The organism is Streptomyces sp. NPDC050161 (assembly GCF_044460025.1).
GTDB lineage: Bacteria > Actinomycetota > Actinomycetes > Streptomycetales > Streptomycetaceae > Streptomyces.
Map to the genome: position 1 here is coordinate 1 of NZ_JBITJM010000027.1, position 57,671 is coordinate 57,671.

Annotated in this window: 41 protein-coding genes and 1 pseudogene (1 of these 42 running past the window's edge); 30 read left to right on the plus strand and 12 right to left on the minus strand. The window is 70.8% G+C overall.

All coding sequences use genetic code 11. From position 1 onward, the window contains the following. Positions 1 to 134 precede the first annotated feature (134 nt). On the minus strand, positions 135 to 1,325 hold the full coding sequence (locus ACIBK8_RS31660; RefSeq protein WP_399045682.1) for a trypsin-like serine peptidase: 1,191 nt from the start codon (positions 1,323 to 1,325) through the stop codon (positions 135 to 137). 275 nt (positions 1,326 to 1,600) lie between these two features. On the opposite strand from ACIBK8_RS31660, the gene ACIBK8_RS31665 reads away from it, so the two are divergent. The 5 genes from ACIBK8_RS31665 (at position 1,601) to ACIBK8_RS31685 (ending at position 10,098) form a co-directional block, all read left to right on the plus strand. After that, on the plus strand, positions 1,601 to 2,983 hold the full coding sequence (locus ACIBK8_RS31665) for a diaminobutyrate--2-oxoglutarate transaminase family protein (protein ID WP_399045683.1): 1,383 nt from the start codon (positions 1,601 to 1,603) through the stop codon (positions 2,981 to 2,983). Next, positions 2,980 to 4,929 carry an IucA/IucC family protein gene (locus ACIBK8_RS31670; RefSeq protein ID WP_399045685.1) on the plus strand — a complete coding sequence of 650 codons (1,950 nt, stop codon included), beginning with the start codon at positions 2,980 to 2,982 and terminating at the stop codon, positions 4,927 to 4,929. Before ACIBK8_RS31665 ends, ACIBK8_RS31670 begins: the two co-directional genes overlap by 4 nt. Before the next feature lie 380 nt (positions 4,930 to 5,309). Further along, positions 5,310 to 6,011, plus strand: a complete 702-nt coding sequence (locus tag ACIBK8_RS31675; RefSeq protein WP_399045687.1) for a GNAT family N-acetyltransferase — start codon at positions 5,310 to 5,312, stop codon at positions 6,009 to 6,011. Between the two features lie 278 nt (positions 6,012 to 6,289). Next, entirely contained in the window at positions 6,290 to 8,086 is a 1,797-nt protein-coding gene (locus ACIBK8_RS31680; protein ID WP_399045689.1) for an IucA/IucC family protein, read from the plus strand. Between the two features lie 41 nt (positions 8,087 to 8,127). Next, complete coding sequence (locus ACIBK8_RS31685) at positions 8,128 to 10,098, plus strand: ATP-dependent DNA helicase (protein WP_399045691.1); 1,971 nt, start codon at positions 8,128 to 8,130, stop codon at positions 10,096 to 10,098. Positions 10,099 to 10,205: 107 nt separating this feature from the next. Here the strand turns inward: ACIBK8_RS31685 and lexA are convergent, their stop codons facing one another. Further along, positions 10,206 to 11,006: a transcriptional repressor LexA gene (gene lexA / locus ACIBK8_RS31690; protein ID WP_227044253.1), complete on the minus strand. Its 801-nt coding sequence runs from the start codon at positions 11,004 to 11,006 to the stop codon at positions 10,206 to 10,208. 551 nt (positions 11,007 to 11,557) lie between these two features. On the opposite strand from lexA, the gene nrdR reads away from it, so the two are divergent. Both nrdR and ACIBK8_RS31700 read left to right on the plus strand, forming a co-directional pair. Next, positions 11,558 to 12,094 (plus strand): transcriptional regulator NrdR, encoded by a 537-nt coding sequence (nrdR, locus tag ACIBK8_RS31695; RefSeq protein ID WP_399045693.1) that lies wholly within the window; start codon positions 11,558 to 11,560, stop codon positions 12,092 to 12,094. 123 nt (positions 12,095 to 12,217) lie between these two features. Continuing rightward, positions 12,218 to 15,091 (plus strand): vitamin B12-dependent ribonucleotide reductase, encoded by a 2,874-nt coding sequence (locus ACIBK8_RS31700; protein ID WP_399045695.1) that lies wholly within the window; start codon positions 12,218 to 12,220, stop codon positions 15,089 to 15,091. Positions 15,092 to 15,270: 179 nt separating this feature from the next. Here ACIBK8_RS31700 and ACIBK8_RS31705 read toward each other — a convergent pair whose 3' ends face one another. Then, positions 15,271 to 15,792, minus strand: a complete 522-nt coding sequence (locus tag ACIBK8_RS31705) for a TerD family protein (protein ID WP_399045696.1) — start codon at positions 15,790 to 15,792, stop codon at positions 15,271 to 15,273. Between the two features lie 378 nt (positions 15,793 to 16,170). Then, complete coding sequence (locus tag ACIBK8_RS31710) at positions 16,171 to 16,758, minus strand: TetR/AcrR family transcriptional regulator (protein WP_399045698.1); 588 nt, start codon at positions 16,756 to 16,758, stop codon at positions 16,171 to 16,173. A gap of 160 nt (positions 16,759 to 16,918) precedes the next feature. Here ACIBK8_RS31710 and ACIBK8_RS31715 point away from each other — a divergent pair, with 160 nt between their 5' ends. After that, on the plus strand, positions 16,919 to 18,331 hold the full coding sequence (locus tag ACIBK8_RS31715) for an amidase (RefSeq protein ID WP_399045699.1): 1,413 nt from the start codon (positions 16,919 to 16,921) through the stop codon (positions 18,329 to 18,331). 68 nt (positions 18,332 to 18,399) lie between these two features. Beyond that, the gene (locus ACIBK8_RS31720) at positions 18,400 to 19,005 is read left to right on the plus strand and encodes a YdbC family protein (RefSeq protein WP_399045701.1); all 606 of its coding nucleotides are present in this window, start codon (positions 18,400 to 18,402) and stop codon (positions 19,003 to 19,005) included. A 61-nt stretch (positions 19,006 to 19,066) separates the two neighbouring features. Here the strand turns inward: ACIBK8_RS31720 and ACIBK8_RS31725 are convergent, their stop codons facing one another. Then, positions 19,067 to 19,738 carry a TetR/AcrR family transcriptional regulator gene (locus ACIBK8_RS31725; protein WP_399045703.1) on the minus strand — a complete coding sequence of 224 codons (672 nt, stop codon included), beginning with the start codon at positions 19,736 to 19,738 and terminating at the stop codon, positions 19,067 to 19,069. A 107-nt stretch (positions 19,739 to 19,845) separates the two neighbouring features. Between ACIBK8_RS31725 and abc-f the strand changes: the two genes are divergently transcribed. The 5 genes from abc-f (at position 19,846) to ACIBK8_RS31750 (ending at position 24,923) form a co-directional block, all read left to right on the plus strand. Continuing rightward, positions 19,846 to 21,465: a ribosomal protection-like ABC-F family protein gene (gene abc-f, locus ACIBK8_RS31730; protein WP_399045704.1), complete on the plus strand. Its 1,620-nt coding sequence runs from the start codon at positions 19,846 to 19,848 to the stop codon at positions 21,463 to 21,465. A 112-nt stretch (positions 21,466 to 21,577) separates the two neighbouring features. Then, on the plus strand, positions 21,578 to 22,237 hold the full coding sequence (locus ACIBK8_RS31735; RefSeq protein WP_399045706.1) for a histidine phosphatase family protein: 660 nt from the start codon (positions 21,578 to 21,580) through the stop codon (positions 22,235 to 22,237). A 10-nt stretch (positions 22,238 to 22,247) separates the two neighbouring features. Beyond that, entirely contained in the window at positions 22,248 to 23,156 is a 909-nt protein-coding gene (locus tag ACIBK8_RS31740; RefSeq protein WP_399045708.1) for an ADP-ribosylglycohydrolase family protein, read from the plus strand. 351 nt (positions 23,157 to 23,507) lie between these two features. Beyond that, the gene (locus tag ACIBK8_RS31745; protein ID WP_399045709.1) at positions 23,508 to 24,209 is read left to right on the plus strand and encodes a ribonuclease HII; all 702 of its coding nucleotides are present in this window, start codon (positions 23,508 to 23,510) and stop codon (positions 24,207 to 24,209) included. Positions 24,210 to 24,275: 66 nt separating this feature from the next. Further along, on the plus strand, positions 24,276 to 24,923 hold the full coding sequence (locus ACIBK8_RS31750; protein WP_399045711.1) for a hypothetical protein: 648 nt from the start codon (positions 24,276 to 24,278) through the stop codon (positions 24,921 to 24,923). 345 nt (positions 24,924 to 25,268) lie between these two features. Here the strand turns inward: ACIBK8_RS31750 and ACIBK8_RS31755 are convergent. Both ACIBK8_RS31755 and ACIBK8_RS31760 read right to left on the minus strand, forming a co-directional pair. Next, positions 25,269 to 25,871: pseudogene (locus ACIBK8_RS31755) on the minus strand (hypothetical protein); the annotation flags it as partial. A 258-nt stretch (positions 25,872 to 26,129) separates the two neighbouring features. Further along, positions 26,130 to 28,295 (minus strand): RecQ family ATP-dependent DNA helicase, encoded by a 2,166-nt coding sequence (locus ACIBK8_RS31760; RefSeq protein WP_399045713.1) that lies wholly within the window; start codon positions 28,293 to 28,295, stop codon positions 26,130 to 26,132. 124 nt (positions 28,296 to 28,419) lie between these two features. On the opposite strand from ACIBK8_RS31760, the gene ACIBK8_RS31765 reads away from it, so the two are divergent. From ACIBK8_RS31765 to ACIBK8_RS31795, 7 genes are all read left to right on the plus strand, one after another. Next, positions 28,420 to 30,084, plus strand: coding sequence for a DUF4192 domain-containing protein (locus tag ACIBK8_RS31765; protein ID WP_399045714.1), 1,665 nt, complete (start codon positions 28,420 to 28,422; stop codon positions 30,082 to 30,084). Between the two features lie 104 nt (positions 30,085 to 30,188). Then, positions 30,189 to 32,327, plus strand: coding sequence for a glycogen debranching N-terminal domain-containing protein (locus ACIBK8_RS31770; protein ID WP_399045715.1), 2,139 nt, complete (start codon positions 30,189 to 30,191; stop codon positions 32,325 to 32,327). Positions 32,328 to 32,375: 48 nt separating this feature from the next. Then, the gene (locus ACIBK8_RS31775; protein ID WP_399045716.1) at positions 32,376 to 33,137 is read left to right on the plus strand and encodes an NUDIX domain-containing protein; all 762 of its coding nucleotides are present in this window, start codon (positions 32,376 to 32,378) and stop codon (positions 33,135 to 33,137) included. Between the two features lie 156 nt (positions 33,138 to 33,293). Continuing rightward, positions 33,294 to 35,279, plus strand: coding sequence for an ATP-binding cassette domain-containing protein (locus ACIBK8_RS31780; RefSeq protein WP_399045717.1), 1,986 nt, complete (start codon positions 33,294 to 33,296; stop codon positions 35,277 to 35,279). A gap of 121 nt (positions 35,280 to 35,400) precedes the next feature. Further along, entirely contained in the window at positions 35,401 to 36,378 is a 978-nt protein-coding gene (locus ACIBK8_RS31785; protein ID WP_399045718.1) for a FadR/GntR family transcriptional regulator, read from the plus strand. Positions 36,379 to 36,763: 385 nt separating this feature from the next. After that, positions 36,764 to 38,317 (plus strand): RNA polymerase sigma factor, encoded by a 1,554-nt coding sequence (locus ACIBK8_RS31790; RefSeq protein WP_399045719.1) that lies wholly within the window; start codon positions 36,764 to 36,766, stop codon positions 38,315 to 38,317. Positions 38,318 to 38,452: 135 nt separating this feature from the next. Continuing rightward, positions 38,453 to 39,262, plus strand: coding sequence for a S1 family peptidase (locus ACIBK8_RS31795; protein ID WP_399045720.1), 810 nt, complete (start codon positions 38,453 to 38,455; stop codon positions 39,260 to 39,262). A 125-nt stretch (positions 39,263 to 39,387) separates the two neighbouring features. Here ACIBK8_RS31795 and ACIBK8_RS31800 read toward each other — a convergent pair whose 3' ends face one another. Next, on the minus strand, positions 39,388 to 39,618 hold the full coding sequence (locus ACIBK8_RS31800; RefSeq protein ID WP_393686984.1) for a hypothetical protein: 231 nt from the start codon (positions 39,616 to 39,618) through the stop codon (positions 39,388 to 39,390). 445 nt (positions 39,619 to 40,063) lie between these two features. Here ACIBK8_RS31800 and ACIBK8_RS31805 point away from each other — a divergent pair, with 445 nt between their 5' ends. From ACIBK8_RS31805 to ACIBK8_RS31830, 6 genes are all read left to right on the plus strand, one after another. Then, positions 40,064 to 42,184, plus strand: a complete 2,121-nt coding sequence (locus ACIBK8_RS31805; RefSeq protein WP_399045722.1) for a type IIA DNA topoisomerase subunit B — start codon at positions 40,064 to 40,066, stop codon at positions 42,182 to 42,184. A gap of 159 nt (positions 42,185 to 42,343) precedes the next feature. After that, entirely contained in the window at positions 42,344 to 42,829 is a 486-nt protein-coding gene (locus ACIBK8_RS31810) for a DUF1453 domain-containing protein (protein ID WP_399045723.1), read from the plus strand. A gap of 31 nt (positions 42,830 to 42,860) precedes the next feature. Next, entirely contained in the window at positions 42,861 to 44,027 is a 1,167-nt protein-coding gene (locus tag ACIBK8_RS31815) for a sensor histidine kinase (protein ID WP_399045725.1), read from the plus strand. After that, on the plus strand, positions 44,024 to 44,695 hold the full coding sequence (locus ACIBK8_RS31820) for a response regulator (RefSeq protein WP_399045727.1): 672 nt from the start codon (positions 44,024 to 44,026) through the stop codon (positions 44,693 to 44,695). Before ACIBK8_RS31815 ends, ACIBK8_RS31820 begins: the two co-directional genes overlap by 4 nt. Before the next feature lie 108 nt (positions 44,696 to 44,803). Further along, positions 44,804 to 45,301, plus strand: coding sequence for a DUF485 domain-containing protein (locus tag ACIBK8_RS31825; protein WP_393686979.1), 498 nt, complete (start codon positions 44,804 to 44,806; stop codon positions 45,299 to 45,301). Continuing rightward, the gene (locus ACIBK8_RS31830) at positions 45,298 to 46,902 is read left to right on the plus strand and encodes a cation acetate symporter (protein ID WP_399045729.1); all 1,605 of its coding nucleotides are present in this window, start codon (positions 45,298 to 45,300) and stop codon (positions 46,900 to 46,902) included. Before ACIBK8_RS31825 ends, ACIBK8_RS31830 begins: the two co-directional genes overlap by 4 nt. A 14-nt stretch (positions 46,903 to 46,916) precedes the next feature. Here ACIBK8_RS31830 and ACIBK8_RS31835 read toward each other — a convergent pair whose 3' ends face one another. From ACIBK8_RS31835 to ACIBK8_RS31845, 3 genes are all read right to left on the minus strand, one after another. After that, a complete protein-coding gene (locus ACIBK8_RS31835; RefSeq protein ID WP_399045731.1) occupies positions 46,917 to 47,591 on the minus strand; it encodes a response regulator in 675 nt (224 codons plus the stop codon). Continuing rightward, complete coding sequence (locus ACIBK8_RS31840; protein WP_399045732.1) at positions 47,588 to 49,246, minus strand: ATP-binding protein; 1,659 nt, start codon at positions 49,244 to 49,246, stop codon at positions 47,588 to 47,590. The genes ACIBK8_RS31835 and ACIBK8_RS31840 overlap by 4 nt, the downstream gene beginning before the upstream one ends. A 721-nt stretch (positions 49,247 to 49,967) precedes the next feature. Further along, positions 49,968 to 50,975 carry a sucrase ferredoxin gene (locus ACIBK8_RS31845; RefSeq protein WP_399045734.1) on the minus strand — a complete coding sequence of 336 codons (1,008 nt, stop codon included), beginning with the start codon at positions 50,973 to 50,975 and terminating at the stop codon, positions 49,968 to 49,970. 535 nt (positions 50,976 to 51,510) lie between these two features. On the opposite strand from ACIBK8_RS31845, the gene ACIBK8_RS31850 reads away from it, so the two are divergent. Next, positions 51,511 to 52,911: a CobW family GTP-binding protein gene (locus tag ACIBK8_RS31850; RefSeq protein ID WP_399045736.1), complete on the plus strand. Its 1,401-nt coding sequence runs from the start codon at positions 51,511 to 51,513 to the stop codon at positions 52,909 to 52,911. A gap of 210 nt (positions 52,912 to 53,121) precedes the next feature. Here ACIBK8_RS31850 and ACIBK8_RS31855 read toward each other — a convergent pair whose 3' ends face one another. Next, complete coding sequence (locus ACIBK8_RS31855; RefSeq protein WP_399045738.1) at positions 53,122 to 55,572, minus strand: DNA topoisomerase (ATP-hydrolyzing) subunit A; 2,451 nt, start codon at positions 55,570 to 55,572, stop codon at positions 53,122 to 53,124. Between the two features lie 297 nt (positions 55,573 to 55,869). Between ACIBK8_RS31855 and ACIBK8_RS31860 the strand changes: the two genes are divergently transcribed. Beyond that, complete coding sequence (locus tag ACIBK8_RS31860; protein ID WP_399045761.1) at positions 55,870 to 57,207, plus strand: M16 family metallopeptidase; 1,338 nt, start codon at positions 55,870 to 55,872, stop codon at positions 57,205 to 57,207. A gap of 35 nt (positions 57,208 to 57,242) precedes the next feature. Then, positions 57,243 to 57,671: the beginning of a M16 family metallopeptidase gene (locus ACIBK8_RS31865; protein WP_399045762.1), read on the plus strand. Its footprint extends 954 nt past the window's final position; 429 of the gene's 1,383 nt are visible here — the first part of the coding sequence; it begins with the start codon at positions 57,243 to 57,245; the stop codon falls past the right edge of the window.

The following is a 57,671-nucleotide window of genomic DNA, read 5'->3' on the forward strand; positions in this document are numbered from 1 at the left end:
CCCCCCCCCCCGCGCCTCGCTAAGCTCCTGGCACCAGCCAGTTGATCAATGTGTTGCAACGACCCCTGGAATTCGCCCCGTGGCGCGCGGGCCTTCGAGCAGGTGCGGCGCCGCGTCACGGCATCAGGGCGTCATCAGCCCTTGGCCGCCCACTTCTTGCTCATGGCGTCGAACATCTTCTTGGCCTCCGGGCCGAGGTGCGGTCCCGCCGACCAACGGGCCGGGCGCGGGCCCATCGACATGTTGGAGATCAGCTCCGGCTGCCCGTCGGCACCCTTGGCGAACCAGGGGCCGCCGGACGAACCACCGGTCATGGTGCAGCCGATCCGGTACATGGTCGGCTTCTGCGCCTCCATGGACAGGCGGGTCGGCTTGTCGGTGCACTGCTGCTGCACCGCGCCGTCGAACGGCGCCTCGGCCGGGTAGCCCTGGGCGGTCAGGCTCGGGATCTTGGCCATCGCGGGCGCGTTGAAGTCGACCTTGTACGCGCCGCCTGCCACCTCCTCCAGCGACTTGCCGCCGGTGCTCTCCTCCGGCTTCACATGCATCAGCGCGAAGTCGTACGGAGCCATCGGCACGCCGGGCACCGCGCCGCCGCCCTTGATCCACTGGTCAGACGTCGCCATGTCATCGGCCCACCACTTGCCCGACGGGACGCGGTCCTCGAACGGGGTGGTCTTCATCTTGGTGGCCGGCGCGCCGTTCCGGTTGAAGTTCGGCACGAACATCATGTTGCGGTACCAGCCGCCGTGCTCGCCCGCGTGCACGCAGTGCGCGGCGGTCCACACGAGGTTGGACTTGCCCGGGTGCGCCGGGTCCTTGACGACCGTCGCCGAACAGCGCGAATCGCCCTTGTCCGTGCTGAACAGCAGCAGACCGACGCCGGGAGCGGTGGAGGTGTACGGGGTCTTGACCGGCTGCGCCTGCACCGCGGCGGGCTCGGGGTCGGTCTTGCCCTGGTCCTCGGAGATGTCCTCGGGCTTGCTGGGGTCCTGCGGCGGCTCGACCTTCTCGATCTTGTCAGGGTTCCAGAAGTTCTTGATGATCGGGTTGATGAACTCCCCGGCCTCCCGGAGCCACTTGTCCTTGTCCCAGTTCTTCCACTCGCCGTTCTTCCACTTGTCGAGATCGACGCCGTGCGCCTTCAGCTTGTCCTGGATGTCCTGGGGAATCTTGATCTCACCCCCGCCCGTGGTGTCCTGCGCCGCGGACTCGCTGGGCTTGGCGTCCGCGTTGTCGCTCTCGGGACCGCAGCCGGTCGCGGTGAGCGCCACGACGGCGGTGAGAGCGGCGGCGGCCAGAACTGGCCGACGTATGGATCGCATGGGTGAACTCCCCCTGATGACATCGATCTGAGCTTGTGTGGATTGACGCCGATTTCGGTGCTTGTCATGCACCTCAAGATCCTGGCGCAGGACCCCACTATGCCGGTGTCCATGGGCACAGTGGAACTCGGGCCCCTGGTTCCGGCCTGCAAGGATCTTGCCGGTGACCGTGATCCTCTGAGGGAATCGTCGTTGGTACGTATGGGGGACACCCGGGCCGCTCCCCAGGGCCCGCACGCATCCGAACAGCACACCAGCAGGAGGACACAACTGCCGTGGCGTTGACCGAAACCGTGCCGACGGCCCCGCCGCCGCTCCACGAAGGGATCCTGCGCCGGCAGGCCCTGCGTGAGTCAGCCGCCCGTACCTACGCGCGCTCCCTGCCGATCGTCCCGGTGCGCGCCCGCGGACTGACGATCGAGGGCGCCGACGGACGGCGCTACCTCGACTGTCTCTCCGGCGCCGGCACCCTCGCCCTCGGGCACAACCACCCGGTGGTGCTCGAAGCCATCCGCACGGTCCTGGACTCCGGGGCGCCGCTGCACGACCTCGACCTGGCCACCCCGGTCAAGGACGCCTTCACCACCGAGCTGTTCGCCACCCTGCCAGGCGAGTTGGCCGAAAAAGCGCGGATCCGGTTCTGCGGACCGGCCGCCGCGGACGCCGTCGGAGCCGCCGCCGCCCTCGTCCGCACCGCCACCGGCAGGGACGGCCTGCTGGCCTTCTCCGGGGCCCGCCACGGCCCGGCCACCGAAGCGCCCGCGGCAGCCGGCGGCACCGGAGCCACCCGGCTGCTGCCCTACCCCGACGACCACCGCAGCCCATCGGGCGCCGGCGAACGCGGCGCCGACCTCGCCGCGCGCCGGACCGAGCACCTCATCGACGCCCCGGACAGCGGCATCCCGCACCCCGCGGGACTGCTCGTCGAACCGGTCCAGGGCGCGGGCGGCGTCGCCCCCGCACCGGACGGCTGGCTGCGCCGCGTGCGCGACACCACCGCGTCCCGCGGCATCCCGCTGATCGTGGACGAGGCCCAGACCGGCGTCGGCCGCACCGGCACCTTCTGGGCCGTCGAACACAGCGGCATCGTCCCCGACGTCCTCGTCCTGTCGAAGGCGATCGGCGGCAGCCTGCCGCTCGCGGTCATCGTCCACCGCGAGGAACTGGACTGCCGGCCGCCCGACGCGCACGCCGGTGCCTTCCGCGGCAACCAACTCGCCATGGCAGCGGGCAGCGCCACCCTCGCCTACGTCCGCGCGAACGGCCTCGCCCGGCGCGCCGCCGACCTCGGCGCCCGGATGCTCGCCCGGCTCGGCACGCTCGCCGCCGCCCACCCCTGCATCGGCGGCATCCGTGGCCGCGGACTCCTGATCGGCGTCGAACTGACCGACCCCGAAGCCGAACCCGACGCCACCGGAGCCCGCCCCGCCCCGCACCTCGCCGCCGCCGTCCAGCGCGCCTGCCTGGACCGCGGCCTGATCGTCGGACCCGGTGGCCGGCACGGCGCCGCCGTCCGGCTGCTGCCACCCCTGACCATCACCGACGAACAGGCGGACGCGATCCTCGACCGCCTGGCCGACGCCATCGCGGCGGCGGTCCGCATGACCCCCGGGCCGACGGGCTCGTCCCCCACGACACTGCGAGGCACTTCCCGATGAACGAACGCCCCGGCACCGACGGAATCCCGGCCACCGAACGGGCCGCCGCCCACCACCAGGGCGCGGACACGATCGAACCGGCCGTACCGCGCCAGCAGCGCCGCGCCGCGGACGGCGCCTGCCACACCCCGGCGGACGACGGGCCGCCGCACACCGCGTGCGCCGCCCCGCACACCGCCCACCACACGGTCACCGATCCGCTGGACCACCCCGACCCCGCCGTCGCCGCCGACATCGCCGGCATCGAGAACCTGCTGCGCTGCTGGATCCGTGAGAGCGGCGGGCACCGCCCGTCCGGCGGCCGGCTGCGCATCCCCCTGCACGCCAGCGCCACCGCCCTGCACGTCCCCGTCCACTACTGGTCGCCCACCGGCTGGCACCGTCTCGGCGCCCCCACCCTGGAGGGCACCCCCGCCGACGCCGCACCCCTGGACGCCGTCACCCTCGCCGCCCTGCTCCGGCGCGAAGCCGCGCACGGCGCACCCGGGGCCCGCGCCGAAGGCGACGGCGCCGAACTGGTCGGCCGGGTCGCCAACTCCGTCCGCAGCACCGCCGTCTTCCTCGCCGACCGGCGCGCCCACCCCGCCGACGACCAGAGCGCGCTCTTCCTCGAAGGGGAACAGTCCCTGCTCCTCGGCCACCCGCTGCACCCCACCCCCAAGAGCCGCGAGGGCCTCACCGACGCCGAGACCCGCGCCTACTCACCCGAACTGCGCGGCGCCTTCCCCCTCCACTGGATGGCCGTGCACCGCTCGGCCCTCGCCGCCGACTCCGCCTGGACCGAACGCGGCAAGCCCGTCACGGCCGAACAACTCGCCATCGGATTCGCCGGCGGCTGCCACCCGCTCCCCGACGACACCGTCCCGCTGCCGCTGCACCCCTGGCAGGCCAGGGAACTCACCGCACGCCCCGACATCGCCGCCCTCATCGACCGGGGACAGCTGCACGACCTCGGCCCCGGCGGACCGCTGTGGCACCCCACCTCATCCGTCCGCACCGTCTACCGCCCCGGCGCCGACGCCATGCTCAAGCTCTCCCTCGGCCTGCGCATCACCAACTCCCGCCGGGAGAACCTCCGCAAGGAACTCCAGCGCGGCGTGGAGGTGCACCGCCTGCTGCGCACCGGCCTCGCCGAACGCTGGCAGGCCGCCCACCCCGGCTTCGACATCGTCCGCGACCCCGCCTACCTCGCCGTCGACGGCCCCGACGGCGAACCCGTCCAGGGCCTGGACGTCGTCATCCGCCACAACCCCTTCACCACCGCCGACGACGCGGTCTGCGTCGCCGGGCTCGCCTCACCCCGCCCCTGGCCCGGCAGGACCGGCATGCGCTCCCGGCTCGCGGTCCTCGTCACCGCACTCAGCGCCCGCACCGGCCGCACACCGGGCGCCGTCGCCACCGAATGGTTCCTCCGCTACCTCGAAGCGGTCGTACGCCCCGTCCTGTGGCTGGACGGCACGGCAGGCGTCGCGCTGGAGGCCCACCAGCAGAACACCCTCGTGCTGCTCGACCCGGACGGCTGGCCCGCCGGCGGCCGGTACCGCGACAACCAGGGCTACTATTTCCGCGAATCCCGGCGAGCGGCCCTCACCGCGCGGCTGCCCGGCATCGGCGAGGTCAGCGACACCTTCGTCCCCGACGACGTCACCGACGAACGCTTCGCCTACTACCTCGGCATCAACAACGTCCTCGGCCTCATCGGGGCGTTCGGCGCTGAGGGCCTGATCCGCGAGGAAATCCTGCTCGCCGCCTTCCGCCGATTCCTCACCGAGGCCGCCGCCGCACCCGCCGAGCACCGTTCCCCCCTCGCCGAACACCTGCTCACGACCCCTACCCTGCGCTGCAAGGCCAACCTCGCGACCCGGCTACAGGGCCTGGACGAACTCGTCGGCCCCGTGGACACCCAATCCGTCTACCTCGCACTGCCCAACCCCCTGGTCTCCTAGGTCCTGTCGTCAAATTCCCGTCGTCTGCCCGGAGGGCAGGCCCCGCGGCGTCTGGTGCGTGCGCTCGCAAGGCGGAGGGTCTTCCCGGTACTGGGCGTACCGGGGAGATCCCGACAACGCGGCGAGCGTGCGTGCCAGGCGTCGCGGGGCAGACGGGAATTTGACGACAGGGCCTAGGGATCTTCACTCCCTCCCGCCTCGCGGAAGCCAGGGCTGCGGACTCACTCGTACAGGTGGAATCGGCGAACTTCCGCCCGGCTTCCGGGCGGACGGGGAGAACCTGACGACTCCTGGAGGACACCCCAGGTCTCCGTCCGCCCTGGCCCGGCCCCGGACCGCGCGACCCGCGTACCCCGGGGCCACGAGAGGAGAGCGTCGCCGTGCCACTCACCGAATCAGGCACCGGATCCGCATCCGATGACACCCTCGACCCGCAACTCCCGCCCGAGCCCGGAGCGTTGTCCGTCGAGGACGGCAGGACGCGGCGGGCCGCCGGCACCCCCGCCGCCGGCCCGCTCCTCGACGGACTGGCCGGCTGGGCACCCGCGGACACCCCGGCCGGGCCGTTCGCGCTCGTCCCCGTCGACCTCGAACGTGACCTTGCGCAGATCGCGGGCTGGATGAACGATCCGGCAGTCGCCGCCTTCTGGGAGCTGGCGGGGCCCAGCGCGACGACCGCGGCCCACCTTCGGGCCCAACTCGAAGGCGACGGGCGCAGCGTTCCCTGCCTCGGGGTCCTGGCCGGCGTCCCGATGAGCTACTGGGAGATCTACCGCGCCGACCTCGACCCGCTCGCCCGGCACTATCCGGCCCGTCCGCACGACACCGGCATCCACCTCCTCATCGGCGGGGCAGCCGACCGGGGACGTGGCCTCGGCACAACCCTGCTGCGCGCCACCGCCGATCTCGTCCTCGACCACCGGCCGCGGTGCGGACGGGTCGTCGCCGAACCCGACCTGCGCAACACCGCATCCGTCGCCGCCTTCCTGACCGCCGGGTTCCGTTACGCGGACGAGGTCGAACTGCCGGACAAACGGGCGGCCTTGATGATCCGAGACCGCGTCCATCGCCATCTGCTCTGACCTCGGGGCCGTCCAGCGACGGCCCCGTTCCCCTTCCCGGACCCTGCCCTTCCCCTCCCGTTCGTCCGCTTCATCCGCTTCGTCCCTGGCTCCCGTCGCGCCGTGCCCGACGTGTTCCGCCCTCCGGAATCGGCCACTTCTCGTGTGTGATCCGGCACCGCGGGTCACACTCGTCACATTCATCCGTCCAGCCACGCATCCAACCGCCCATCCACCACCCGGGATCCCCGGCTGTCCCCCGCTCGTGCCGGTGCGGTCCCGCTTCGAGGAGTCCCGCCTTGCCTCCTGAGCCCCAGCCCTCGCACAGCGCCTGGCAGCACGCCGCGCGACGCCTGCTCGCCAAAACCCTGGCGGAGTTCGCGTACGAAGAGATCATCAGCCCCGAGCCCGACGGCACGGCCCCCGACGGCACCACCCCGGGCGGCCCGGAATCCGACGGCACCCAGCGCTACCGGCTGCCCGTCACCGACGACCTCGTCTACCGCTTCACGGCCCGCCGCGGCGCCTACGGACACTGGCGCATCGACCCCGCATCGCTCACCCCCGACGGCGACCCCCTGCACTTCCTGGCCCGCGCCCACGACACGATTCTGGAGCTGTCCGGCGACACCACCGGCCACCTCATCCGCGAGGTGACCGCCACCCTCGCCGCCGACACCCGGCTCGACACCACGGCACTGAACGCCGCCGACCTGGCGGACCTCGACTACGCCGCACTCGAAGGCCACCAGACGGGCCATCCCTGGCTCGTGGCCAACAAGGGCCGGCTCGGATTCTCCGCAGCCGACGCCGCGCAGTGGGCCCCCGAGGCCCGCACCCCGCACCGGCTGCCCTGGATCGCCGCACACCGCGACCTCGCCCACTACCGCGGCATCCCCGCACTGGCCACCCCCGATCATCTCTACAAAGAAGAGCTCACCCCCGCCCTTCTCGACAGCTTCGCCCGCACCGTCACCGCCGAAGGCCGCGACCCCGCCGACTACCTCTACCTCCCCGTCCATCCCTGGCAGTGGGACGAGACCATCGCCCCGCTCTTCGCGCCGCAGCTCGCCGACAGATCCATCATCGCGCTGCCCACTGACAACGACCTCAGACTCCCGCAGCAGTCGATCCGCACCTTCCTCAACCTCAGCCGCCCGCAGGCCCGTACGGTCAAACTGCCGTTGTCCATCCTCAACACCCTCGTCTGGCGCGGCCTGCCCACCGAACGCACCCTCGCGGCCCCCGCCGTCACCGCCTGGGTCCAGGAACTCCGCGACAGCGACCCGTACTTGCGCGATGAGACCCGGGTGGTCCTCCTCGGCGAAACCGCTTCGGTCACCGTCGAACACCCCCTCTACGACCGGACTCCCGGCGTCCCGTACCAGTTCAAGGAACTCCTCGGCTGTATCTGGCGCGAGCCGCTCACCCGCCACCTCGACCCCGGGGAACGCGCGCGCACCTTGGCCGCGTTGCTCCAGACCGATCCCCAGGGCCGTTCCCTGACCGCCGAGTTGGTGCGGCGTTCCGGCCTGTCCCCGCAGGTCTGGCTCGGCCGCCTGTTCGCCGCCCTGCTGCCGCCGCTGCTGCACTTCCTCTACCGCTACGGCACGGTCTTCTCCCCGCACGGCGAGAACGCCATCGTCGTCTTCGACGCGCACGACGTCCCCGTCCGCCTCGCGGTCAAGGACTTCGTCGACGACGTCAACACCAGCGCGACGCCCCTCCCGGAGCACGCCTCGATGCCGGACGACGTCCGGGAGGTCCTGCTCACCGAACCGCCCGCGTTCCTCACCCAGTTCATCCACTCCGGCCTGTTCATCGGCGTCTTCCGCTACCTCGCGCCGCTCTGCGAAGATCAACTCGGCGTCCCGGAGGGCGAATTCTGGTCACTCGTGCGGGCGGAGATCCTGCGCCACCACCGCCGCTTCCCGGAGCTCAAGGAGCGCCACGCGGCCTTCGACCTGCTCACCCCCCGCATCGACCGGCTGTGTCTGAACCGCAACCGTCTGCACACCGACGGCTACCGCGACCGCGCCGCGCGCCCGCACGCCACGGTGCACGGGACCGTGCCCAACCCTCTGCACGCGCCATGACGGGGCGGGCTGTCAGTGGTCCCGCGTAGGCTTGCCACGCTATGACGAAGCCCTCCCTCCCCGATCTGCTCCATGCCGCCGTCACCGCCGTCGGCGGCACCGAGCGCCCAGGCCAGGTGGCGATGGCCGAGGCCGTCGCCGAGGCCGTGGACAACCAGGCCCATCTGCTCGTGCAGGCCGGCACCGGCACCGGAAAGTCCCTCGGCTATCTGGTGCCGGCGCTGGCCCACGGCGAGCGCGTGGTGGTCGCCACGGCCACCCTCGCGCTGCAACGCCAGCTCGTCGAGCGCGATCTTCCGCGCACGGTCGACGCCCTGCACCCGCAGCTGCGCCGCCGCCCCGAGTTCGCCATGCTCAAGGGCCGCTCCAACTACCTCTGCCTGCACCGCCTGCGCGAAGGCGTGCCGCAGGAAGAGGAGGAGGCGCTCTTCGACCCGTTCGAATCGGCGACCCCGACCAGCAAGCTCGGCACGGACCTGCTGCGGCTGCGCGACTGGGCCGACGAGACCGAGACCGGCGACCGTGACGCCCTCACCCCCGGGGTCTCCGACCGCGCCTGGGGCCAGGTGTCGGTCTCCTCGCGGGAGTGCCTGGGCGCGTCGAAGTGCGCGTACGGCGCGGAGTGCTTCGCCGAGGCGGCCAGGGAGCGCGCCAAGCTCGCCGATGTCGTCGTCACCAATCACGCGCTGCTCGCGATCGACGCCATCGAGGGCGCCCCGGTCCTGCCGCAGCACGAAGTCCTGATCATCGACGAGGCCCACGAACTGGTCTCCCGGGTCACCGGCGTGGCCACCGGCGAGCTCACTCCCGGCCAGGTCAACCGCGCCGTCCGCCGGGCCGCGAAGCTCGTCAACGAAAAGGCCGCCGACCAGCTGCAGACCGCGTCGGAGACCTTCGAGCGGCTGATGGAACTGGCCCTGCCCGGCCGCCTCGAAGAGATCCCCGAGGAGCTCGGCTACTGCCTCATGGCGCTGCGGGACGCGGCCCGTACGGTCATCGCCGCCCTCGGCTCCACCCGCGACAAAAACGTCCAGGACGAGGACGCGGTCCGCAAGCAGGCCCTCGCCTCGGTGGAGAGCGTCCACACTGTCGCCGAGCGGATCGCGAACGGCTCCGAGTGGGACGTGGTCTGGTACGAGCGCCACGACCGCTTCGGGGCGTCCCTGCGTGTGGCGCCCCTCTCGGTCTCCGGGCTGCTGCGCGAGAAGCTGTTCACCGACCGGTCGGTGGTGCTGACCTCCGCCACCCTCAAGCTGGGCGGCGACTTCAACGGCGTCGGCGCGTCCCTCGGACTGTCCCCCGAGGGCACCGAGGGCGAGGACGTCCCGGTCTGGAAGGGCCTGGACGTCGGGTCGCCGTTCGACTACGGCAAGCAGGGCATCCTCTACGTCGCCAAGCACCTCGCCCAGCCCGGCAGGGAGGGCAGCCGGGACGACATGCTCGACGAGCTGGCGGAGCTGATCGAGGCGGCCGGCGGCCGGACGCTGGGGCTGTTCTCCTCGATGCGCGGGGCGCAGGCCGCGGCGCAGGCGATGCGCGGCCGTCTCGACATGCCGGTTCTCCTCCAGGGCGAGGAGACCTTGGGTGAGCTGATCCGCACGTTCGCCGAGGACGCCAGGACCTGCCTGTTCGGCACGCTGTCCCTGTGGCAGGGCGTGGACGTGCCGGGCCCGAACTGCCAGTTGGTGGTCATGGACCGGGTGCCGTTCCCGCGTCCGGACGATCCGTTGATGAGCGCCCGGCAGAAGGCGGTGGAGGAGGCCGGCGGCAACGGCTTCATGGCGGTCGCCGCCACCCACGCGGCGCTGCTGATGGCCCAGGGCGCGGGCCGCCTGGTGCGCGCCACGGGCGACCGCGGTGTGGTCGCCGTTCTGGACCCCCGCCTGGAGCGGGCCCGCTACGGCTCGTTCCTCCGCAAGTCGATGCCGGAGTTCTGGTACACCACCGACCGCAATCAGGTCCGCAGGTCGCTGGCGGCCATCGACGCCGCGGCGCAGCAGGAAGGGAAGTAGCGGGGGCGCAGCCGGGCGGGCCGTGGGGAGCGGCCGGCCCGGATGAGGACGGCGCAGAGCCCCGGAACCGGCGCAGTGGTCCCGGGGCTCGGTCGTGAGGGCGTGGTTCAGACCCGCCGCAGCACCGCCACCACCTTGCCGAGGATGGTGGCCTCATCGCCGGGAATCGGCTGGTAGGCGGAGTTGTGGGGGAGCAGCCACACATGGCCGTCCTCGCGCTTGAAGCGCTTGACGGTGGCCTCGCCGTCCAGCATCGCCGCGACGATGTCGCCGTTCTCGGCGACGGGCTGGCGGCGGACGGTGACCCAGTCGCCGTCGCAGATCGCGGCCTCGATCATGGAGTCGCCGACGACCTTGAGCACGAACAGCTCGCCGTCACCGACCAGCTGGCGGGGGAGCGGGAAGACGTCCTCGACCGATTCCTCGGCCAGGATCGGACCACCGGCGGCGATCCGGCCGACGAGCGGGACGTAGGAGGCCGCGGGCTTGCCCGCCGTCTCCGTGGCCGCGCTGGTGGTCTGGTCCGAGCCGCGGACCTCGTACGCCCGGGGGCGGTGCGGGTCGCGGCGCAGGAAGCCCTTGCGCTCCAGGGCCATCAGCTGGTGGGCCACGGACGAGGTGCTGGAAAGCCCCACGGCCTGGCCGATCTCACGCATCGACGGCGGGTAGCCGCGACGCTGGACCGAGTCCCTGATCACCTCGATCACCCGGCGCTGGCGGTCCGTGAGCCCGGAGCTGTCGGCCCGGATCCCTGGCGGGCGTCCCGGCAGCGACCGCGTGGGCTTCTGCTCGTCGGAGTCCAACGTGGCGTCGTCCATCGGCCTGCTCCGTGCCGTCTGAGGATTCTCGAACCGGCTCTGGGAGTGGCTCTGTGCGGTGATGGTCGCGCTGTCTGCGGTGGTGGTCACGTCGGCCCCTCTCGGAATGTGCTCCCTAGTTAGCCAACGGTAGTTGCTTTCGAAAGGTTGCGCCAAACACACGTTCGAGTGAAAATTTGCTGATTAGCTGACTCGATCGAGTGGCTGGGTGTATGGCCGATGTGTTCGAACGGCGTCCCGACCCTGCGCGGGTCGTCTTCCGCCCGGCTCTTCCCGTTCCGGCCGGGGGTTCCGTGGCTGCGCGATCGACGCGCCGGGGGCCCGGTCGCGCCATGGCCGATTCTGTCATCTCCGCCCCTGCGCCCCGCCGTCCGGGTGGCTTCCCGTACCCTCGTGAGCGACCTCCACGGCCCGCCCCCACTGCGACACGCGGTAGGCGGTTATAAGCGGCCCGACACCACATCTAGTGCTTTGATGGCGACAACCGCCTACAAGTTGTGGTGCCTGGTCCTTCCGGGCCCCGGGGATCGCCTATGCTGGTGGCTGCGCCGAAGGGCCCGTACGGGCCGTCCGGAGGCCATTCAGCCGTACGTGGATTCCAGTGGCGTACGTCCGTTTCCGAGGGTGAGGAGGGTGGAGCCATGCACTGCCCCTTCTGCAGGCACCCTGACAGCCGGGTCGTCGACAGCCGCACCACCGACGACGGCACATCGATCCGGCGACGGCGCCAGTGCCCCGACTGCTCCCGTCGTTTCACCACCATCGAAACGGCGTCCCTGACGGTGATCAAGCGCAGCGGGGTCACCGAACCCTTCAGCCGCAGCAAGGTCATCGCGGGAGTGCGCAAGGCGTGCCAGGGCCGCCCGGTCACCGAGGACGCGCTCGCCAAGCTCGGCCAACGGGTCGAGGAGGCGGTGCGCGCCACCGGCAGCGCCGAGCTGTCCACCCATGACGTCGGGCTCGCCATACTGGGCCCGCTGCGGGAACTCGACCTCGTCGCGTACCTGCGTTTCGCGTCCGTGTACCGGGCCTTCGATTCGCTTGAGGACTTCGAGGCGGCCATCGCCGAGCTGCGGGAGCAGCGCGAGCAGGGACCGCCCGAGCGGGGCTGCGGGACGGGCGGTGCGGCCGACGGCCACACTGTCCCGGCACCCGGGCCCGCCATCGCCGCCGGCTGAGTCCGGCGCGCATCCAGAACCTGACCGGGGCACGTGCAGGCGCCCCGGGATCAGTCAGACATACACCGTGCCACGGGAAGAAGTGCGCACATATGGGCGTTTTCGCCCGTACAGGGAGGCGGAATGACAGAGACGACGAGCGGCCCGGCACGCGGCTCCCGCGCAAAGGGCAGCAAGGCGAGCAAGGGTCTGCGCATCGAGCGCATCCACACCACCCCCGGCGTGCATCCGTACGACGAGGTGGAGTGGGCGCGTCGTGACGTCGTCATGACCAACTGGCGCGACGGCTCGGTCAACTTCGAGCAGCGTGGCGTCGAGTTCCCCGACTTCTGGTCGGTGAACGCGGTCAACATCGTCACGAGCAAGTACTTCCGCGGCGCGGTGGGTTCGCCGACCCGTGAGGCGAGCCTCAAGCAGCTCATCGACCGCGTGGTCAAGACGTACCGCAAGGCGGGCGAGGACAACAGCTACTTCGCCTCCCCGGCGGACGCCGAGATCTTTGAACACGAGCTGGCGTACGCGCTGCTCCACCAGGTCTTCAGCTTCAACTCGCCGGTGTGGTTCAACGTCGGCACCGCGCAGCCGCAGCAGGTCAGCGCCTGCTTCATCCTGTCCGTCGACGACTCCATGGAGTCGATCCTGGACTGGTACAAGGAAGAGGGGATGATCTTCAAGGGCGGCTCCGGCGCCGGCCTGAACCTCTCCCGCATCCGCTCCTCCAAGGAGCTGCTCTCCTCCGGCGGCAACGCGTCAGGCCCGGTCTCCTTCATGCGCGGCGCCGACGCGTCGGCCGGCACCATCAAGTCGGGCGGCGCCACCCGCCGCGCGGCCAAGATGGTCGTCCTGGACGTCGACCACCCCGACGTCGAGGCCTTCATCGAGACCAAGGTGAAGGAAGAGGAGAAGGTCCGCGCGCTGCGCGACGCCGGCTTCGACATGGACCTGGGCGGCGACGACATCACGTCCGTCCAGTACCAGAACGCCAACAACTCGGTCCGCGTGAACGACGAGTTCATGAAGGCCGTCGAGTCCGGCTCGAAGTTCGGCCTGCGCGGCCGGATGACCGGCGAGGTCATCGAAGAGGTCGACGCCAAGGGCCTGTTCCGCAAGATGGCGGAGGCGGCCTGGGCGTGTGCCGACCCCGGCATCCAGTACGACGACACCATCAACCACTGGCACACCTCGCCGGAGTCGGGCCGGATCACCGCGTCCAACCCGTGCAGCGAGTACATGCACCTGGACAACTCCTCGTGCAACCTCGCCTCGCTCAACCTCATGAAGTTCCTGCGCGACGACGACCAGGGCAACCAGTCGTTCGACGCCGAGCGCTTCGCGAAGGTCGTCGAGCTGGTCATCACCGCGATGGACATCTCCATCTGCTTCGCCGACTTCCCCACCGAGAAGATCGGCGAGACCACCCGCGCCTACCGCCAGCTGGGCATCGGCTACGCCAACCTCGGCGCCCTGCTGATGGCCACCGGCCACGCCTACGACTCGGACGGCGGCCGTGCGCTGGCCGGTGCCATCACCTCCCTGATGACCGGCACCTCCTACAAGCGCTCCGCCGAACTGGCCGCCGTCGTCGGCCCGTACGAGGGTTACGCCCGTAACGCGGACGCCCACAAGCGCGTCATGAAGCAGCACTCCGACGCCAACGGTGCCGCGGTGCGCGCCGACGACCTGGACACCACGGTCTGGGCCGCGGCCACCGAGGCATGGCAGGACGTGCTGCGCCTGGGAGAGAAGAACGGCTTCCGCAACGCGCAGGCTTCGGTGCTCGCGCCGACCGGCACCATCGGCCTGATGATGGACTGCGACACCACCGGTGTCGAGCCGGACCTGGCCCTGGTCAAGTTCAAGAAGCTGGTCGGCGGCGGCTCCATGCAGATCGTGAACAACACGGTCCCCAAGGCGCTCAAGCGGCTCGGCTACCAGCCCGAGCAGGTCGAGGCGATCGTCGCGCACATCGCCGACCACGGCAACGTCGTCGACGCGCCGGCCCTCAAGCCGGAGCACTACGAGGTCTTCGACTGCGCCATGGGCGCCCGTTCGATCTCCGCGATGGGCCACGTCCGCATGATGGCCGCGGCGCAGCCCTTCCTCTCCGGCGCGATCTCCAAGACGGTCAACGTCCCGGAGACGGCCACCGTCGAGGAGATCGAGGAGGTCTACTTCGAGGGCTGGAAGCTCGGCCTGAAGGCGCTCGCGATCTACCGCGACAACTGCAAGGTCGGCCAGCCGCTGTCGGCCAAGAAGAAGGAAGAGGCGAAGGCCGAGGCCCCGGAGCCGGCGACCGAGAAGGTCGTCGAGTACCGCCCGGTCCGCAAGCGCCTCCCCAAGGGCCGTCCCGGCATCACCACCTCCTTCACGGTGGGCGGCGCCGAGGGCTACATGACCGCCAACTCCTACCCGGACGACGGTCTGGGCGAGGTCTTCCTGAAGATGTCCAAGCAGGGTTCGACCCTCGCGGGCATGATGGACGCCTTCTCCATCGCGGTCTCGGTGGGCCTCCAGTACGGCGTGCCGCTGGAGACCTACGTCTCGAAGTTCACCAACATGCGCTTCGAGCCGGCCGGCATGACCGACGACCCGGACGTGCGGATGGCGCAGTCGATCGTCGACTACATCTTCCGCCGCCTGGCGCTGGACTTCCTGCCCTTCGAGACACGTTCGGCGCTCGGCATCCACTCCGTCGAGGAGCGCCAGCGTCACCTGGACACCGGTTCCTACGAGCCGACGGAGGAGGTCGACGTCGAGTCGCTGGCGCAGTCCGCGCCGCTCCAGACCGAGGCCCCGAAGGCCGCCCCGGCGGTCCAGAGCGCCGAGGAGCCCGCGGCTGCTGCGCCCCGGCAGGCGCACACCAACGCCGAACTGGTCGAAATGCAGCTCGGCATCAACGCGGACGCCCCGCTCTGCTTCTCCTGCGGCACGAAGATGCAGCGGGCGGGCAGCTGCTACCTGTGCGAGGGCTGCGGCTCCACGAGCGGGTGCAGCTGATTCCGGAGCTCGCCCATGAGCGTCCGTACGTGCTCATGACCTCCGAGTGACCACCCGAAGGTGAGAAAGGGAGCCGGCTTCTCAGCCGGCTCCCTTTCGGCATGGGCGCACGCCGTCACGGCACGACGGCCACGCCCGGTGAATCCTCACCGGACGTGGCCTCTTCCTTACCGGTCGGGTCAGCTGCCCATGAGCGCGGTGAATTCGTTGGGATCGGCGTCAAACCCGCGGACGTCGGCACGGAAGCGCCATTCGCCCTCTTCGTCGCGGACGAATTCGGCCACGACGGCGGCAGTTGACCGCGCGACCGTGGAGAAGTCGTTCCCGGCGAGTGCGGTGTAGCCCTCGTGGATCTCCACTTCGGTGTTGTCTATGTCGCCGAACGTCTTACGGCCGCCGCCCTGTTGGATCGCGACTCCCACCACGACCCGGGTGTAGCTGCCGGCCAGCCGGTCCAGCTCCAGCGTCATGACCTCGTCGGAACCGAAGCCCTGGCCGGTGCGGCTGTCACGGTTGAGGGTGATCGTCCCGTCGGGGGACCGGCTGTCGAAGTGCACCAGGTAGCACGGCTCGCCGACCGGCGTGTCCGCCTCGTACGTCGCGGCGATGATGTCGAGATCGTTGTCCGGCTCGCCGAGGGGGCTGGGATCCCACTTCAGTGTGACCTCGGCCTTCTCGATCCCTTTGTTGAGCGTGCTCACCGGGCTTCCCTTCCTTGGCGTTCCGTCGAACCGGGTCGCACGGAACGGTTCCGCGCGCGGCCGGCTGCCGGCCGGTGACCGGGACCGCGGCCCCGGTCGGCCGGCGGGCAGCCGTGGAGCCCCTGGAGAGAGCGCTCGCCCGTGCTCGTGCGAACCGCTCGCCAGGACACCCCGTTGACCTTCCATGGTGCCACGCCGACGGGGGATCGCGGCGGGGTGAACTGCACTTGTGGAAAACCGGGTTGAGCTTGAGAGATGGCCTGATTGCATTGCCTCTTCCGGCTGTCGCCTCTCCCGTCGCGGTGTCCGGTGCGGGCGGGCCGCGGCCTCCCCGGGGCGGCCGGGAATCCGGGGCGCTCCTCGGGGCCGTCGGGCTCCTCAGCTGTCCGGTTCGCCCCACAGGCGGTGGAGGTGATGGTCCAGCACGTCGAGCGCGGCGGCGGGCGAGATGTGGTCGATCAGCACGTGGGTGGTGAGGCCGTCGACGAGCGCGAGCAGGGTGCGGGCCTCCAGGGCGGGGTCGCAGTCCGGCGTGGCCTCGGCGACGAGCTGTGTGAACACCTCTTGGAGGCCGGTGTAGTTGGCCCGCAGGATCTCGGCCAGGGGGCGGCTGACGGCCGCCTGCGCGAGGAACGCGAGCCAGACGCGGGCCTCGGACCGGTGCTCCTCCCGGAGCAGCGACAGCTCCGTCGTGGCGTGCCCCAGCGCCGTGCGGGCCGACTGGGCGGGGGACTGGACCAGGCGCGCCGAAACCCGTGCGGAGATCCGTTCCCCGATGTGCCGCAGGGCGAAGGTCAGCATCTCGTCCTTGGTGCGGAAGCAGCGCTGGACCGCCCCCATGGAGACCTCCGCGCGGGCCGCGACGTCCCGGAGGGTGACGCCGTCCAGACCGCTCTCCTCGGCGAGCCGGCAGACGGCGTCGGCGATCAGGCGGCGGCGGAACTCGTGGTCCACCAGTTTGGGCATGGCATGCACTCCGCTTTATTCGATGCGTTCGTATCGGCGGTAAGGGTACGATGCCTATCCGATGCAAGTGCATCGGAATGGCTTGTGAGGGCGGGAATGCGTCACGCCGGAGCGCGGGGAAACCGGCGCATCGGGTGGCGCTACCAGGAGAGGGTGGGTCATGCGGGACATGCTGTGGCGGTTGCCGGCGCACGAGCAGGCGGCGGCCGTACGGGACGGCGCGGTGACGGCCGCCGAGTTGGTGGACGGTCACCTGGAGCGGATCGCCGAGGTCAACCCGGCGGTCAACGCCGTGACGCAACTGCTCGCCGAGCGGGCGCGGGCGGACGCGGCGGAGACCGACCGCCGCCGGGCCGCCGGGGGCGCCCTGGGGCCGCTGGCCGGCGTCCCGTTCACGGTCAAGGAGACCACCGGGATCGAGGGGGTGCCGACGACCTTCGGTGCCGCGCGCTTCCGCGACTTCACCGCCCGTGCCGACGCGCCCCCGGTGGCCAGGCTGCGCGCCGCCGGAGCCATCCCCATCGGGCACACCAACATGCCGACCCTCATCCTGGCCGGTATCCACACCCGTAGTGAGCTGTTCGGCGACACGGCGAACCCCTGGAGCGGGGCGGTCACACCGGGCGGCACCAGTGGCGGCGACGCCGCGGCGGTCGCGAGCGGGATGGCGCCGATCGGCCTGGGCAACGACTCCGGGGGATCGGTGCGGATCCCGGCGTCCTTCTGTGGCGTCGCGGGACTGAAGCCGACCTACGGGCGGTACGCCGCCGATCACCGCATCGGCCCCGACGATCCCTCGCTCGCCGCCCAGGAGTTGGTCGTCGACGGGCCTCTGGCGCGAACCGTCGGCGATCTGCGGCTGGTCCACGAGGCGCTGGCGGGCGCCGATCCGCGCGACCCGAGGGCCGTGCCGGTGCCCCCGTACGGGGAGCCGCTGCCAGGACCGCTCCGGGTGGCGGTGGTGGCCGACCCCGGTGGCCACGGCGTGCACCCGGCGGTGCGCAGGGCCGTGGAGGACGCCGCCGACGCGTTGCGGGACGCCGGGTACGAGGTGTGCGAAGTACCGGATGTGCCGCGTCTGGACGACGCCCTGGAGGTCTACGCCCGGATGACGCTCACCGAATTCGCCGTCAGCTGGCCGGTGGTCAAGCCGCTGCTGGGGGAGGGCGGGCAGCGCTACATCGAGCAGGGGATGGCGCGGTCGGGCCCGGTGGAGCTGGCCGAGTACCTGCGGCTGACGGGGGTGCGGCTGGGCATCCGGCGGGACTGGGCGGCCTTCCTGGACGCCTTTCCGCTGGTCCTGGGGCCGGTGTTCACCGACCCGCCGTTCGCGCCGGGGGACGAAATGCGGGACGCGGAAAGCTCGTTGCGGGTGCAGCGCGCGATGCGCCTGTGCACGGCGACGAGCTTCGTCGGCGTCCCCGCGGTGGCCGTGCCCACCGGAGTGACGGGCGGGCTCCCGTACGGGGTGCAGCTCATCGGGCGGGCCTACCGGGAGGACCTGTGCCTGGACGCCGCCCAGGAGGTGGAGCGGCGCCTGGGTGTCCTCACCCCCATCGACCCGCACTCGTAAGGAAGTTCAGGGCGCACCCGGCAAGACAGGCAGTGATTCCGGCCACCCCGGGGCCGTACGATGGCGCGGTGCTGGTCAAGTGGATTCGCCTCACCGTTGTGGACCGTCGAGGGTTCGAGCGGGGGCAGCGGAAATGGGCGGGGCTGCTGGGTGAGCCCGGGTTTCGAGGGCAGGGCGGGGGGTGGAGCCGCGGCCGGCCGGGCGTCGCGCACCTGGTCGCCTTCTGGGAGAGCCGGGCGTTCTACGACTCGTTCATGGCCCGCTCCCACGACCGGCTGGCCGCGGCGCAGGTGGGCACCTTCAAGGACAGCCAAGTCCGCCTCTTCGAGCACGAATTCGACGTGAAGGTGGGCTTCGAGCCGCTCTTCGGTGACGTGGACGTGCTGCGCCTCGCGCACTCCCAGGTGCGCGAGGACCGCGTGGACCACTTCACGCTGATGCAGGAAAAGGTGTGGAATCCGGCGATGGCCGGGTCGCCGGGAATGGTGCGCGGGATGCTGGGGCGGGCTCCGGGGGAGGAGTTCTTGGTGTTGTCGATGTGGCAGTCGGCCGCCGAACGCGGAAAGTACCGCCCCGAACGGGTGGAGCGGCTCGCCCTGCGGGCCCAGATAGCGGCCGACGTGCAGGCCCTGGCTGGGGACGTCGTACAGCTCGAACCCTCCTGGACGGTCTGAGCCGCGCCGTCGCCCGCGGTCGAAGAGGCGTGGGGCGGGCGGGAATTGCCGCGGTCCGCGCCTACGGAGCCGGCGATTCCCGGTCGCCGGCCGTGAAGGTCCCGGCGCGGGCCGCCGCCACCGCCGCCGCCGCGGACTGCGCCGCCAGGTCGGAATCCACCGGCTCGCGGGTGATGAAGAGCCGGAAGAAGACCGGTGCCGACGCCGCCCGTACCAGCGCGCCCGCGTCGACGGCGGCGGGCAGTTCGCCGCGTTCCACGGCGCGTTCCACGATGGCCTCGCAGCGGGCGAACCGCTCGGCGTAGTAGGCGCGCAGGGCGTCGGCGGCACGCTCCGAGTGGAACGCCGCCGCGATGATCGCGGAACCGGACGCGCCGACCTCGCGGTCCGCGAAGGAGCGCACCACCTCCTGGGCGAGCGCGCGCAGATCGCCCTCCAGCGTCCCCGTGTCAGGCGGCAGCCAGCTGTCGTCGCCCGCGAGGTCCAGCGCGTCGGCCACCATGCCCTCGATGCCGCCCCAGCGCCGGTAGAGCGTCGTCTTGTGCACGCCGGAGCGCTCGGCGACGTACTCGACGGTCAGGCCGGGGTAGCCGTGCTCGGAAAGGCCGGTCAGGACGGCGTCCCGGACGGCGGCGCGGGTGCGTGCGGTACGTCCGCCGGGGCGCCGGGTGCCGGGCGTGGCCTCCTCATTCAATTGCAACTCCAGTTGTGTTAGTTCGGGGGTTCGTGTCATCATCATCGTAACGCAACTGAAGTTGTATTTGATGGTGCGGACGCGCCGCCCTGCCGCCACGCGGCCCAGGACCGGCGATCCCGCGCTCAACCGGAACGGAGCACTGATTGCCCACCCAGATCTCGCTGCACGACGTCACCAAGTCCTACGCCGACCGGCCGCTCCTCGACGGCGTCTCCCTGTCGGTACGCCCCGGCGAAACCCTCGGCATCGTCGGGGAGAACGGCGCGGGCAAGTCCACGCTGCTGCGCATCATCGCGGGCGCCGAACAGCCCGACGAAGGCCACGTGGTGCTCCGCGCCGACGGCGGAGTGGGATACCTGAGCCAGACCCCCGACCTCCCCGCCGACCACACCGTCCAGGACGCGATCGACACCGCACTCGCCGACCTCAGAGCGATGGAACACCGGCTGCGTTCCATGGAGGAACAGCTGGGCGGCGCCACGGCGGAGGAACTCGCGGCATACGGCGACCTGCTCACCCTCTTCGAACTGCGCGGCGGCTACGAGGCCGACGCCCGCGTCGACAAGGCGCTCTTCGGACTCGGCCTGGACCGGGTGGCCCACGACCGGCAGCTCGGCAGCCTCTCCGGCGGCGAGCAGGCCCGGCTCGGACTGGCCTGCGTGATCGCCGCGTCCCCCGAGGTCCTGCTGCTCGACGAGCCGACCAACCACCTCGACGCGAGCGCCCTCGACTGGCTGGAAGAGGCACTGCTCGCCCACCGCGGCACCGTTCTCACCGTCTCCCACGACCGGCTCTTCCTCCAGCGGACCGCCACCGCGATCGTCGAGGTCGACGCCGAGCGCCACCGGATCGTGCGCTACGGCGAGGGCTACGGCACGTTCATCGCCACGAAGGCGGCGGCCAGGCAGCGCTGGGAGCAGGAGTACGCGCAGTGGTGCGACCAGATCGCACAGCTCACCGAGTTCTCCCGCGGCACCGCCCACCACGTCGCCCAGGGCCGGGCCATCAAGGACGGCAACAAAATGGCCTACGACCGCGCCGGGGGACGCGTCCAGGCATCCGTGTCCAGTCGGGTGCGCAACGCCCAGGAACGGCTGCGCAGACTGCACGAGGAGGCCGTACCCCGACCGCCCGACCCGCTCCGCTTCCGGGCGGCACCGGACCTCGGCGACACCTCGGGCGCCCTCGTCACCCTGGACGGCGTACGCGTCGGGAACCGCCTCGCGGTGGACGCGCTCTCCGTCGCCGCGGGCGAACGCCTGCTCATCCACGGCGCCAACGGCGCGGGCAAGACCACCCTGCTCCGCGTCATGGCCGGCCTCACCGAGCCGGACCGCGGCACCGTCGCACGCCGCGGCAGGATCGGCTTCCTCGCCCAGGAGATCGCGGCCACCCGCCCCACGGAGACCCTGCTGACCGCCTTTCGCCGGGGACTTCCGGGCGAAGCCGAAGAACTGGCCGCCCTGCTCCTGTCCTTCGGCCTCTTCCGGGAGGCCGACCTACGGGTACCCGTGGGCGCCCTCTCGGCGGGCCAACGCCGCCGCCTCGCCCTCGCCCGCCTCCTGGCACGCCCCGCCGACCTGCTCCTGCTCGACGAGCCCACCAACCACCTCGCCCTCGGCCTGGTGGAAGAGCTGGAGGCGGCCCTGGGCGCCTGGCCGGGCGCGCTCGTGGTGGTCTCCCACGACCGTCTGCTGAGCCGCCGCTTCGGCGGCATCCACTACGAGATACGCGACGGCCGCCCGGTCCGCACCGACGGCTGAGAGGCGGAGCGCAAGCGGCTCACATGCGGGCGCCGCGGCCCCATCAGGCCCGGCCCCGCCGGTACCGAGGGCGGCTGCGGCACGCCCACGGCAGGCGTTCTAGGGTGGCGTCATGGCACGGCCCCGACGCATCGTCCTCATCCGCCACGGAGAGTCGGACGGCAACGTCGACGACACCGTCTACGAGCGGGAACCCGACCACGCGCTGAGCCTGACGGACAACGGACTGCGCCAGGCCCGCGAAGCCGGCGGCCCGCTGCGCGAACTCTTCGGCGGGGAACGGATCTCCGCATACGTTTCGCCCTACCGCCGCACCCACCAGACGTTCCAGTCCCTCGGCCTCGACCCCGGCAAGGTCCGGGTGCGCGAGGAGCCGCGGCTGCGCGAGCAGGACTGGGGCAACTGGCAGGACCGCGAGGACGTACGGCTTCAGAAGGCGTACCGGGACGCGTACGGACACTTCTTCTACCGGTTCGCCCAGGGCGAGTCCGGCGCCGACGTGTACGACCGCGTCGGGGCGTTCCTGGAGAGCCTGTGGCGAAGCTTCGAAGACCCGGACCACCCGCCGAACGTCCTGATCGTCACCCACGGCCTCACCATGCGACTGTTCTGCATGCGCTGGTTCCACTGGACGGTGGCCGACTTCGAATCGCTCGCCAACCCGGGCAACGCCGAACGGCGCACCCTGCTCCTGCGGCCCGACGGGCGCTACGACCTGGACCGGCCGTTCGAGCGCTGGTGTGAACCGGAGCCTTACGGCCTCAGCGGTTAGAGTGCCACCGATGACCGCCGACCACCGTGACGCAGACCGCTTCGAGCGGGCCCTGGCCAGCCTGCGCGGACTGACCGTGGGCGACGCCCTCGGATCCCAGTTCTTCGTCCCCGCCCATTACCCCGCCCTCAAGCGCCGCACGCTGCCGCCCGCCCCCTGGCGGTGGACCGACGACACCGAGATGACCTGCTCCGTACTGGCCGTCCTCACCACCCACGGCCGCATCGACCAGGACGCGCTGGCCAGGTCGTTCGCCGACCACCACGACGCCGACCGCGGCTACGGCCCGGCCGTGAACCGCATGCTCGACCTCATCCGGGACGGCGGCGACTGGCGCGAACTGGCCTCCGGCCTCTTCAACGGCCAGGGCTCCTGGGGCAACGGCGCCGCCATGCGCATCGCCCCCGTGGGGGCCTGGTACGCCGACGACCCCGAGCAGGCCACCCACCAGGCGGAGATCTCCGCCTACACCACCCACCAGCACCGCGAGGCCGTCGTCGGGGCGATGGCCGTCGCCGCAGCCGCCGCCCTGGTGGCGAACCCGGCCGGCGCCCCGGGCCCCGAGCAGCTGATCGACGACGTGATGGCGCTCATCCCGCGCAGCGCCGTCCAGGCCGGCCTGCGCCGCGCCCGGGACATGCTCGACTACGCGAACTCGGGCACCGTCGCCGCCGTCCTCGGCTGCGGACGGCGCACCACCGCCCACGACACCGTCCCCTTCGCCCTGTGGGCGGCGGCCCGCCACCTCGGCAACTACGAGCAGGCGTTCTGGACCACCGCCGAGGCCGGCGGCGACGTGGACACCACCTGCGCCATCGTCGGCGGCATCATCGCGTCCGGCCACGGCGGCCACCCGCCCCAGGAATGGCTCGACGGCACGGAACCCCTCCCTTCCTGGATGCCCGTCCCGGCGGTATGACCCTCCGCGGCACCCCCGCCGCCCACCGCAGTACGTCCCCCGGAACGCCTGACCGGCCGCCCCGCGCCCCGGCACCGGACACCGCCCGCCTCCCGGTGCCGCGGCCAACTGGCGCCGCCGACCGTCGAGTTCACGCCTCGCGCGGCACCGGAGCCGCACCGGCCGGCAACCGCCGCCCCGGGCACCGCACACCGGCCGCGAACCCCCGCACACCGGCCGCCCCGGCGCTCTGGCGGCCCTCCTGCTGCGCCGCCGGACCGCCCTCCGCCGGGCTCACATTCCGGCCGATCCGCAGTTGTTCCGTATCCGATGCGGACGCCCGACCCGAATAGGCGTACGCTGGCTGGCGCCATGCCGTACGAGCCTCCCACCCATACCGTCGAGCGATCACTGCGCGCCACGACGGGCGCCAAGATCATCGCCGGTGTCGACGAGGTCGGGCGAGGAGCCTGGGCCGGCCCGGTGAGCGTCTGCGCGGCCGTCACGGGCCTGCGTCGACCGCCCGCCGGACTCACCGATTCCAAGCTGCTGACCCCCAAGCGCCGGACCGAACTCGCCGACCTTCTCGGCACCTGGGTCACGGCATACGCACTGGGGCACTCCTCTCCCGAGGAGATCGACTCCCTGGGCATGACCGCGGCGCTCCGGCTCGCGGCCATCCGCGCCCTGGAGGCGCTGCCGGTCCGCCCGGACGCGATCATCCTCGACGGCAAGCACAACTACCTGGGCGAGCCATGGCAGGTCCGCACGGTCATCAAGGGCGATCAGTCCTGCATCGCGGTCTCCGCCGCATCCGTGATCGCCAAGGTGCGTCGCGACGCGATGATGGCCGAACTGGGCGCCGAGCACGTGGAGTTCGACTTCGCGGCCAACGCCGGCTATCCCTCTCCGACCCATCGCATCGCCCTGGAGGAGTACGGTCCTACGCCGCACCACCGGGTGTCGTGGTCCTACATGGATGCGCTGCCCCGGTGGCGGCATCTGAAGAAGGTGCGCGTCACCCCCGAAGCAGCCGCTCTGGAGGCCGGTGGCCAACTCGGCTTCGACTTCTGAGCGGTGCGGGCATCAACGCGGTACCCGCTGACATGTCCCGCACGCACGTTTGATAGACATCCCTTTATGCCTCTCATCCCCGAGGAGCCTCAGATTCACGAGAGTGTCCCGGGTCCCCGCGCAACTCCGGCCGCCGGCCGCACCGCGTCGACCCCCCGTCCTGTTCCCGGCCCCGGCCCCCGCCCCGCACCTCCGCGTGGCGCTCCCGCGGCCGGCGTCCGTCCGGGCAAGCCCGGACCGTCTGCCCCGCCGCGTGGGCCCGCCGCCCCGCCGGCGCAGCGCACCGGCCCCCCGACACCCGCTGCCACCGACGCCGGTACGGAAACCGGGGCGCAGCTTCAGCTGATCCCGGCCCCGGCCGACGGCGCCGTCGACGCCGCCGACGAAGCCGTCGATCTCCTGCTGGACTCCGGGCGGGCGCCGGGCGACATCCTGGTGCTCACCACCGGCGACCCCCACCCGTGGGCCGCGCACGAACTGTCCTTCGGTGAAGCGTCCTACTGGGCGCAACACGACGCCGGGGACGATGTGTTCTACGCGGACGCCGCTGCCGAGCGTCCCACCGGACGGCCCGTCGTGGTCGTCGCGGTGAACGGCGGCACCGACGAGGCCACCGCACAGGCCCTGCCCGCCGCGCTGGCCCGTGCCGGGGCACTGCTGATCGTCTGCGGAGACCCGCAGCAGATCAACACCGTGCTCGGCGCGCACGCCTGACGGACCCCTGCCCGCAGCAGCCCGCCGGCCCTCGGCCGGTCGGGCTCGCTCGTGCGCTCGGACACACCACGGCGGCCACCCCGGTGCGCCCGCCGTCCGGACCTCCGCGTGCGCCGGTCGCCGCGCTCCGCTTCCGGACACCGGCTGCCGTCAGCAGGCCGCCGTGTGCCGCTCGGCCTGCGCGGCGCCGCCACCGGCCCGCGGGGCCGCGCCGCTCCCGCGTCGTGACCGTTCCGCCACCTGCGCACCCGTCGCCGGACGCGCTGCCTCCGGCGGACGGCGGAGTCCCGCAACCCCGGACTGCTCCGGGACGACGGGACGCCCGTCACCGGGGCCCTGCGGCACGGCCCGTGACGTCGCCTGCGACCCGCGCCCGTCCGCCGGAGAACCGGCCAACGGGCCGCGCGGCTCGGGCAGTTCACGCCGCCCCCGGGGCCGACGCCCGCCCCGCTCCTCGCCCAGCACCTGCCAGCGGCCACGGGTCAGCGTGATGTACGCCCCGCACCGCAGCCCGTGCAGCGTGCACGCGTCACGCAGCCCCCACATCCAGGCCCCGTCCGTCTCCGTCCAGCGCGGCTCACCCTCCCGGCAGTACAGCAGCACCGCCGTACGGACCGGAACCCGCAGCCGCAGGTCGTGCGGGACGACCTGCCGGAGGTGGAGCAGCAGGACGTTGCGCAGCTTCCAGCCGTCCGCCTCCTTGACGGGCTCGCTGAAGGACGCGCTCGCGGTCACCCGCTGCTGCGGATCCAGCACCGCGACGACGGCCGTCGCGGGAACCGGGCGATGGAGTTCGTGCAGTCTCCACACGACCTCACGCGGATTGCGCAGCAGCGGAATCCCTGCCGACGCCCACTCGGCGGGCTCCAGCATCCGGCCCAGCCGGGCGGCGGAAGCCGCGGATGCAGACGAAGACGCGGGCATGAGCGGGGCGAAGCCGAAGGCCACGGTCCTCCCTTCGTCTGCACATCCGCACCACAGGCGGCAGCCGGACACGACAAGGCACGACACGGCGGAGCCGGACCCTGCGGCCGGACCGGTACGGGGAGCAGCCCCCATTCTCCCGATCGCACGCGCGTGCGGCAACGCTCTCGCGCCGTCCGCCGCCCCCCGAATCGCCCCGTGCGCTGCCCTTATCCTGCCCGCCGCGACGTCCCCTGATGCCGGTTCCACCCCCTCACCTTGGCTCGGCGCACAACCCCCGGACTATCCCTGGACGGCGAGGACCAGCGGAAACACACCGTCCGCTCCGGCCCTGCGCAGCAACCGGGCGGCCACCGCCAGCGTCCAGCCGGTATCGGCGTAGTCGTCCACCAGCAGCACCGGGCCCCCTGCCGACTCCAGCGCCCCGGCCAACTCCGGCGGCACGGTCAGCGATCCGTGCAGGGCCCGCAGCCGCTGGGCGCTGTTGCTCCGCGGAATCCGGCCGTCCGTCCCCTCGTCCGCCGACACCACCGTCCCCAGGAACGGCATCCTGCCGACGGCGGAGATCCGCCCGGCGAGCGACTGGATCAACTCCGGCCTGGAGCGCGACCCGAGAGCGACCACCCCCACCGGGCGGGCCGGCGCATCCGCCCCGCCCGAGGCCCAGCCACCCGGGCCCTTCGCCCAGTCGGCGAGGACGGTGACCACCGCGGACGCCACATCGTCTGGCACCGGGCCGTCCACCGCCTGCGGGGCGAGCATCGGCCGCAGGCGATTGCCCCAGCCGATGTCCGAGAGCCGGCCCAGGGCACGGCCGGTCGCGGCCAACTCACCCGCGGGGATCCGCCCCTTGAGGTCGACGCCGATGGCCGGCAGCCCCGTCGGCCACATACGCCGCGGCTCCACCTCCACACCGGGCCGCCCCAGCTCACCGCGCGCCGCGTCCAGCGAGGCCGCGGACACCTCCGTGGTGAACCGCGACCCGGCACAGCTGTCGCATCGGCCGCACGCCACCGCCGCCTCGTCGTCCAGCTGCCGCCGCAGGAACTCCATCCGGCAGCCCGTCGTGACCGCGTAGTCCCGCATCGCCTGCTGCTCGGTCTCACGCTGCCGCGCCACCCAGGCGTACCGCTCGGCGTCGTACGACCACGGGCGCCCGGTGGCCGTCCAGCCCCCCTTCACCCGGTGCACCGCGCCGTCCACATCGAGCACCTTGAGCATCGTCTCCAACCGCGAACGACGCAGCTCCACCTGCGGCTCCAGAGCCGGCAGCGACACCGGCCGGCCGGCCGCCGCCAGGACGTCCAGCGTCCGGCGCACCTGCTCCTCCGGTGGGAACGCCAACGACGCGAAGTACCTCCAGATCGCCTCGTCCTCCCGACCCGGCAGCAGCAGCACCTCGGCGTGCTCCACACCACGCCCGGCGCGCCCCACCTGCTGGTAATAGGCGATCGGCGAGGACGGCGAACCCAGGTGCACCACGAAACCCAGGTCGGGCTTGTCGAAACCCATGCCGAGCGCGGACGTCGCCACCAGCGCCTTCACACGATTGGCGAGCAGATCGTCCTCCGCCTGCTGCCGGTCGGCGTTCTCCGTCTTACCGGTGTACGAGGACACGGTGTGGCCGCGGTGCCGCAGGAACGCCGTGACCTCCTCGGCCGCGGCCACCGTCAGGGTGTAGATGATCCCGGAACCCGGCAGCTCGTGCAGATGGTCCGCCAGCCAGGCGAGCCGGTGCGCGGCGTCCGGCAGCGTCAGCACCCCCAGACTCAGACTCTCCCGGTCCAGCGGCCCACGCAGCACCAGGGCCTGCGCCGCGCCCTCACCCGTCCCCAACTGCTCGGCGACATCGGCCGTCACCCGGGCGTTGGCCGTCGCCGTCGTCGCGAGCACCGGTACCCCCGGCGGCAGATCGGCGAGCATCGTCCGCAGCCTGCGGTAGTCCGGCCGGAAGTCATGGCCCCAGTCGGAGATGCAGTGCGCCTCGTCGACCACCAGGAGCCCGGTGGCCGCCGCCAGCTTGGGCAGCACCTGATCCCGGAAGTCGGGATTGTTGAGCCGCTCGGGGCTCACCAGGAGAACGTCCACCTCACCCGCGGCGACCTCCGCCTGGACGGTGTCCCACTCCTCGGTGTTGGAGGAGTTGATCGTGCGCGCCCGGATGCCGGCCCGCGCGGCTGCCTCGACCTGGTTGCGCATCAGCGCGAGCAGGGGGGAGACGATCACCGTCGGCCCTGCGCCGCGCTCGCGCAGCAGCGCCGTCGCGACGAAATAGACCGCGGACTTTCCCCATCCCGTTCGCTGCACGACCAAAGCACGGCGATGGTCGGCCACCAGCGCCTCGATCGCCCGCCACTGATCCTCACGCAGCCGTGCCGCGCCGCTGGGGTCGCCGACGAGGCGGGTCAGAACGGCATCGGCCGACGCACGCAGATCTTCGTTGCTCATGCCCCCATGCAACCCGATGCCACTGACAACGCGCGAACCCCGGCCCGAACCTGTGGATAACCACGTCACCCGTGAGTTATCCACAGGGGTCGCGGCGGAGCGCCGAGCGCGGGATCTTCGAGCCATGAATCAGCACAGCGAACCGTCCGACCGCCCGAACCCCGCAGACCGCAAGGGGCCGACGAAGCCCGCGAACGCGACGCACCCCACGCGCCAGAAGCGGCCCACAGGCCGAGCACAGTCGGCGAACCCGCCCGGCACCCCCGCTTCCCGCCGCTCGCGCACCGACGAGCCGCAGCAGACAGACGCTCCGGACAGTCCGGCATCCCGCGGCACGGACGAAGCCGGCCAGGCGCAGGGAAACCGCCCTCGCCGCCCCGCCGACCCCACCTTCTCCCCGACGTCCTTCACCCCGCCGAGCCCCGCCACCCCGGCCGCCCGTGCCGCCCGTCCCGCATCCCCGCCCGCCGAACACACCCCCGCCGACCCCGACGACACCCACCACAGCACCGGCGACGTACCCCAGGTCACGCTGCGCGGCCCGGCCGAACTCGCCGACGCGCTGCCCTACCTCATGGGCTTCTACCCCGACGACAGCATCGTCCTCGTGGCCCTGCACGGCGAACGAGGCCGCTTCGGCGGCAGGGTCAGGCTCGGCATCCCGAAGGACTCGACCCAGTGGCCCTACATCGCCGACCAACTCGCCGAATGCCTCGTCTCGGCGGCCGAACAGCGCGGCGAGCGGCCCGCCGGGATGCTCGTCTTCGTCTGCCAGGAACCGGAGCAGGGCGAGAGCGGCCAGGACGTGAAGCAGCGCCTCCGGCCCCTCGCCCAGCGGCTCCGCACGGCCTGCGGCGCCTTGGACGTACCGGTCCTGGAGGCACTGTGCCTCTCCAACGGCCGCTACTGGTCCTACTGCTGCCCTGACTTCCGCTGCTGCCCCGCCGAAGGGACACCCATGGTCATGCCCGGTACGTCCGTGATGGCGGCGGCTGCCGCCTACGCAGGGATGCAGGTGCGCGGCTCGCTCAAGGAAATGGAAGCGAGGCTGACCCCACGCACGGGGCCACGGGCCGCCGACCAGGTCAAAGCGCTGGACGCGGCAGCCGCAGCCCTCCTGCCGCGCATGCTCCAGGAGGACGGATCGGCCGTCGTCCGGCGGGACACCATCGACCGCGCCGCCGCGATGATCCACCGTTTCCGCAAGGACACGCCCGCGGGCAGCAACAAGGCGCGCGACGCCTGCGATGACGCGCTGATCACCGACGCAGAGGCCGCCCAACTGATCCTCGGACTCCAGGACCGCGTCGCCCGCGACCGAGCCGCGGAATGGATGGACGGCCCCGCCGCCGCACCCGCCCTCCGGCTGTGGCGCGCCCTGGCCCGCCGCTGCGCCGGCGGCTACATCGAGCACTCCGTGGCGCCACTCACCCTCGCCGGATGGGTCGCCTGGGCCACCGAGGACGAACCCTCCGCCCGGGTGGCCCTCAGCCGCGCCCTGAGCCTTGACCCTGACTACGTCTTCGCCCGGCTGTTGCACGAAGGCATCAACGACGGCCTCGACCCGGAGCCGCTGCGCAGCTGTCTGCGGGCGGAACGTGCCGAACGCGCCGCTGCCGAGAGGCCCGACCCCGGTACGACGCCGGACGGCGAACGCTCACGGCAGGGCCGTCCGACGGCAGCCGACCGGCCTTCGGGACCGCGCGGCACCACCCGGCCCGCCGGCCGCCCGGCGGGCACACGGGCCAAGGGACGCGCCGGTCGGAACGGTGACCGGAGCCGAAGGTGACCGTCCCCGCACTGCGCGGCCGGCGTGACCTGTGCGCCGGCCGCGCCGTTCAGGTGGGTGGCGTGAGCCGCAAGGAGCCACGGACCCACAAAGGAGCCCCGCACGTGCCAGGCATAGTCCCCACCCCGCCCGCCCCCCGGCCGCCAGGGGCACAGCGCGCCGCGCCGCTCCGTACCCCGCAGCCCCAACCCGTGCACTCCTCGCTGATCTGCCTGGCCCTGCCCGCCCTCGCGATCTCCCCCGCCGACGGACAGCTGAGGGGCGAGGGCCTGAACGGCTATTACCGGGAGGGCCGCCGCATCCTCTCCCGCTGTGAAGTGCGGGTGGCCGGAGCCGAACCCCTCATCGTGCAGGGCAGGTTGACGGCCGCGGACCGCGCCCGCTTCGTCGGGACGGTGCGCAGGGCGGGGGAACGCGGCCCGGACCCCGAGGTCCACATGGAACGCCTGCGCCGAGCCGACGGCACCGAACGGCTCACCTTCCGCAGCAGCGCAGCGCGCGCCCTCCGGCTCCCCGTCGAAATCCGGCTGGGCGCCGACCTCACCGAGCTGGGCGCCGTCGCCATCGGACTCCCGGGCCCCGAACTGCGCGCCGCCGTGCACGGCTCGGGCCTGCGCTGGTCCGGGCCCGGCGCCCATGCCGTGGTGACCGCGACCCCGGCCCCTGATGACGCGCTGGCCTCCGCGGGGCTGCTGCGCTGGGAACTGGACCTGCCGGCCGCCGGTCACCGCACCATCGACCTCCGGATCTCCCTCGAACTCCCCGCCCCCGGCCACGGGGAAGACCACCGCACAGCGCAGGACCGGCCCACCGGAGGCGCCCCTTCCGGGCTGGACGACACCGGCCGCCCAGGCTCGTCCCGGCCCCTCGCCCCGCGTCCCAGGGCGGCCCGCCCGCCCCGCCCGTGGACACCCGCACGGCTGGAATGCGACGACGCACGCGCGGACGCCCTCCTGGCGGCAGCTCTCGGCGACCTCAACGGCCTCCTGACACGTGATCCCGCAACCCCCATGGACCTGTACATCGCCGGTGGAATCCCCTGGCGGCCCGGCCTCGCCCCGGCCGACGCCCTGTGGTCGGCCCGCATGCTGCTGCCCCTCGGCACCCGGCTCGCCGCAGGCACCCTGCGCGCCCTCGCCCGTACACAACTGGCCGCTCCAGGAGCGGATTTCGGCCGAATTCCCGGCCCGCTGCGCGACGCGGGCCCGCACACCCCGCCGAGCTGCACCGGCGTCGAGGCCACCCTGCTCTTCCCCGTCGTCCTGGCCGAAGCCAGGCGCTGGGGCCTGCCCGACCACGAAACCGCACGCCTGCTGCCCGCAGCGGAACGCTGCCTGCGATGGCTGCGCAGCGCCGGCACGTCCGACGGCACCGCGCACCCCGTGAGCTACGTCCCCGACCCGGCGCCGGACGGCCCGCACCGCTGCGAGACCCAGGCGCACGCCCACCGAGCGGCCCTCCTGGGCGCCGACCTCCTCGATGCCTACGGATACCCCGACGCGGCAGCCCTGCGGGACTGGGCCGCCCAGCTCCGCACCCGGTTCCGCAACGACTTCTGGCTGGATGACCGGTCCGGTGGCCGCCCCGCAGCCCTGCGCACCGCGGACGGCCGCCCCCTGCCGCACCTCGGCTCCGCAGCCGCCCATCTCCTCGACACCGGCCTCCTCGGGGACGGCACCCACGCGCCGGGACTCCTCGACTCGGCCCGCACGGCGCAACTCGCCGCCCTGCTCGGCAGCCCGGCCCTGGACTCCGGCTGGGGGCTGCGCAGCCTGAGCGCCAAGGAGAGCGGCTACAACCCGTTCGGACACCGGAGCGGCGCGGTCCGGATCCACGAAACCGCCGTAGCCGTCGCCGGACTCGCCGCCGCCGGTCACGAGAAGGCAGCATCCGCGCTGGTCAAGGGCGTACTCGACGCGGCGGAAACCTTCGGCCACCGCCTCCCCGAGATGTACGCGGGGGAGCAGCGCACCGCAGGCAGCGTTCCCGTACCGCACCCGGCAGCCTGCCGCCCCGCCTCGGTGGCCGCAGCCGGCGCCGTGCACCTCCTGGCCGCACTGGCCGGTCTGCGCCCCGACGTCCCCGGCGGGACGGTCGCGGTGCGGCCGGTGAGCAGCGCTCCGCTGGGCGCGCTCCAGTTCACCGGTCTGAGCGTCGCTGAGCAGCCCTTCGCCGTGCGGATCAGCCGTCTCGGCATGGCCATGGTGGAGGAGGCCGCGGATGGCTTGCAGCTGGGGTCCTGAGATGCCGCAGGGCCTGTTTATCGTCAGGCGGACGACTATGATCACGCCATGCCTCCCTACGACCCGTCGGCTTTCCCGCCCTTCGCCGTCACCGTCGACCTGGTCGTGCTCACCGTGCGCCGGCACGCCCTGTGCGCACTGGCCGTACGCCGCGGTGAGCCGCCGTTCCAGGGCCGATGGGCGCTACCCGGCGGGTTCGTCCGCAGCGACGAAGACCTCGAAGGCGCAGCCGCCAGGGAACTCGCCGAGGAAACCGGTCTGCACGCCCATGCCCCTGCGGGCCCGACCGCGTACGGCGCACACCTCGAACAACTCGCCACGTACGGCGACCCCCAGCGCGACCCGAGGATGCGAGTCGTCAGCGTCGCCCATCTCGTCCTCGCCCCCGACCTGCCCGCACCGCGAGCCGGCGGCGACGCCCACAGCGCACGCTGGGCACCGGTCGACAGCCTCCTGGAGCAGACACCCGACCCCGGCCGCGACGGCGACCTGCCCGCTCCGCTCGCCTTCGACCACGCGCAGATCCTCGAAGACGGCGTGGAGCGCGCCCGCTCGAAGATCGAGTACTCCTCGCTCGCCACGGCGTTCTGCACGCAGGAATTCACCGTCGGCGAACTGCGCAGGGTCTACGAAGCCGTATGGGGCGTCGCCCTGGACCCCCGCAACTTCCACCGCAAGGTGACCGGAACTCCCGGCTTCCTGGTGCCCACCGGCGGCACGACGACCCGTCAGGGAGGACGCCCCGCCCAGCTGTTCAGGGCGGGCGGAGCCACCTTGCTCAACCCTCCGATGCTGCGCCCGGAGGCGTGACCACACGGCTCGGGGCGGCGCGATGACGCCGGACACGACACCATGCCACGGCCCGGCAATTACGGGTAAATAAGACATGTAGGTCTATCTTGACGGGGTGAGCCCTCTCGTACCCCCCGCTGCCTCCGACCGGTCTCACGCCCCGCGAGGGACGCGATGATCCAGGCCATCGGACTGACCAGCGCGCCCCGCGGCGACCTGCCGCCCGCCGTCGATGACCTCACCTTCGAGGCGCGACCGGGCAACGTCACCGTCCTGCACGGCCCCGCCGCAGCAGGCAAGACCACCGCACTGCGCCTGATGCTTCAGCTCGAAACGGGCCGAGGCGTCGCCCTCTTCCGCGGGCGCCCGCTGCATCGCGTCCCGAATCCCGCCCGCGAAATCGGCGTGCTCCTCGGTGACGTCCCCGGGCACCCCTCCCGCACCGCGCGCGGACACCTGCGCATGCTCAGCGCAGCGGCCGGCGTCCCCGCCGACCGCGCCGACGACGTACTCGACCTCGTCGGCCTCAGTGGTCTTGCCGACAAACAGATCGGCGACCTCTCCCGCGGCATGGACCGCCGACTCGGCATGGCCGCCGCCCTCCTCGGCGACCCGCACACCCTCGTCCTCGACGAACCCACCGAAGGACTCGCGCCCCGGGAAGCCGCATGGCTGCACGGCCTGCTACGCGGCTACGCCGCACAAGGTGGCGCCGTACTCATCGCCTCCCGCAACTCCAGGGAAGTCACCCGCATCGCCGACCACGTGGTCACGCTCCACGACGGCAGACTCACCGCCGACCAGGAGGCCGCCGACTTCGCCCGCACCCGCATGCGCCCCCGCGTCGCGGTCTGTTCCCCGCACGCCGACCGCCTCGCGGCCCTGCTGATCGACGAGTCGCAACGAGCGCACCGTGCCTCCGATCCCGCCATCGGCCGTGCCATCGAAGTCGTCCGCGAAAGCGGCAGTCGCATCGCCGTCTACGGCAGCAGCTGCGCCGCCGTCGGCGAAGCGGCGTTCCGGCATCACATCCTCGTGCACCAACTGACGGACGAGGTGGGCGACACCACTCTGGCCACGCCCCTCCACCGGGCCGACGGTCGCCCCGCATGCGCAGTGGCCGAAGCGCCCGAGGCGGTCGTGGTCACCTCCTCGGAGGAGGCCGTCACCCACGCCGACACACATATCGATATGACGACATCGACCATCAGTGACATCGCCTCGCACAGTACGTCGCGCACTTCCGACGGCACTGCCGCAATCAGTGACCGTGACGCACTGTCCGACACCCTCACCCTCCCGGTGATCGAGATGTCGACATCAGTGCCACACCAAGCTCTGCCCGTCCGCTCCCCGCTCGCCGAGCGACTCGTGATTCCACGGCTGCCGGCGCCGGGGCCGGCATGGCCGCTGCGCTACGAACTGCGCCGCGCCCTAAGCGACGGCACCGGACTGCTCGTCGCCGTCGTCACTCTGCTTGTGTCGCTGGTGCTGGCACTACTGCTGGCGCGTCACGGGGCCGCCCCCACGTCCCGGGTGGTGACCGGCTGGCCACGTCAACTCCCCTTCCCTCCGGCGGCGCTCGGAGCGGGACTTCTCGGTTCGCTCGCCTTCGGCCAGGAGTTCCGCTACCCGGCACTGGCGCACGAACGCGGTGCTGTGCCACGGCGTCTCGGGCTGCTCGTCGCCAAACTCGTCGTCAGCGCGGTCGCCGCGTTGGCGCTCGGCGCTGCTGTGCTCGCCGCGGATGAGGCGGCCTCGCGCCTGTTCTTCGGGCCGGACGCGGCCAGCGCTCTCTCCGACTGGCCTGTGTTCAGCCTCGGTTGGGCGGGGCTGTTGGTGGGGTGTGCCTGGGCGGGAGTGCTCGCCGCCGGTGTATTCCGTTCCACGGCAATGGGGTTGGCGGCTGTCCTCGCTGTTCCGGTGGTCGTCATGCCTCTGGTGCAGCAGGTGTTGGCCGAGCCGGCTGCCCGTTCCCTGGCCGGTCTGCCCGGGCGACTGCGGTCGTCGGCTCTGATCCAGTGGCCTTCCGGAATTGACCAAGGTGTGTCCGTAGTGCTGCGCCTGGCCACTCAACCCGTAGGCGGCGCACTGACGTTGTCGCTCGCGGCCCTGGTCTGCGCCTATGCCCTCACCATGCTTCGCCACCGGGCTCACTGACCACCGCGCACGGTCGAATCGCGGTCCACTTCTTGTGCGGACTGTCCGCAACTCGCCGTAGAAAGCGCGTTTCTTTCCGATAAAGCGTCAATTATGAGGTGACGGGCGATCACCCTTTCGTGTGCTTTTCACCAAAGACCTCAAGGGTGTTGAGGCCGCCGCCGACAAAGGATGCGTGAGTACCCTTGCGCACACCATGATGACCGCGGCTCGCCCCGCCGACTCCGGCCACGCAGGCCCGGGCGAGCTTGACCGCTACCCCTATGGCGCCGCCAACGCCGGCGCGGACCGCGCCGAGCGCGTCGCGCCGGTATGGGACGGCGCCGAAGCAGACATGGCCCGTGCAGGCCGCCGCGCGGCGGGCAGCCGCGGCCGCGGCCTGCACGGCCAACTCGTCCAGCAGCTCGGTCAGATGATCGTCTCCGGCGATCTCGGTGCCGACCGTCCACTCGTCCCCGAGGAGATCGGCCAGCGTTTCGAGGTCTCCCGCACCGTCGTCCGTGAGTCGCTGCGCGTCCTCGAGGCCAAGGGCCTCGTCAGCGCCCGCCCGAACGTGGGCACCCGGGTGCGCCCGGTCAGCGACTGGAACCTCCTCGACCCCGACATCATCGAATGGCGGGCCTACGGTCCGCAGCGCGACGACCAGCGGCGTGAGCTCTGCGAGCTGCGCTGGACGATCGAACCGCTCGCCGCCCGCCTCGCCGCAGGACACGGCCGCGAGGACATCCAGCAGCGGCTCACCGACATGGTCGAGATCATGGGCCACTCCGCAGCCCAGGGCGACACCATGACCTTCGCCCGCGCCGACTCCGAGTTTCACGGCCTGCTGCTGCAGCTCGCCGGCAACCGGATGCTCGAGCACCTCTCGGGCATCGTCTCCGCCGCCCTGCACGTCTCCGGTGGCCCGTCGGGCGGCTGCGAGCGGCCCGTGGAGACGTCCGTGGGGCAGCACATGCGGATCGTCGACGCGATCGGCAGCGGGGACGCCACGGCGGCCGAGGGTGCCATGCGCCAGCTGCTCGCCGCGCACGGCGACAGCTCCGGGCAGGTTCCCGGTGCGCCCGTGGACCACGTCGTGCCCGCGCCCCGCGAGCACTGAAGGCCGTACCCACGCGCGTACGGGGCGCCGCGTGGGCAGGGTGCCGCGCGTCCCGACGGCCCGGGTGCGATGCACGCGCGCGGGCCGTCCGCTCGCCGGATCCGGACGGGATCCGGATCCGGCGATGCACTTGGGAGGGTTGCATGTCATATGACCGGGAATGTGTCGTTATGGGGTGTGACTCGGGCCACGCAGATTGGGCGTAACGCTCTTCCGGGAAGCGCGATGACTTAAGAGGTGATAGCCGAGGAGGGAATACGAGCGGCGTACGTGACGCTGTTCAACTCCCCGGTTGCCCCTGCGCCGTCGGTCCATCCCCACCGGCGGTCGTCGGCTCCGATCCACACTGGACGGGGTCGGAAGCCGTTTCCATCGTTCCGAGAGGTTGTTCGTGTCGGCCAGCACATCCCGTACGCTCCCGCCGGAGATCGCCGAGTCCGAGTCTGTGATGGCGCTCATCGAGCGGGGAAAGGCTGATGGGCAGATCGCCGGCGATGACGTGCGTCGGGCCTTCGAGGCTGACCAGATTCCGCCAACCCAGTGGAAGAACGTTCTGCGCAGCCTCAATCAGATCCTCGACGAGGAGGGTGTGACGCTGATGGTCAGTGCCGCAGAGGCGCCCAAGCGCACCCGCAAGAGCGTCGCAGCGAAGAGTCCGGCAAAGCGCACCGCCACCAAGACCGTCGCGGCGAAGGCCGCCACGGTGAAGAAGGCCACCGCGGCGGCCGCCCCCCTGGGGGACGACCCGTCCGGTGAGCCGGAGGCTGCGCCTGCCAAGAAGGCCGTGGCGAAGAAGGCCACGGCCAAGAAGACGGTCGCCAAGAAGGCCACGGCCAAGAAGGCGACCGCCAAGAAGACGGCGGCCAAGAAGGACGTCGACGACCTGCTCGACGACGACACCGCCGAGGAGACCCCGGCGCCCGCCAAGGGCGACGCTCCCGAGGCCGCCGAAGGCACCGAGGCGGCCGGCTTCGTCCTGTCCGACGACGACGAGGACGACGCCCCGGCGCAGCAGGTCGCCGCGGCCGGAGCCACCGCCGACCCGGTGAAGGACTACCTCAAGCAGATCGGCAAGGTTCCGCTCCTCAACGCCGAGCAGGAGGTCGAACTCGCCAAGCGCATCGAGGCCGGCCTGTTCGCCGAGGACAAGCTTGCCACCGAGGAGAAGATCGCTCCCAAGCTCAAGCGTGAGCTGGAGATCATTGCCCAGGACGGCCGCCGGGCCAAGAACCACCTCCTGGAGGCCAACCTCCGACTGGTCGTCTCCCTGGCCAAGCGGTACACCGGTCGCGGCATGCTCTTCCTGGACCTGATCCAGGAGGGCAACCTCGGTCTGATCCGTGCGGTCGAGAAGTTCGACTACACCAAGGGCTACAAGTTCTCGACCTACGCGACGTGGTGGATCCGTCAGGCCATCACCCGCGCCATGGCCGACCAGGCCCGCACCATCCGTATCCCCGTCCACATGGTCGAGGTCATCAACAAGCTCGCGCGCGTCCAGCGCCAGATGCTCCAGGACCTGGGCCGTGAGCCCACCCCGGAGGAGCTGGCCAAGGAGCTCGACATGACCCCTGAGAAGGTCATCGAGGTCCAGAAGTACGGTCGCGAGCCGATTTCGCTGCACACCCCGCTGGGCGAGGACGGCGACAGCGAGTTCGGTGACCTCATCGAGGACTCCGAGGCGGTCGTCCCGGCCGACGCGGTCAGCTTCACGCTTCTGCAGGAGCAGCTGCACTCGGTCCTGGACACGCTCTCCGAGCGTGAGGCCGGTGTGGTCTCGATGCGCTTCGGCCTCACCGACGGCCAGCCCAAGACGCTGGACGAGATCGGCAAGGTCTACGGCGTCACGCGTGAGCGGATCCGCCAGATCGAGTCCAAGACCATGTCGAAGCTGCGTCACCCGTCGCGCTCCCAGGTGCTGCGCGACTACCTCGACTAGCAGATCCGGCACGGACACCCTGCGAGCCCGGTCCTCCCGTCATGGGAGGGCCGGGCTCGCAGCCGTCCGGGTGCGGGAGGCGGCCGTTTGGGTCACTCTTGGTGGGCGATCGCTGTCTCAGAGTCAGGAGCTCGTATGCGCCCTTTCCTCCGCGCCGTACCCGGAGCCCTCGCGCTGGTCCTTGCCATACCGATGACGGCGACCGCTGACGAGTCGGTGGTCGGCGGTCAGCCCGTACAGGCCACACAGAGCCCCTGGGTGGTGGCTCTGGCGTCCCAGGACCGGTTCGGCGGTGAACGGTCCGGGCAGTTCTGCGGTGGCGTGCTGGTCGGCCGCTCAACCGTTGTCACGGCGGCGCACTGTCTGAGCGAAGAAGTGCTGGGTGTGCCCTGGCGGCAGGTGCGTGATCTGCGCGTCATCACCGGCCGGGAGGATCTCGCCCGCGCCGGCGGGCAGGAGCTCAAGGCGACGAAGGTGTGGGTCAGCCCGCAGTACGACAGCTGGACGAACGAGAGCGACATGGCGGTGCTCACCCTGGAGAAGCCGGTGACCAACCGGGCGATCCCGATAGCCGACAGTGGCTCCGGCGCCTATGAGCCGGGCGCTGCCGCCACCGTCTACGGGTGGGGTGACACCACGGGGGAGGGCAGCTATGCGACGCGGCTGCGTTCCGCGCGGGTGAATGTCCTGCCGGACTCGGAGTGCGCGCAGGCGTACCCCGGGGGCGCCGACGGCACGTACAAGGCCGCCTCGATGCTGTGTGCTGGTGAGCCGCAGGGCGGGCGGGACGCCTGCCAGGGCGACAGCGGCGGGCCGCTGGTCGTGCAGGGGCGCTTGGTGGGGCTGGTGTCCTGGGGGACCGGCTGCGGGAAGCGGGGGAACCCCGGGGTCTATACGCGCGCCTCGGCGCTGATCCCGGAGGTCGCCGCACATGGCGCCGGCTGAGAGCCCGGAGCCGCCGCGCAGCCTGTGAGCGTACGAGTGCGGGCGGTCTCCCCGGTTGTGCCGGGGAAGCCGCCCGCAACACGGCACATGGGCCGCTACTCGCTCGTCGTCGTGGATGCGATGTGTCAGCGGTCCTCTTCGGACGCAGACGCCGGAGTGGCGGTGAGCCGCTCCGTCTCGTCCTGTATTTCCGCGGCGATCTTCTTGAGTTCTGGCTCGAACTTGCGACCGTGGTGGGCGCAGAAGAGCAGTTCTCCGCCGGACATCAGGACGACGCGCAGGTATGCCTGGGCGCCGCAGCGGTCGCAGCGGTCAGCGGCCGTCAGCGGGCTCGCGGGTGTCAGAACAGTAGTCACGTCGCCTCTTCTCTAGCTCGACGAGCTGTCGTACCAGGGTCAACATCCAACCAGGCCGAAAACGTTCCCGCTCGTGCCTATTCCTCGAAAAAAATCTCCGAGGAGGGCCGGGTGCTGCCGGGTGGCGGCGAATGAGCCGTATTGCTTGGTGGTCTGATTCACGTTGGTTGCTGGGATATGTCCTCCCGGCTGGCTTGCCGGTCGTTGATGAGGACGTGCCCGGAGCCTAAATGGTTCATGCCTCGAAGGGAACGTGATGTTCACGTCACCTCGCCCTCACCCCATCGAGGGATCGAACGAACGATCGAAATTCTACTAGCATGGGAGCGCTTACGGGTGGCGTCGCATCGGCTCTACTGGGCCTCGGTACCCTCTGACCGGCGACACCGCCACAACAGAGTCCGCGGAATGCGGACTGCCAGAAATTCAGCGAGGAGCGAACCGCGTGACCGCCGAGATGTCCGTGCCGTCCACCGCAGTGCTGACCGGGGCAGACCGGGACGGTTCCAACTACACCGCGCGGCATCTGCTCGTCCTCGAGGGGCTGGAGGCCGTCCGCAAGCGCCCCGGCATGTACATCGGCTCGACGGACAGCCGTGGCCTGATGCACTGCCTGTGGGAAATCATCGACAATTCCGTCGATGAGGCGCTGGGCGGCTACTGCGACCACATCGAGGTGATCCTCCACGACGACGGTTCGGTGGAGGTCCGTGACAACGGCCGCGGCATCCCCGTCGACGTCGAGCCCAAGACCGGGCTCAGCGGCGTCGAGGTCGTGATGACCAAACTGCACGCGGGCGGCAAGTTCGGCGGCGGCTCCTACGCCGCGTCGGGCGGCCTGCACGGCGTCGGCGCATCGGTCGTCAACGCCCTGTCCGCACGCCTCGACGTCGAGGTGGACCGCAACAGCAAGACCCACTCGATCAGCTTCCGCCGCGGCGTTCCCGGGATCTTCACCGAATCCGGCCCGGACGCTCCGTTCGACCCGGGCAACGGCCTGCTCAAGGGCAAGAGGGTCGCCAAGGCGAAGACCGGCACCCGGGTGCGCTACTGGGCGGACCGCCAGATCTTCCTCAAGGACGCCAAGCTCTCCTTGGAGACGCTGTACGCCAGGGCCCGCCAGACGGCCTTCCTGGTGCCCGGCCTGACCCTCGTCGTCCGCGACGAACGCGGCATCGAGGGCGCGGGCAAGACGGAAGAGACCTTCCACTACGACGGCGGCATCAGCGAATTCTGCGAGTACCTCGCGCAGGACAAGGCCGTGTGCGACGTCCTGCGGCTGACCGGCCAGGGCACGTTCAAGGAGACCGTGCCGGTGCTCGACGACCGCGGTCACATGACACCGACCGAAGTCACCAGGGAACTGGGTGTCGACATCGCGCTGCGCTGGGGGACCGGCTACGACGCGACGATCAAGTCCTTCGTCAACATCATCGCGACTCCCAAGGGCGGCACGCACGTCTCCGGGTTCGAGCGGTCGATCGCCAAGACCGTCAACGAAGCGCTCCGGTCGACCAAGCTCCTGAGGGTCGCCGAGGACGACGTCGTCAAGGATGACGCCATGGAGGGCCTCACCGCCGTCGTGACCGTACGGCTGGCCGAGCCGCAGTTCGAGGGGCAGACCAAGGAAGTGCTCGGCACCTCCGCCGCGTCCCGGATCGTCGCCCAGGTGGTCAGCAAGGAACTCAAGGCATTCCTGACCTCCACGAAGCGGGACGCCAAGCAGCAGGCGCGGGCCGTCCTGGAGAAGGTCGTGGCCGCGGCCCGTACGCGCATCGCCGCTCGCCAGCACAAGGAGGCGCAGCGCAGGAAGACGGCGCTGGAGTCCTCCTCGCTGCCGGCCAAGCTGGCCGACTGCCGCAGTGACGACGTCGACCGCAGCGAACTGTTCATCGTCGAGGGCGACTCGGCGCTCGGCACCGCGAAGCTGGCGCGGAATTCGGAGTTCCAGGCGCTGCTGCCGATCCGCGGCAAGATCCTCAATGTCCAGAAGTCATCGATTTCGGACATGTTGAAGAACGCCGAATGCGGATCCATCATCCAGGTCATAGGGGCAGGATCCGGCCGCACCTTCGACATCGACACCGCCCGTTACGGCAAGGTCATCTTCCTTGCCGACGCCGACGTCGACGGTGCCCACATCCGCTGCCTGCTGCTGACGCTGTTCCAGCGCTACATGCGGCCGATGGTCGAGCAGGGCCGCGTCTTCTCCGCCGTTCCGCCCTTGCACCGCGTCGAACGAATCAACCCCAAAAAGGGCCAGGAAAAGTACATTTACACGTACTCCGACAACGAACTGCGTCAGACGCTGCTCGAACTCCAGCGCAAGAACATCCGCTACAAGGACAGCATCCAGCGGTACAAGGGCCTGGGCGAGATGGACGCCGACCAGCTCGCCGAGACCACCATGGACCCCCGGCACCGCACCCTGCGGCGGATCAACATCAGCGATCTCGAAGCGGCGGAGCGGGCGTTCGATCTCCTGATGGGCAACGAGGTCGCACCCCGCAAGGAATTCATCACCAACTCCGCGTCCACACTGGACCGGTCGCGCATCGACACCTGAGCCGTCACCGGCCGCCCCGGAGGGCGTCTCTCCACCCACGGGTGGAGAGACGCCCTCCGCGTTTTCCACCCCCTCCCCACCCTGGCTCCGATCCGCCGGGAGGGCCCGCTCCGTAGCGTCGGAGACGTCGGAATTCCCCGCCCCACGGAGGCCCAGGCCATGAGCGGCTTGTTCAACATCGTTGTGATCGTCGCGGTGGTCGCGATCGTTCTCGTCCGCCAGTTCCAGGCGCAGCGGGTGTCCGACAACAAGAAGTGGTGGCTGATTCCCGTCGTCCTCATCGTGCTGGCGCTACGCGAGCCCGGCCTCCTGGATCCCGCACACCGGGTGGCCTCCGCCGTGCTGCTCGCTGTCGGCCTCCTCATCGGCCTGGCCGGCGGAGCCGCGTGGGCCTGGACCACCACGATGTGGACCGACGAGACCGGTGCCGTCTGGACGAAGGGCAGCCGGACGACGGCCCTTGTCTGGCTCGCCGGACTCGCCGTCCGTCTGGGAGTGGTCGGAATCGGCGCGCTCCTGGGCGTCCACCAGGGCACACCGGCCATGATGCTGTCCGTCGCCGCGATGCTGTTGACCCGCAGTGGGGTCACGGTCGGGAAGGCCCGGTCCGTACGGCCCGCGTACCGTGTTCCTGTTGGTGGCTGAGAAGCGTCGCCACCCACCGGAAGGACCGTGTGTGCCGTTGACCACCTGGACGAGCTGGCCCCTACGGGAGTCGCTCGCCCGTGACGACCTGACCGACGTCCGACGGTGGATCGGCCGGATCGTCCGCATCGTCCTGGTCGCCGCCCTCGTGTGGGCCACCCTGGCGCGGTCGGATTTCCACGTCCGGGGCATGGCCGTCGCCGCCGCCGGGATCGTGCTGAGCGTGCTGGCGTTCCACGGCTTCAACCGGCTGACCCTGCGCCGGCGACTGTGGCCCTCCCTCGGGCTGCTGCTGGCCATGGAAGTCGGCGCGTTCGCCTTCCTGGCCGCGGGGGCCTCACTGCCCGCACTGGTCCTGTGGTGCGGCTGCGCCATCACCGCGATGGAACGGCTGCCACTCGCCGCCGCCGTCGTGTGCTCCGCCGCCGCACTCGGCGCCTACGCCGCCGTCAACCACGACAGTTGGCTCACGACCACCACGACGACAGCGGGGCTCGCCCTCGCCGGCTACGTGCTGCGGCTGGACTTGGAGGCGCGCGGCAACGCTCACCGCCTGCTCGCGCAGGAACGTGCCGCGCGCAAGGCCGAGGCCGAGACGGCGGCACTCGCCGAACGCGGCCGTATCGCACGGGAGATCCACGACGTCCTCGCACACAGCCTGAGCGCACAACTGGTCCACCTGGAGGCGGCGAGGCTGCTCATCCACCGCAGCACCGACCTGGAAGCGGACCGCGAGCAGATCCTCGAACGGGTGGTGGCGTGCCGGGGGATGGCCCGCGAGGGCCTGGACGGCACCCGTGAAGCGCTGTCGGCACTCCGTGGGGAGATGGTCCCGGTCGAGGACTTCCTGCGCGATCTGACGGCCGCTGAGGGCGCGCAGTTGGCCGTTGCGGGGGAGCGTCGCACGCTGTCGCCGGAAGCCGGGCTCGCGGTCCGCAGAGTCGCCCAGGAGGCGCTGACGAACGTACGCAAACACGCCCCGGGTGCCCGGGTGACCGCCCTCCTGGAGTACGAGGAAAGCAGCGTCATCCTGGAGGTGCGGAACTCACGAGGGCGCGGCAAACCCGGAGAGCTGGCCTCCAGTGGCTCCGGGTACGGTCTCCTGGGGATGCGGGAGCGCGCCGAACTTCTCGGTGGAACGCTGGAATCCGGCCCCGTCAAGGAGGGTTTCGTGGTGCGGTTGCAGGTGCCCGCATGACGGCGCAGCCGGCCCGCGTGGTGGTCGCGGACGATCAGACCGTGGTGCGCGAGGGAATCGTGATGCTGCTGGGACTGCTGCCCGGTGTCGAAGTCGTGGGATCGGCCCCGGACGGCGAGGAAGCCGTCCGCATGGTCGCCGAACTCGCCCCCGACGTCGTCCTGATGGACCTGCGGATGCCCCGCTGCGACGGCGTCGAAGCCACCCGCCGCATCCGGGCGGACCACCCGGGCACCCAGGTGGTGGTCCTCACCACCTACGCCGACGACGACTCGCTCTTCCCCGCGCTCCAGGCCGGTGCCCGCGGATACCTCACCAAAGACGCGGACGGCGACGAAATCGTCCGGGCCATCGACGACGTGCTGTCCGGGGAAGCCGGACTGTCGCCCAAGATCCAGCGACGTTTGCTGGAGCGCTTCGCGGAACCCGTACGGGACTTGCCGCAACCCGCGGACGAACCACCCGACGGACTGACCGCGCGCGAGGTCGAGGTGCTGCGGCTCGTCGCCGAAGGGCAGTCGAACCCGGAGATCGCCCGCAGCCTGCACGTCTCCACCGCCACGGTGAAGACCCACATCAACAACCTCTTCGGCAAAGCGGGGCTGCGGGACCGTGCACAGGCGATCCACTACGCGTACCGTCACGGCCTCGCGCAGCCACCTAGGTAAATCCGTCACCTGATGGGGTGAAGGATACGGAAGGAAGAGTCCTGGAACTTCCTTTCTGTCCATCCTTGAGGCACACGGTCAACAGGCCCGTGCGACAAGGAGTGTTCGGTGGACAAGCACGACGGCCGCACGGCCGCAGAGCCAGAGGTCGGACCGCTCGACGGCCCCTGGAGCGACGCACTCGCCCTCAGGTGGGACGAGTGGGACTACCCGACGGACCACGGCGACGAAACACACGCCATCCCGGCGGCTCCGCCGGTACCGAAACCGAGGTCCGCGGAGCACGACGAGGTGTACCTCGCCGTGCAGCGCAGCGCCGCCTTCCAAGAAGTACGCCGCCGCTACCGGGGTTTCGTCATCCCGGCCACCGTCCTCTTCCTGGTCTGGTACCTCGCCTACGTCATCGCCGCGACGGCCGCCCCGCACCTCATGGCCCGCCACGTCATCGGGGCCGTCAACGTCGCGATGCTGGCCGGACTCGGCCAGTTCATCACCACGTTCTTCCTCACCTGGGCGTACGCGCGCCACGCCCGTCTTCGCCGTGACAACGCCGCGCTGGACATCCGCTGGGAGACCCAGGAGCTGACGGGAGGGAACCTCCGTTGACCGGCGACCACCAGTCCCTGGCCCTCATCCTGTTCAGCGTGTTCGTCGCGGTCACTCTGGGGATCACCACCTGGGTGAGCCGCCGTCGGCACGGCTCCGCTGAAGAGTTCTACGCCGGCGGCCGGCTCTTCTCCCCTCTGGAGAACGGCTTCGCCATCGCCGGCGACTACATGTCGGCGGCGTCCTTCCTCGGCATCTCCGGACTCATCGCCCTCTTCGGCTACGACGGCCTCCTCTACTCCGTGGGATTCCTCGTCGCCTGGCTGGTTGTGCTGTTTCTCGTCGCCGAACTGGTCCGCAACTGCGGCCGGTTCACCCTCGCCGACGTCCTGGCCGCCAGGATGCGTGAACGCCCCGTACGCATCGCCGCCGGAACCGCTTCGGTCACCGTCTCCGTGCTCTATCTGGTCGCCCAGATGGTCGGCGCCGGCAGCCTCGTCGCTCTGCTGCTGGAAGGCGCGGGTGCGCAGGAACGCGCCTGGATGGTGATCGGCGTCGGCGCCCTCATGGTCGTCTATGTCGCCTGCGGAGGGATGCGGGCCACCACCTGGATCCAGATCGTCAAAGCCGTACTCCTCATGGGCGGTGCCATCGCACTGACCGTCCTGGTACTCGCCCGTTTCCACGGCGACATCAACACCCTCTTGACGACCGCCGCCGAACGCAGCGGCCACGGAAGTGACTTCCTCGCTCCGGGCCTCAAATACGGCGGTGGCTGGACGGAGCGACTGGACTTCATCAGTCTCGGCCTGGCACTGGTCCTCGGAACGGCCGGGCTGCCGCACATCCTGTCCCGCTTCTACACCGTCCCCACGGCGCGCGCCGCCCGCCGGTCCGTCATCTGGTCCATCGGCCTGATCGGCGGGTTCTACCTGATGACGATCGTGCTCGGCTTCGGAGCGGCGGCGGTGCTCGGCAGCGACGCGGTACGGGTCTCCAACAGCGCGGGCAACACCGCGGTCCCGCTGCTCGCCCTGGACCTGGGCGGCGGCGCCGGCTCCACGGGCGGCACGGTGCTGTTCGCCGTCGTGGCGGCTGTCGCCTTCGCCACCATCCTGGCTGTCGTCGCCGGCATCACGCTTGCCTCGTCGGCCTCCGTGGCCCACGACCTCTACGCAACGCTCAAGCGCAACCGCCCGACGAAGCCGGGTCGGGCACACAGCGAGGTGACCGTGGCACGCGTCGCGGCTGTCGCAGTCGGCGCGGTGGCCATTGCCCTCGCGCTGCTCGCCCAGGACCTGAACGTCGCATTCCTCGTCGGTCTGGCCTTCGCCGTGGCGGCATCGGCCAACCTGCCGGTACTGCTCTACGCGCTGTTCTGGCGCCGGTTCACGACCAAGGGCGCCGTCTGGTCCGTGTACGGCGGCCTGGTACCGGCCATCGTGCTCGTAGTCCTGTCACCAGTGGTTTCCGGCAGCCCGACGGCGATCTTCCCAGGGCTGGACTTCCAGCTCTTCCCCCTGGAGAACCCCGGTGTCGTATCGATTCCACTGGGCTTCCTCATGGGATGGCTGGGGACCGTGACCTCTCCGGAGCCCGCCGACGCGGCCCGTCATGCGGAGACCGAAGTGCGGGCGCTGACCGGGGCAGGAGCGGCGTAGGCGCGAACCGCGGCCTACACCCAGTCGTAGCGGTGCTCGGGGCGTCCGGTCTCGCCATACCTGAGGGTGAGACGGACGCGCCCGGTCCGCTCGAGCAGCTTGAGATAGCGCTGCGCCGTCTGCCGACTGAGACCTGCCTGCACGGCGACGTCCTGGGCGGAGAGCGGGGCGTCAGCGGTCCGCAGCACGGACCGCACACGGTCGGCGGTGGCCGCGGAATGCCCTTTGGGCAGTTCCGCCGGGCTCGCACCCGTAGCGCTCAACGCGCCGAAGATACGGTCCACTTCGGACTGCTCCGCCTGCCCGCCGCCCTCGAAAGCGCGATGCAGCGCCGCGTAGCCCTCCAGCTTGGAGCGCAGGCCGGCAAACGTGAACGGTTTCACCAGGTACTGCAGCGCGCCCTGACGCATTGCTGCCTGAACCGTCGCGATGTCACGAGCGGCCGTCACCATGATGACGTCGGCTAGCAGACCACGTCGGCGCAGGACGCTCACCAGGTGGAGGCCCGTTTCGTCCGGCAGGTAGTGGTCCAGGAGGATCAGATCGACGGGGTGCGCGTCCAGAGCGGCCAGTGCGTCGGCAACGGTGTGTGCCATGCAAGTGACCCGGAACCCCGGGACCTTGGCGACGTAGGCAGCATTGATCTCCGCGACGCGCGTGTCGTCGTCCACGACCAGTACGTCGATCACCGGCAGGCTCCCGTGGCGTCGTCGTCGGGGTGGGCGGGCGCGGTGTCTTTACCGCCCCTAGGAGCGTGGATTTCCGTGGCTGTCCCGGGGTGGGCCGCGGCATACAGGTCGGGAAGTGCGTCGGAGAAGGCGTCGGGGAGCGTGACGGTGAACATCGCTCCACCGCCGGGGCGTTCACCAACCTCTGCTCTGCCTCCGTATCGCTCGGCGAGTCGGCGAACCAGTGCCAAACCGATGCCACGGCGACCGTGGGCCGGCGGGTCCTTCGTCGTCCAGCCTTCGGTGAAGATCTCGGCGCGTTGTGCTTCGGGAACGCCCGGACCGTTGTCGCAGACGCGGACGACCGCGGTCCGTCCTTCGGCGCGTACCTCCACTTCGAGCCGTGCATCGCGCGTCGTCGCCGTCGCATCCAGGGCGTTGTCCACCAGGTTGCCGAGAACGGTCACGAGACTGTGCGGATCTATCAGCTGGTCGGGGAGGTGGGTGTCGGTGGAGATGCTGAGTGAAGCACCGCGTTCGGCGGCGACAGTCGCCTTGCCCACCAGGAGGGCAGCGAGTAGCGGGTCGTGAATGCGCTCGGTGACCTGCTCGGCGGTTGCCCGGTGTACCCCGACAGCTTGCGTCACGAAGTCGGCGGCCTCCTCGTGAAGGCCCAGTTCCAGCAGGCCAAGGAGCGTATGTAGACGATTGGCATGCTCGTGGTCCTGCGCCCGGAGGGCGTCGATCAGCCCACGAGTGCCATCCAACTCACGCCCCAGCCGTTCCAGCTCGGTTCGGTCACGCAGGGTGATAACTGCACCACCGTCGTCGGTCAGCATGCGATTGACGACGAGCGCACGCTGTCCGCTGACGGCCAGTAGGTCTGCTCCGGATACCCGGCCGGCCAGCACGTCTGCTGTACGGCCTGGAGGGAGCACGGTGTCCGAGGGGTGCCCGGCGTCCTCGGTGCGTAGGTCCAGGAGCCGTTGTGCCTCGTCGTTCATCAGGCGGATCCGGCCGTGCCGGTCCAGTGCGAGGAAGCCTTCGCGGATGCCGTGCAGCATCGCCTCGCGTTCGTTGAGCAGGGCGGTGATGTCGGAGAACGCCAAGTCATGGGTGCGTCGCTGGACGCGACGGGACACAAGGTAGGTGGCCACGGCACCCACGGCCAAGGCGCCGCCTGCGTAAGCCAGCAGTTGGGGGACGGTCGACAACAGCCGCTCGTGCACGCTCTCGTACGCGATGCCAACCGACACTGCGCCGATGATCTTGCCGTTCGCATCCCGCAAGGGCACCTTGCCGCGTGCGGACCTTCCGAGGGTGCCTTCGTCGATCTGCATGATGTCGCGGCCCGATAGGGCAGCGCTGGGATCGGTGGAGACATGGCGCCCGATCTCATCGGGATCGGTGTGTGACCACCGCACGCCGTGATTGTCCATGACCACGACGTACTCGGCGCCGGTCGCGGTACGGATCCGTTCGGCTGCGTTCTGAACGGGGCCGTGAGGCGTCGGCTCCGAGGCCACCAGAGCGTCGTCCAAACGCGGCTCGGCTGCGGTCGTTTGCGCGATGGCCAAGGCGCGGTGCATCGCCTGATTGTCGAGTTCGGTGCTGAGAGGGGCGAGGAACAGCCCAGTTGCCAACCCCGTGACGCCGGTCGTGATCGCCAGCTGCATCAGCAACACCTGGGAGAACACACGGCGTGGCCATCCCAAGTGTGGGAGGGGTAGGCGTTTGCGGTCGGCGGCTCGGCCGGTGCCACCCACAGACTGATCACCGGTACCGGCCACGCCCGAAAACGGCCGCGCAGCGCTTTGCGGCTGACGGGCCGAAGCTCCACGTCGGGGTGGCGGGCCGAGAAACGGGGCGGAGCCCGAGCGCCCAGTGGCTCTCGGGCACGGAGCTGGTGCTTCCTTCTCGACCATGTGAACGAACAGTAAGTGTCGCGGTGGCCGGCTCGGCAATGGGGTTCAAAGGTTTCCGGAAGGTGCTCGTAGAGCAACGGAAGCCCGACTTTGAGTGACTATCGGCGGCGCGCTCGGCGAGTTATCCACAGGCCTTTCGGCTACGCATTGTCAGGTCTTAGCCTCGCGGGTGTGAGGGGAAAACGCTCGCGGCTTGGCCCAGGAGCCAGCAGCAGCCGGAGCGGGGAAGAGCTGGAAACGATGAGTCGACGGGGGAGCGGGACCTGTGGTGACAGAGCTGCGGAGTGTTGCATGGAAGGGGCTCGCCGTGCCGTTAGTGGTCCCGGCTTTCGGCCTGGGGCTTGCGGTGGCGCTGGGGCTGACCATCGGGTTTGCCTGTGCGCGAGATGGGGGACCTTCTGGTGCTCTCGGACAGAGAGCACGTCGGCGGGGCCCTTCCAGGAGAGTCGACCACTCGGCCGAGTCTCGAGGGTCAGGTGAACGGAAGTATGGGCACGTCGATCGGCGTCATGGCCAAGTTGCCAGGAACAGCCGCGATGTCGGTCACGGCCATACGCGAAGGTGGGCCGAACAGCGCGCCACAGCTCGCGGGCGCCGGAGCACCATCGGACCGTTGCTCGACCACGACCTGCCACATGCGTCCGTCGGAGTGCGCGACGGACACAGTCCAGGCGGGGGTACTCCCCGTGGAGGCGCTGTCACCGGGAGGCGTGTTGGCACTCCTCGATTCGGGCCGCATCGAGTCGGCCCGTACGACATCGAGTGCGTCCGCCCGATCCTCCCCCAGAAGGTCGCGGATGGCGAGCTCGGCGGCCTGTCCAGGCCGATCCCAAGCGGACCGGCCTCGGCAGTGGTCGAGCGTGATCCTGCCATTGCGCGCCGCGTCCACGGCGGTCTTGACCAGCTGAGCCGAGGCGCGACCGTAGGCGTAGCCAAAGGGGAGCACGAAGAGGGTGGGCGCGAACCGGTGGCCCCCGATATGCGTGACCTCCCAGGTGTCGGCGCCGCTGGACAGGAGCTCAGCAGCGAGCGGACGTCCGAGAACAGCACAGCAACGGTCCCGCCTGCCGTTGGTGCAGACGAGGACTACGGGGTCACCCGTGTGCGGGTTCCACAATCCGCCGTGATCGCCGAACCCCAGGGCGCCAAAATCCAGCCGGAGCGCGGCCTGCAGGTCGGTAACTGTCGTCGTACGGATCCAGGAACAGCCCGGCGCGGTGTACGCGAGGAAGAGCCGGCGGGAGGGCGTTCCATGGCCGTCGGCGTGTCGTCCGGGCCTTCGGATGAGGGCGACACGGACTCCGGTACCCGTTGTCGCAGCTTCCAGAGCTCGGCCGATGTGCGGGTCGAGGTGGCTGTCCGTAAGCGCCTTCTTGCCCCACGGGCCGGGTTGTTCGATGAGCAGCCAGGTTCGGGCGGTAGCCGCAGTTCCGGCCAAGAGTTCGGCCGCTTCGAGGGAAGCGGTGGTGCAGGTGCTCACGAAGGTGACCCTAACCTGCCTGGTCGGGAGACGGATGCGGGTGGGTGGGGAGACGGTGCCCAAGGAGATGCGCGTCGTGGGGCACGTACCCGACGTGGAGGTCGGCGACCTCGCTCCCGCGCGGCAGGAGGCGGGAAGGGCCAGCGGCGCAGAGCTTCTGTCACGAGGCCCAGGGGCACGGGGCCTAGGCAGGCCCGCGGACAACGAGAGCGGCGACGTTGATCGTGCCCGGCGCGCAGGCGTGAGGCGTTGCTGACCGTTCGATCACTGACGGTGGCGAGCAGTGCTGCGATACGGAGCGCTCCTTCGCGTCGGTTCTTACGGACCTGCTGGTCGTGGCAGCGGCCCTGCAGGGCGTTGTGCTGGATCGCTCGGTCCGGGAGCGGCGGGTCGCGGTACGGCCAGGCGTAGGGGTGGGGATCGGGCCTGTTTCGGCTTTGGCGGTCCGTTACGATCGACAGCTCGTTCGCCGCCGGTTCGCACGGTTCGCCATCCGCAGCTCGTACCCGGCGCCCGCACTATGGAGGCGCACCCCTTGGCCACGCAGCAGATTCCGGTTGTCGTCCTCGCGGGCTTTCTGGGGTCGGGCAAGACGACGCTGCTCAATCATCTGCTCGCCGCTGGCGACGGAACGCGCATCGGCGCGATCGTCAATGACTTCGGCAGCATCGAAATCGATGCGATGGCCGTCGCCGGTCAGGTGGACTCGATGGTGTCGCTCGGCAATGGTTGCCTGTGTTGCGCTGTCGACACCAGTGAACTGGATGACTATCTGGAGCGCCTCGCCCGGCCCGCGGCTCGTATCGACGTGATTGTCATCGAGGCAAGTGGCTTGGCCGAACCGCAAGAACTCATCCGCATGATCCTGGCCAGTGAGAACAGCCGCATCGTCTACGGCGGGCTGGTCGAGGTCGTCGACGCGGCAGAGTTCGAAGCGACACGCGCCCGCCACCCGGAGCTCGACCGTCACGTGGCGATCGCTGACATTGTCGTGCTCAACAAGGCTGATCGCATCGGAGACGCGAGACGAGCGCAGCTCAGGGACACGTTGGCGGAGCTTGCTCCGGGGCGGCCGGTGATCAGCGCTGCGTACGGGCGGGTCGATCCAGAGCTGTTCTTCGACCGCGGGCCAGGTGAGGACGACGATGAGGCTGTCCGGCAGCTGTCGTTCGAGGACCTGCTGAGGGAGACAGCTGCCTACCGGACGGAGGCTGTCGGCAGCACCGATCCATCGGACCACGTACCGGACCTTCGGTCCTCGTACGGATACACCGATCAGCACAGCAACGATCCGTACGATGACAGCCCCTACAGCAACATCCCGGACAGTGAAGAGCCGAAGGGTGACGCGCAGTCGTCGCCCCTTGGGGCGCAGTCGCATGACGGCCTGGGCCTGCTGCGGGATCAGCTCGGTGGATATGTCGACTCAGGTGTGCACGACGGGCACACTCACGTCACTGGTGAGCAGTGTTCCGATGGCTGTCACACCGAGCATCTGCACAGCGCCTACGAGAGCGTGGAGTTCACGTCGGAACAGCCGATGCATCCGCGTCGGTTGATGGAGTTTCTCGACAGTCGTCCCGCCGGTCTGTATCGCATCAAGGGGTTCGTTCACTTTGATGTGCCGGGTAGCAGGCAGAAGTTCGGCCTGCATGCGGTCGGTGACTTCTTGCGGTTCTACCCGTCGGCTTGGGAGCGCGGCGAGGTACGTAGTACGCAGCTTGTGCTGATCGGTAGTGGGATTGATGCGGCGGCGCTGCGCAAGGAGTTGGAGGGCTGTCGCCACGTTGCGGCAGGTGATGCTGCGTCGCGTACGGCGGACACGGACACCAACGTCGCCGGGCATGACCCCGCCGCCCCGGAGGACGACTTCTTGGAGCGGAGCATGTGGGGCGTGCTGCGGTACGTCGCCGGCCAGGCAGCCGCTGAGTGGTAGGTGACCGGGCGGCTGGTGCCGTAGGCCCGGAGGGCAGCCCGGCATGTCCGGCACCACGCCTGGTGGTAGCAGCAACCACCAGGCGGACCACGCCCGGAGGCCGGAGAAGAAAGACAAGGCGAAGGCCGCGCCGTGGCCGTCAGGTGGTGGTGCCCGTCCTACGGGGCAGCCGCCCAACGGCCGCAGCGCGGCCATTGCCGCCGGATGTCGCTATACCGGGCCCGCCACTGCCGACACCGTCTTGGTGAGCGGCACGCCCGAGCCGTCGCGGCGCGGGTCCACCTCGGGCAGGTTCACCGGGGAGCCCTTGGCGTCCGCGGCGTGGGGAGGTGCGGCTCCGGCCCAGGCGAAGGTCAGGCAGTCCTCGCCCTTCAGGAAGCGCTGGCAGCGCACGCCGCCGGTCGCCCGGCCCTTGCGCGGGTACTGGTCGAACGGCGTCAGCTTGGCCGTCGCCTCCGAGTCGTCCAGGGTGCCGTGCGATCCGGCGATGGTGAAGACCATGGCGTCGGCGGCCGGATCGACCGCGCTGAACGCGATGACCTTCGCGCCCTCGCCGAGTTTGATGCCCGTCATGCCACCCGCCGGACGGCCCTGCGGCCGGACCTGCGCCGCCTGGTAGCGCAGCAGTTGGGCCTCGTTGGTGATGAAGACCAGGTCTTCCTCGCCGGTGCGCAGCTCGACGGCGCCGACGATGCGGTCGCCCTCCTTGAGGGTGATGACCTCCAACTCGTCCTTGTGCGCCGGGTAGTCGGGCACCACCCGCTTGACGACGCCCTGTTCGGTGCCGAGGGCGAGGCCGGGTGAGGACTCGTCCAGCGTCGTCAGGCAGATCAGCTGTTCGCCGTCCTCCAGCGTCAGGAACTCCGCGAGCGGGGCGCCGCCGGAGAGGCTGGGGGCGGCGGCGGTGTCCGGGAGCTGCGGCAGATCGATCACCGGGAGGCGCAGCAGCCGGCCCGTTGACGTCACGGCGCCGACCTCGCCGCGGGTCGTCGCCGGCACCGCCGAGACGATGGCGTCGTGCTTGACCCGCTTGGCGTCGGCGTCGAACGGTACGTCGCCGCCTGCCGTGCGCGCCAGCAGCCCCGTCGACGACAGCAGCACCCGGCACGGGTCGTCGGAGACCTCCAGCGGCACCGAGGCGACCGAGGTGCCCGCCGACTCCAGCAGCACCGTACGACGGTCCGTGCCGTACTTCTTGGCGACGGCGGCCAGTTCGCCGGAGACCAGCTTGCGCAGCTCGGTGTCCGACTCCAGAATGCGGGTCAGTTCCTCGATCTCGGCCTGCAGGCGGTCGCGCTCCGACTCCAGCTCGACGCGGTCGAACTTGGTCAGCCGGCGCAGCGGGGTGTCGAGGATGTACTGCGTCTGGATGTCGCTGAGCGAGAAGCGCTCGATCAGCCGCTCCTTGGCCTGGGCGCTGTTCTCGCTGGACCGGATGAGCCGGATGACCTCGTCGATGTCGACGAGGGCGGTGAGCAGTCCTTCCACCAGGTGGAGACGGTCGCGCCGCTTGGCGCGGCGGAACTCGCTGCGCCGCCGCACCACGTTGAAGCGGTGGTCGACGTAGACCTCGAGCAGTTCCTTGAGGCCCAGCGTCAGCGGCTGGCCGTCCACCAGGGCGACGTTGTTGATGCCGAAGGACTCCTCCACCGGCGTCAGCTTGTAGAGCTGTTCCAGGACGGCTTCCGGGTTGAAGCCGTTCTTGATCTCGATGACCAGGCGCAGGCCGTGCTCGCGGTCGGTGAGGTCCTTGACATCGGCGATGCCCTGCAGCCGCTTCGAGCCGACCAGGTCCTTGATCTTGGAGATGACCTTCTCGGGGCCCACGGTGAAGGGGAGTTCGGTGATGACCAGCCCCTTGCGGCGCGCCGTGACGTTCTCCACGGCCACGGTGGCGCGGATCTTGAACGAGCCGCGGCCCTTCTCGTACGCGTCCCGTACGCCGCTCAGGCCGACGATCCGGCCGCCCGTCGGCAGGTCGGGCCCCGGCACGAAGCGCATCAGGGTTTCGAGGTCGGCGTTCGGATGCTTGATCAGGTGGCGGGCCGCGGCGATCACCTCGCCGAGGTTGTGCGGCGGCATGTTCGTCGCCATTCCCACCGCGATGCCCGACGCGCCGTTGACCAGGAGGTTGGGGTACGCGGCGGGGAGGGCGACCGGCTCCTGCTCCTGGCCGTCGTAGTTCGGCGCGAAGTCGACGGTGTCCTCGTCGATGGACTCCGTCATCAGGGACGTCGCCGACGCCATCCGGCACTCGGTGTACCGCATCGCGGCGGGCGGGTCGTCGTTGCCGAGCGAGCCGAAGTTGCCGTGGCCGTCGACCAGGGGCAGCCGCATCGAGAACGGCTGCGCCATGCGCACCAGCGCGTCGTAGATGGAGGCGTCACCGTGCGGGTGGAGCTTACCCATCACCTCGCCGACGACCCGGGCGCACTTGACGTAGCTGCGTTCGGGCCGCAGGCCCATCTCGTTCATCTGGTACAGGATGCGGCGGTGCACGGGCTTGAGGCCGTCGCGGGCGTCCGGCAGGGCGCGGGAGTAGATGACCGAATACGCGTACTCGAGATAGGAACCCTGCATCTCGTCGACGACGTCGATGTCGAGGATTCTCTCCTCGAAGTCGTCCGGCGGCGGCGGGGTCTTCGTGCTGCGGCGGGCCATCGCGGCTGCGGCTCCTTCTGCTGCGTCTACTGCCGATGTGGGGTCGACCGGCCGTTGGGTGAACAGCCGCCGGTCCGACCGGCTGGGGGATCGACCGGTGAGTCTGCCTGAGTCTGACGCGGACCATTGTGGACCGCCCCACTGACAACGCCGACCGCGACTCCCCCTCAGCCTGCCCGCCGCCGGCCGCGGACCGCTCGTACGGGGTCGCTCGGGCGGGAACTTCGCCAGATGCCGACGCGCTTGCATACAGTGACAGAACTTCCTCGCAAGCGGATCGAAGGGACGTACATGCCCATGGGTCACACGGCCACAGAACAAGCCGGCTCCGGCGGACTGACAGCGACCGAGCACCGGCTGGCCAATGGCCTGCGCGTGGTGCTCTCCGAAGACCACCTGACGCCGGTGGCGGCCGTCTGCCTGTGGTACGACGTCGGCTCCCGCCACGAGGTGAAGGGCCGTACGGGCCTGGCCCACCTCTTCGAGCACCTCATGTTCCAGGGTTCCGGGCAGGTCAAGGGCAACGGCCACTTCGAGCTCGTCCAGGGCGCCGGCGGCTCGCTGAACGGCACCACGAGCTTCGAGCGGACCAACTACTTCGAGACCATGCCCGCCCACGAGCTGGAGCTCGCGCTCTGGCTGGAGGCGGACCGGATGGGCTCGCTGCTGACGGCGCTCGACGACGATTCCCTGGAGAACCAGCGGGACGTCGTCAAGAACGAGCGCCGCCAGCGCTACGACAACGTCCCCTACGGCACGGCCTTCGAGAAGCTGACGGCCATGGCGTACCCGGAGGGCCACCCGTACCACCACACCCCCATCGGGTCGATGGCCGACCTGGATGCCGCGTCCCTGGAGGACGCGCGGGCGTTCTTCCGCACGTACTACGCGCCCAACAACGCGGTCCTGTCGGTCGTCGGTGACATCGACCCCGAGGAGACGCTGGCGTGGATCGACAAGTACTTCGGGTCGATCCCCATGCACGACGGCAAGCAGCCGCCGCGCAGCGGCGAACTGCCCGAGACCATGGGCGCCCAGCTGCGCGAGATCGTCGAGGAGGAGGTGCCGTCCCGCGCCCTGATGGCGGCCTACCGCCTGCCGCACGACGGCACCCGTGAGGCCGACGCCGCCGACCTGGCGCTGACCGTCCTGGGCGGCGGTGAGTCCTCGCGGCTCTACAACCGCCTGGTGCGCCGCGACCGCAGCGCCGTCGCCGCCGGCTTCGGTCTGCTGCGGCTGGCCGGTGCGCCGTCCCTGGGCTGGCTGGACGTCAAGACGTCCGGTGGCGTGGCGGTGCCGGACATCGAGAGCGCCGTCGACGAGGAGCTGGCCCGCTTCGCCGCGGAGGGGCCGACCCCGGAGGAGATGGAGCGCGCGCAGGCCCAGTTGGAGCGCGAGTGGCTGGACCGTCTCGCCACGGTCAGCGGCCGTGCCGACGAACTGTGCCGCTACGCCGTCCTGTTCGGCGACCCGCAGCTCGCGCTGTCCGCCGTGCAGCGTGTCCTGGAGATCACGCCGCAGGAGGTGCAGGCCGTCGCCCAGGCCCGGCTGCGCCCCGACAACCGCGCGGTGCTCGTGTACGAGCCGACCGCGGCCGACGAGACCGCCGACAACGACGAGGAGGCGGCCCAGTGAGCGACGCCGCGACCGCAGAATCCGCCATGACCGCGATGGAGTTCCACCCGCAGCCCCGGGGCGGTGCGCCCAAGCCGTGGGCCTTCCCTGCGCCCGAGCGCGGCGCGCTGCCCAACGGGCTCACGGTGCTGCGCAGTCACCGCCCCGGGCAGCAGGTCGTCGCCGTCGAGATCGACATCGTCGCGCCCCTGGAGTCCGAGCCCGAGGGGCTCGACGGCGTTGCCACGATCATGGCCCGCGCCCTGTCCGAGGGCACGGACAAGCACGACGCCGAGGAATTCGCCGCCGAACTGGAGCGCTGCGGCGCGACCCTGGACGCGCACGCCGACCACCCCGGTGTCCGGGTCTCCCTCGAAGTGCCGGCCTCCCGGCTGGCCCGCGCGCTCGGCCTGCTCGCCGACGCGCTGCGTGCCCCGGCCTTCCCCGACAGCGAGATCGAGCGTCTGGTCCGCAACCGCCTGGAC

Bases quoted from the DNA above. Each gene is read 5' to 3' on its own strand.
- ACIBK8_RS31660 (WP_399045682.1), bottom strand. From the start codon at position 1,325: ATGCGATCCATACGTCGGCCAGTTCTGGCCGCCGCCGCTCTCACCGCC.
- ACIBK8_RS31670 (WP_399045685.1), top strand. From the start codon at position 2,980: ATGAACGAACGCCCCGGCACCGACGGAATCCCGGCCACCGAACGGGCC.
- ACIBK8_RS31685 (WP_399045691.1), top strand. From the start codon at position 8,128: ATGACGAAGCCCTCCCTCCCCGATCTGCTCCATGCCGCCGTCACCGCC.
- nrdR (WP_399045693.1), top strand. From the start codon at position 11,558: ATGCACTGCCCCTTCTGCAGGCACCCTGACAGCCGGGTCGTCGACAGC.
- ACIBK8_RS31700 (WP_399045695.1), top strand. From the start codon at position 12,218: ATGACAGAGACGACGAGCGGCCCGGCACGCGGCTCCCGCGCAAAGGGC.
- ACIBK8_RS31710 (WP_399045698.1), bottom strand. From the start codon at position 16,758: ATGCCCAAACTGGTGGACCACGAGTTCCGCCGCCGCCTGATCGCCGAC.
- ACIBK8_RS31715 (WP_399045699.1), top strand. From the start codon at position 16,919: ATGCGGGACATGCTGTGGCGGTTGCCGGCGCACGAGCAGGCGGCGGCC.
- ACIBK8_RS31725 (WP_399045703.1), bottom strand. From the start codon at position 19,738: ATGACACGAACCCCCGAACTAACACAACTGGAGTTGCAATTGAATGAG.
- ACIBK8_RS31735 (WP_399045706.1), top strand. From the start codon at position 21,578: ATGGCACGGCCCCGACGCATCGTCCTCATCCGCCACGGAGAGTCGGAC.
- ACIBK8_RS31740 (WP_399045708.1), top strand. From the start codon at position 22,248: ATGACCGCCGACCACCGTGACGCAGACCGCTTCGAGCGGGCCCTGGCC.
- ACIBK8_RS31745 (WP_399045709.1), top strand. From the start codon at position 23,508: ATGCCGTACGAGCCTCCCACCCATACCGTCGAGCGATCACTGCGCGCC.
- ACIBK8_RS31750 (WP_399045711.1), top strand. From the start codon at position 24,276: ATGCCTCTCATCCCCGAGGAGCCTCAGATTCACGAGAGTGTCCCGGGT.
- ACIBK8_RS31760 (WP_399045713.1), bottom strand. From the start codon at position 28,295: ATGAGCAACGAAGATCTGCGTGCGTCGGCCGATGCCGTTCTGACCCGC.
- ACIBK8_RS31765 (WP_399045714.1), top strand. From the start codon at position 28,420: ATGAATCAGCACAGCGAACCGTCCGACCGCCCGAACCCCGCAGACCGC.
- ACIBK8_RS31775 (WP_399045716.1), top strand. From the start codon at position 32,376: ATGCCTCCCTACGACCCGTCGGCTTTCCCGCCCTTCGCCGTCACCGTC.
- ACIBK8_RS31780 (WP_399045717.1), top strand. From the start codon at position 33,294: ATGATCCAGGCCATCGGACTGACCAGCGCGCCCCGCGGCGACCTGCCG.
- ACIBK8_RS31795 (WP_399045720.1), top strand. From the start codon at position 38,453: ATGCGCCCTTTCCTCCGCGCCGTACCCGGAGCCCTCGCGCTGGTCCTT.
- ACIBK8_RS31810 (WP_399045723.1), top strand. From the start codon at position 42,344: ATGAGCGGCTTGTTCAACATCGTTGTGATCGTCGCGGTGGTCGCGATC.
- ACIBK8_RS31820 (WP_399045727.1), top strand. From the start codon at position 44,024: ATGACGGCGCAGCCGGCCCGCGTGGTGGTCGCGGACGATCAGACCGTG.
- ACIBK8_RS31840 (WP_399045732.1), bottom strand. From the start codon at position 49,246: ATGCAGCTGGCGATCACGACCGGCGTCACGGGGTTGGCAACTGGGCTG.
- ACIBK8_RS31855 (WP_399045738.1), bottom strand. From the start codon at position 55,572: ATGGCCCGCCGCAGCACGAAGACCCCGCCGCCGCCGGACGACTTCGAG.
- ACIBK8_RS31860 (WP_399045761.1), top strand. From the start codon at position 55,870: ATGGGTCACACGGCCACAGAACAAGCCGGCTCCGGCGGACTGACAGCG.